The sequence below is a fragment of the Bacillus sp. DC4300-2b2 genome (assembly GCF_049895685.1).
GTDB classification, from domain to species: domain Bacteria; phylum Bacillota; class Bacilli; order Bacillales; family Bacillaceae; genus Bacillus; species Bacillus safensis.
In genome coordinates this window covers 56,408-106,269 of record NZ_JAFCSW010000006.1, presented here as the reverse complement: position 1 = coordinate 106,269, position 49,862 = coordinate 56,408, and the positions used below count along the sequence as shown (strand labels likewise).

Here is a 49,862-nt window from a genome sequence, read left to right as displayed (position 1 = left end):
GTGGCTCCTGTTGCACCGGTCGCTCCCGTATCTCCTGTGGCTCCTGTTGCACCGGTCGCTCCCGTATCTCCTGTGGCTCCTGTTGCACCGGTCGCTCCCGTATCTCCTGTGGCTCCTGTTGCACCGGTCGCTCCCGTATCTCCTGTGGCTCCTGTGGCTCCTGTTGGACCGGTCGCTCCCGTATCTCCTGCGGCGCCTGTTACTCCCGTTGGACCAGTCACTCCTGCGGCTCCCGCTGGACCGGTCGCTCCGGTATCTCCCGTGGCTCCTGTGACCCCCGTTGGACCGATCGCTCCGGTATCTCCCGTAGCCCCTGTTACTCCCGTTGGACCAGTCGCTCCTGCGGCTCCCGCTGGTCCGGTTGCTCCGGTACCTCCTGTTACTCCAGTCGCTCCTGCAGCTCCTTGAACCCCTCGTAACCCCCGTGGTCCTCGTCGCCCTACAATTAATTTTGTATGACAGATGATGCAACAGTTTGATTTTGATAGTTTCTGTTTACAATAAGGGCATTTTTTATACTTATCACAACCCATCAGTTGTTCATCTCCTTTATCATTATAGATATGTTACATCTATAAATAAGTGCAGGTAGATTAAATATCCAAAGAATAAAGATAAGCGTAGAACAAACATAATTTTCTAGACTCTGACAAAAGCCTTTTGTTTGTGAAAATTTGATTGAATTTTGCGCTAAATTTGTCTATTTTGATGATAACTAACAAATCTCAAGAAACTGTTCAAATCCATATAATCTATCATAAAAAAATCCCCTAGAATTCTAGAGGATTTTTGGTTACATGTTTCTCTCAAGTATGATCTTTTATTTTTCGATCAAATCACTAATCAATTGCTCTGTTGTCAGGACAGTCGCAAATTCATCGTGCAGTGTTGCAAGTGAGAGCCGATGGATCGTTTCTGGGTCAAAATATGTACCGGTTTGATCTGTTAGTCCAAAGGCGGCTGTTGCATCTGAGACTAGGTACGTATCAAAGCCAAGGTTTCCGCTCATTCTTGTTGTTGTTGATACGCAGTGAGGTGTTGTAAGTCCTGCGATCACGACTGTGTCAATCTGGTTTGATCTTAGTTGTTCCTCTAAGTTTGTGCCTATAAAGCTGCTGTTGACTTTCTTTTGTATGACCGTTTCTTCCTCTAGCGGTTTGGCGATATCTTTGAAGCAGTGCCCTTCATTGGCCGGATGAAATACAGAGTTCGGATTGTCAGCTGTATGCTGAATATGAATCACTTTCCAGCCTTTCTCTCTCCAAAATGTTAATAGACGGCTGATATTCTTCTCTGCCTCTAGATTATTCCGTTCTCCCCATTTTTCATGGTCGAATGCCTTTTGTACATCAACTATGATCAAAGCCTTTTGGTTCGTTTGCACAAGCGCCCACCTCCAAAAATTCTTACTCACTACATGTAGTGTAAGGAATGGTTTTCGTTTTGTACATGTTTTTATTCGGCTATGTACGATGTTTTGTCTGTTTTTGCATCAAAAAGACAAACCACACACTGGCCATGATGTAATAGGTCCTAATGATCAATGTACAGTTAGACAGCACCTCGCCTATTGGAACTGATTTGATCATCTTCATCCAGCAGCTGTCATATATATCGCGTGACATCAAAAAAGACAGCATTTACCGCTGTCTTTTTATCTTTTAATTCGTATTCTGTCCTCCTCCGTTCAGTCCTTCTTTAATATACCCTTTCACTTGGCTTGAGGTTAATAGACCGATATGGCCAACGCCATGGATTTGGACGTTTCTTGCGCCAATTAAACGAGAGAGGCTGTTGACGACGATGAGATCAGCTGAGCTATAGACAGATGTGTAAAGAATTTTTTGATTTGGATCGGTTCCTGGTAATGCTCTGCTTGAAACAAGTCCGTTTGCTCCACCAATCGTGACAACGTTTTCAATTTTATCTCCGCCATCTAGATTTTTAATATAGTATAATGTGTTCGCCCCGCCCATACTATGAGCCACAATATCTACTTTTTTGGCACCCGTTTTGTCTAACACATCTTGGACGAACTTAGATAGACGCGGACCATTGTTGCGGTTATTTCCTGTTTTGTCTATGAAATCGATAGCATATAATTGGTTTCGATCCCAGCCTTGTCCAACCAAGTAACTTTTAATAGAATAAAAGTTATAAGAGGCACCACCAATACCATGTACCATCACAACTGGATTATGCTCAGCCGCCTTCACCTCTTTCGGCTGGATAAAAGCCATTGAACCAATCACCAATGCAAGCGCAACGAGAATTTGCAAACTCCTTTTCTTAAAAAGAATCACTTTCATTCCCCCTTATTCATCTTTTTCTCCTCTATTTTATACAAGAAAAATATGTCATAAAAGTGAACAAGGTAATGTTTATGAGATGATTTTACAGCCCTATAAATAATCAAAAAGCACCTTGGACTTTTTTAAATCAAACCAAAAAGACTACGAGACTTTTTTTCATATATAATATCAATAGACAAAAGGAGGTTCTACAAGATGCTATTTACTCAAACCCCTGCACCACCCTATTATGCCGTGATTTTCACATCAAAACGAACAAATGTCGAGCAGAAAGAATACGATGCGGCTGCTCAAAAAATGGAAGAATTAGCGAAAGATCTAGACGGATTTCTTGGAATAGAAAGTGTACGAGATAAACATGGTGTTGGAATCACTGTCTCTTACTGGGATTCATTAGCAGCCATTAAAGAATGGAAAGCACATACAGCACATCAGCGTGTTCAAAAAAAGGGGAAAAAAGATTGGTATGAATCCTATACAACCCGAATTTGTAAGATAGAGCATGCTTATACAAACAAAGATTCACTCCTTGAACAAGAAGCAGGCGAATGAGCTACTTGTACATAAAAAAGAAGAGCACCTCAATGTACACGAACATTTGAGGTGCTTTTCCATGATGTTTACTGTTTCATAAAGATTTATTTATACGTCACAAGGAAGTATTTCTTCTTCCCTCTTCTTAAAACAGTAAATTGGTTTTCAATTCGGTCTTCAGCTGAAAGAACATAGTCTTTATCTGTCTGTCTCTCTCCGTTGATGGAGACAGCACCATTTGTGATATCTTCACGTGCTTGACGCTTTGATGGAGACAGCTTTGATTCCACAAGGATATCAACTAGTGTTAATTCTTCTGTGCTGCTTTTCTCCATTGATGGAACATCCTTAAAGCCTACTTTCACTTCTTCAGCTGTAAGAGATTTGATCTCGCCTTTAAATAGTGCATTTGAGATGTTGACTGCCTGTTCTAGTGATTCACGGCCATGTACAAGTGTTGTCACTTCCTCTGCTAGACGGCGCTGCGCTTCACGCTTTTCAGGTGCTGTTTGCACTTTTTCTTCGTACGATGCGATCTCTTCTTTTGATAAAAACGTAAAGTATTTTAAGTATTTCACGACATCACGGTCATCTGTGTTGATCCAGAATTGGTAGAACTCATAAGGAGACGTTTTTTCTTTATCTAACCAGATAGCACCGCCTTCTGTTTTACCAAACTTTGTGCCGTCTGCTTTTGTGACAAGCGGCATCGTCAGACCGAATGCTTTTGCCCCTTCTGCTTCAGACTTACGGATCAGCTCAAGTCCAGATGTGATATTTCCCCACTGGTCACTTCCGCCGATTTGCAGCTTACAATTTTCATTTCTGTAAAGGTTTAAGAAGTCTAAAGACTGCAGGATGACATAGCTGAACTCTGTGTAAGAAATCCCTGTTTCGATACGTGAGCTCACGATATCTTTTGCCAGCATAAAGTTTACACCGAAGTTCTTTCCAATATCACGAAGGAACGTGATGACATTCATTTGGCTGATCCAGTCGTAGTTATTCACGATGACGGCTGGATTCTCGCCTGCTTCAAAATCAAGAAATTGAGACAGCTGTCCTTTGATTTTTTCTGACCACTGTTCGACGATTTCTGCTGGGTTGAGTGAACGTTCTGCTTTTTTGAAGCTAGGGTCGCCAATGAGTCCAGTCGCACCGCCAACAAGAGCAATCGGGTGATGACCTGCTTCTTGGAATCTGCGTAATGTTAAAATTGGCAATAGATGACCAATGTGTAAGCTGTCAGCTGTCGGATCAAAGCCGGAGTATAGCTTGATTTTCTCTTCTGCTAATAATTTTGTTAAACCTTCTTCATCTGTTTGCTGCTGAATTAATCCTCTGAACGATAGCTCTTCCATCAATTGACTCATTTCCAAATCTCCTTTGTTTAAAATGAAACATAAAAAACGCCCCTTCGAATGAACGAAGGGACGATATATATCGCGGTACCACCCTGCTTAAAAGACAAAAAATCTTGTCTTTTCACTTACACTGATAACGGACAGATCCGTTCTTTCACTAATCAGGGCATGCTCCTTTTCGTAAAAGCGGTTCGTGAGGGTAATTCGAATATCTCTTTGTACTGACTTGCACCAGCCGTCAGCTCTCTTAAACAGGGAAAGATCATTCTACTGAATCTCAGTCAAAACCTTTTCATATTCAACTAATGTCATTTTTAACACACTTTTGATATCAAGTCAACTGATGAAAAAATTAATCTTCCATTGTCGAAAGGTCACCAGCAGGTAAATTCAGCTCCCACGCCTTTAGCACACGTCTCATAATTTTTCCGCTTCTCGTTTTTGGCAGTTTGTCTTTAAACTCAATTTCTCTCGGTGCCGCATGTGCTGCGAGTCCTTTTTTCACAAACGTACGAATCTCTTCTTTCAGCTCATCTGTCGGCTCATATCCGCTTCTGAGCGCAATAAATGCTTTAATAATTTCGCCACGGACCGGATCTGGCTTTCCAATGACACCAGCCTCCGCAATGGCTGGATGTTCGACCAGTTTACTTTCCACCTCAAATGGACCGACCCGCTCTCCTGACGTCATGATGACATCATCGACACGTCCCTGGAACCAAAAGTATCCGTCTTCGTCCATATAAGCTGAATCTCCTGAAACATACCAATCTCCCGGCATAAAGTAAGATTCATATTTTTCAGGATTGTTCCAGATCGTATGCATCATAGAAGGCCAGCCTTTTTTAATCGCAAGGTTGCCCATCCGGTATGGCGGAAGTTCATTTCCTGCATTATCCACAATCGCCGCTTCTACCCCTGGAATTGGTTTTCCCATCGAGCCTGGCTTGATGTCCATGCATGGATAATTACAAATCAGCTGTGCACCCGTTTCTGTCATCCACCAAGTGTCGTGAATTCGCTTGCCAAAAACAGCATCTCCCCAGCGGATGACTTCTGGATTAAGAGGCTCTCCCACACTTAAGACATGACGGAGCGAGCTGAGGTCATATTTTTGAATGAGGTCATCCCCTGCCCCCATGAGCATTCTAAAGGCTGTCGGGGCACTGTACCAAACGGTTACACCGAGTGATTCAATGGTTTCATACCACGTATCAGGATTAAACCGGCCGCCTAAAATCACATTCGTCGCCCCATTAAACCACGGTGAAAAAATACCGTACACTGTGCCTGTAACCCAGCCTGGATCAGCTGTACACCAGTAAACGTCATCTTCTTTCAAGTCAAGCACCCATTTACCAGTCTGGCCTTGCTGCACCATTGCACCATGGACATGAAGCACACCCTTTGGCGTACCGGTAGATCCTGATGTGTAATGAAGCAGGAAGCCGTCTTTTTCATCCATCCATTCAATTTCAAGCTCCTTTTCTGCCTCCTCAAACGCCTCTTCATAGTGAATTGTCCGAACGCCATCGACTTCTTCATTTTCACCGCCGACAATGATGACAGATTCAAGCTTTGGAAGCTCTGCAAATGGAATTCGTTCAAGTAGATCGGGTGTTGTCACGATCACCTTTGCTTCACTATTTTCTAAACGGTCTTTGACGGCACCTTCCATAAATGCCTCAAATAACGGGCCAACGATCGCCCCAATTTTCACTGCGCCTAGCAAAAGAAAATAGAGCTCAGGTGATCTTGGCATAAAGATAAACACGCGATCCCCTTTTTCCACATGTGCCTTTTCTTTGAATAGATTTCCCGCTTTGTTTGTGTTGATTTTCATATCCCTGAACGTATACTTTTCATCCCGCTCTGAATCTTTGTAGTGAAGCGCCACCTTGTTCTGACGAAACGAGTCCGCATGTCTGTCAATCGCTTCATAGGCTGCATTTATTTTTCCTGTTTCATACCAGGAGAAGTTTTTTCTAGCTTCCTCCCATGAAAAATCTTTGTATGCCTGCTCATAATCATTTAAATGATAATCCCCTTTTACTGATGGTAGCGTTTCCAATTTCATCAAACAGTCCCCCTTTGCATACGTTTACAATGACCATTATAGTATAGATGACTTTTTTTCTCAATTTTTAAAAAACTTCTGATGAAACCGTTTTAATTCTTGCAAGATTTAAGATAGAATAGAGACGACTCACTAGAATTAGGGGCGGTGGATACGTGGAGCATCCTAAAACTTATTATTCAAAAACCATTGAGCGAGAAACAGGTTCCATCCTGATTGAAGGACCGATACCTGCATCAGCGCTTGCGAACTATACGTTTCATGAAGGACTAACGGCATTTCGCACGCCTGAGGAACAGAAACAAGCACTTGTTGAAATAGCAGATCTTCCAGAAGGACGTATTATCATTGCAAGAGTGAATGAGCTTGTCGTAGGCTATGTCACGTATTTGTATCCTGATCCACTTGAGCGCTGGTCAGAGGGCAAAATGGAGAATTTAATTGAGCTTGGCGCAATTGAGGTCGCTCCTCCATTTAGAGGATGCTCACTTGGCAAGCATTTGCTTGATGTGAGCATGATGGATGAGCAAATGGAGAATTACATCATCATTACAACTGAATATTACTGGCATTGGGATTTAAAGGGGACAAATAAAAACGTTTGGGAGTACCGCAAAATGATGGAGAAAATGATGAACGCAGGCGGTCTTGTCTGGTTTGCAACAGACGAGCCAGAGATTAGCTCACATCCAGCCAATTGTTTAATGGCCAGAATTGGGAAACATGTGAGTCCTGATTCGATCGAGCGTTTCGATCGTCTTCGCTTCCATCAGCGCTTTATGTATTAACGTTCAATTCGTTTTTTTGGCAAAGGGGATTGGTAAACAATGATGATTGAACAAATTATGGAGCGTGATGTGATCACGCTGCGAAAAACCGATACGATTGAAGAAGCCATTCAAAAAATGAGTGCACACCACATACGGCATATTCCGATCGTATCTGATCAAGGATCTGTCATTGGGATGGTGACAGATCGAGATATTAAAAATGCCAGTCCAAGTATTTTTGAAACAGAGAAAAGAAAGCTCTTTATTCAGCGGCCAGTCGAAGAGATCATGGTATTAGAGACGATCACTGCTCACCCGCTTGATTTCGTTGAGGAGATATCAAGTGTCTTTTTTGAGCACGGAATTGGCTGTCTTCCAGTGGTGAGACGCGGCAAGCTTGTAGGCATTATCACAAAAACAGATCTGCTTCGTACGTTTGTAAGACTGACAGGTGCAGATCAGCCTGGATCGCACTTAGAGGTTGAAGTGGAGCAGATGACTGAAGGCCTCGCAGACATTACGGCCATTTTAAAGGAGCAGCATATTCAATTGCTGAGTGTACTTGTGTACCCTCATGCCAATGAGGCTTCTAAAGTGCTCGTATTCCGCCTTCAAACCATTCATGCAGATCATGTGACGAAGCTGATTCGCGCAAAAGGCTATAAGGTGCTCTGGCCTATGGAGCAGACGATCAAATGAAGGAAGCGACCTTTGTTTTTTCACCATCTTTTCAAACGTACCAATTTAACCAAGATCATCCCTTCAATCAGCTTCGTGTCTACTTAACTTATGATCTTCTTCAAAAAATGAAGGCGTTAACAGAGGATGAAATCGTCGCACCGCGTATGGCTACTCTGGAGGAATTAAAGCTCGTCCATACAGCAGATTATATCCAGGCTGTGCAGCGGGCAAGTGAAGGAAAGCTGTCTACAGCAGAGGGTGAACGCTACGGTCTTGGCACTGAGGATACACCGATGTTCGCAGGCATGCATGAGGCGGCATCTCTCCTTGTTGGCGGAACATTAACAGCGGTTGATCAAGTGATGCTCGGTCATTCGCAGCATGCACTCAATCTTGGCGGCGGGCTTCACCACGGATTCAAAGGGCGTGCATCTGGCTTTTGTATTTATAATGACAGCTCTGTGGCGATTCAATATATTCAAAAGACATATGGCGCTAGAATTTTATATATTGATACGGATGCTCATCACGGCGATGGTGTCCAGTTCAGCTTCTATGACGACCCAGAGGTATGTACAGTCTCCATTCATGAAACGGGACGCTACTTGTTCCCTGGAACCGGACAAGTACAGGAAAGAGGCCACGATAAAGGCTATGGCTACGCCTATAATATTCCGCTAGATGCATTTACGGAAGATGAATCCTTCCTCGAAGCATACCGAACAGCAGTGACTGAGATTGCTGCTTTTTTTAAACCAGATGTGATTTTGACGCAAAACGGGGCTGATGCACACTACTATGATCCGTTAACTCATTTATCTGCCACCATGAAAATATATGAGGAAATTCCTAGACTTGCCCATGAGCTTGCGCATCAATATTGTGATGGCAAATGGATCGCTGTTGGCGGAGGGGGATATGATATTTGGCGCGTCGTTCCAAGAGCCTGGAGCCGTATTTGGCTTGAGATGAAAGGCATTACACCGCCAGATGAGCTGCCTCAGGACTGGATTCGGGCATGGAATAAGCAATCGCCTGTTACCCTTCCACCTACATGGAAAGATCCTGACGATTTATATCCACCGATCCCAAGAAAAGCAGAAATCACAGAAAAAAATGCTCAAACAGTAGAAAAAGCACTCATGCCTGTTAGAAGAGAAAAGAAAAAGGCATAAGAAAAGCAGGCTTTCCCTCATAAGGTAAGCCTGCTTTTTTGTTTTATTTTGTTGATTGTCTTTCTTCAATTCTGTGCGGAAGCTCAACAATTTGATCGTCCACTTGTTCTTTGTTCATCAGCTTTGTGAGCAGTCTCATGGCAACAGCACCAATATCATATGTCGGCTGAACAACTGTTGTCAGCTGAGGACGCACCATGAGAGAAAGTCTTGTGTTATCGAAGCCAATCACTTCTAAATCTTCAGGAATGGATACCCCTCTGTCTTGTGCTCCATGAATGACACCTAGCGCCATTTCATCTGTAGCTGCGATAACAGCTGTCGGCTTGTCAGACTGCTCAAGCAGATGAGCAAGTGCTTCAATTCCAGAATCGTAAGAGTAATCGCCCTCAGCAACGAGTGCATCGTCAAACGCGATGCCCGCTTCTTCAAGCGCACGCTTATAACCTGCAAGTTTTCTCACGGAATTAATTGGTTCTGACATTGGACCAGAAACAAACGCAATACGTTTATGTCCTTTTTCAACTAACAGCTGAACTGAATCATAAATGGCCTGCTCATAGTTGATGTTGACAGATGGTGTTTGAGCCTGCTCTTCAACAGATGCTGCAAGAACAATCGGAACAGGAGAGCGCTTAAATTCTTCCACATGTACGTCTGTGATGTTTCCGCCCATAAAGACAATTCCGTCTACTTGTTTACCGAGCATCGTATTTAACAAATGAAGCTCTTTATCTGTATTTTGATCTGAATTGCTCAAAATGATGTTGTATTTATACATCGTGGCGATATCTTCAATACCGCGTGCTAATTCCGAATAGAAGATACTAGAAATATCAGGGATGATGACCCCAACTGTCGTTGTTTTTTTACTTGCAAGGCCTCGTGCCACTGCATTCGGACGATACCCAAGGCGATCAATCGCTTCAAGCACCTTTTTTCTTGTTGTTGGTTTTACGTTTGGATTACCATTTACTACGCGTGATACCGTTGCCATACTTACATTTGCTTCTCTTGCTACATCATATATTGTAACATTATTCACATAAATCACTCCTTCAAATACACTTCATATCTATAGCATTCACCAATTGGATAGAGACATGTCAGATACGAGGAAAATAATATCCTATTTGTCATTAAAACGATGAAAAGAGACACATAATTTTTCAATCTACATCAAAATGACATTCTTTTATGAAATTATACACGTTTTTTTGTCATATGAAAACGTTCCCTTTCTTTTTATAACTAAATTAAACAAACTTTAAACAGCTTGTTACCTGTAATTTGAATCATATTTCATAAAAAACCATCGAGAACGCCAGCTATGACAATGATCTTAGCAGATTCTATCGATTTTTAAAAATGAAAACATTGTGAACAAGCTCTTTTTGAGCTTGCAATGCGCTTTCTTCCTTTCATTTCCAAACTTCATCGTATTTTCTCCAAAAAAAAACCGCCGGGCAGTCATCCGGCGGCTATTTCTATTTATGATTACGCGTGAATGTTGACAAGTGGTCTTAGCGCATCTAACCATTTTTCGAATTGTGGAATGTCCATTTGCTGCGCTGAATCAGATAGAGCAACAGATGGATCTGGATGTACTTCTGCCATAACACCGTCAGCTCCAATCGCAAGAGCTGCTTTTGCTGTTGGAAGGAGAAGATCTCTACGTCCAGTTGAATGCGTCACATCAACGAAGACTGGTAAATGTGTCTCTTGTTTCAAGATTGGCACTGCCGAGATATCTAGTGTATTTCTTGTCGCTGTTTCATATGTGCGGATACCGCGCTCGCAAAGGATGATTTGATCATTTCCTTGGGCGATGATGTATTCAGCTGCATTGATGAATTCAGAAATGGTCGCTGCAAGACCGCGTTTTAAAAGAACTGGTTTCTTCACGGAACCTGCTTCTTTTAACAGTTCGAAGTTTTGCATGTTACGCGCCCCAATTTGGATGACATCAATATGCTCAATCGCTTCTTCAATATGAGCAGGATTAACAATTTCACTAATGACAGCAAGACCGTATTCATCCGCTACACGCTTTAGAATCTTGAGACCGTCTACACCAAGTCCTTGGAAATCGTATGGACTTGTACGAGGTTTAAATGCGCCTCCACGAAGTAGTTTTAACCCTTGCTGTTTCGCTGCTGCAGCTACTTCTGCAACTTGCTCGTAGCTTTCAACGGCACATGGTCCAACGATGAAGCGCTGCTTTCCATCACCGATCGCTTCCCCATTGATGTTCACGATTGTGTTTTCTGGTTTTTTCTTACGAGAAACAAGAAGTGCTTTGCTGTGGTCATCTTCTTGAAGCTCTAGACCTGCTTTGAAAATCTCTTTGAAAATATGCTGAATCGTTGAGTTTTCAAATGGTCCATCATTTTCTTCAATAATTTGGTTCAGCATTGTGCGCTCTCTGACAGGATCATAACGGTTGACACCTTGCGCTTCTTTCGCTTTTCCAATTTCTTTTACAATGTTTCCTCTTTCATTGATCAGTTTTAAGATTTGAAGATTTAGTTCATCTGCTTGCTGCCTCAATTTTTCTAGTTCATTGTTGCTCATTTTTGTCATCCTTTCCTCTGCCTGTTCTCGCTTTTTATTTTTTCATTCTTGCATGATAGGGTTTATTATAAACAAAGATTTCGGAATTGTCACGAAAATTTTCTTTATTACCCAAACGCTTTTAAGCGGTAAAGTATTGTATGTAAGATTATAGCATACTTTTCGTTCAAGTAAACCTTTTTTTATAAAAAAAACGTCAGCCGCTGCTGACGTTTCTTTCTTTTACAGATTATGTTCAAGCGCTTCTTTAGTAATGCTTGAGTGAGATGCATGCCATTTTACTTTTCCACCGCTAAAGATGAGTGCCTGCGGACTTTCATGCTTTACTCCAGACTTTTCCGTCACATAGGATGAAAGCTCTCTCGTATTTTGAATTTGTAAGAAATACGCTGGCACGTCTTCATGTGCAGACGCGAATGCTTCAAACTCTTGAAAAGCCGCTTGGCTGATCGGACATGTCAAACTGTGCTTAAAAAAGACAAAGGTCCCATCTTGATTCGTTAGTTGATCAAACTGTTCTTCTGTTTCAATGAGTTGTTTTGACATGATGTTCTCCTTCTTCACTTCGACAGTGAGAGTTAGCCTTTAGTCGATTGTTCTACTTTTTCTTTGACATCCTTGATGCCGTCTTCAATTTCTGATTTCGCTTCTTGTGCTCGTACTTTTGCTTCATCTGCTACATCAGATGCTTCGCTTGCCAAATCCGCTGCCGCATCTTCAGCTTCACTTTTCACTTTATTAGCTTTTCCAGCTGCACGCTCTTTTATGTCTTTCACTTTGTCTAAAATCTGGTTTGACTGCTCTGCTACAAGCTGAGACAATTCAGACGTTTTATCTTTCGCAATCGTCACATATTCAGTGCCTCTTTCTTTTGCATCCGTTGTGAGCCGGTCTGTTTTTTCTTTTAACGCATTCGCTTGGGTGTTCAAATCATCGCGAAGCTCTTTCCCTGACTTCGGTGCTAAAAATAATGCTGTTGCTGCACCAACAATTCCACCAATAAGTGTTCCGATCAAAAAGTCTTTGCTATTGATTCCGTCTTTGCTCATGATTATTCCTCCTATGCGAATATGGTTTATTTTTGTTGTTTACGCTGTTTCCATTTTTTATAAATTTCAAGTGCTGCGTTACTCCAGCTCACCACATCCGTCACTTTTTCTTGATTTCTTTCAACGGATGAAGAAACCGCACCAGCTGCCTGCTTTATGCTTGTATTAAATTGGTTGATCGAGCCGCCAATTCCCTGCACCGCATCCACAACTGTATTGAGTTTTGCTGATTTGTCTTGAATATCTTCAGCAAGCTGATTCGTCTTATGTAGCAACTGCGCTGTCTCTGTGGTGATGCCTTGCATCTGACCTTCAAGACCTTCTAAAGTTGATGCAACATTCTTTAATGTCAGCTGTAAGGATTTTAATGTTTTGGACAAATAGATGACAAGAATGAGGAAAGCAATTGCGATCAGTGCAACGCTTAGATATAGAATAATAATCATCTGATACCTCCTTTGCTGCGGGCATATTCAATTCATTACCCTCTCGTTGTATCATTCAAACATCGCCTAGAATGACCGATTGAATAATAATTCTACACTTATTCGCTAATTCCTGTCCACAGCGAACGAAAAAAAGCGGCACAAGTTGACACATTTAGCTCTTTTGTCACATTTTATTCAAAATAAAAAAAGTGCCGTTTCACACGGCACTTTTTTATGCATTTATACAGCGACTTTTTCATAAGCACGCAAATATTTTTGAATGTCTCCTGCTCCCATAAAGATCAGAATCGCATCTTGGTGCGCTTTCAGCACAGATGTATCTTCTTCCTCAATCAATTGGGCCTGCGGGATTTTTTCTCTTAAATCTTCAATGCTCAGCTTCCCAATGTTTTCACGAGCTGAACCGAAAATATCACAAAGGTAGACATAGTCGGCTTTCTTTAGACTGTCAGCAAATTCACTTAAGAATTGCTGTGTACGTGTGAACGTATGCGGCTGGAAGACAGCCACAATATCACGGTCCGGATATTTTTGGCGAGCTGCTTCGATTGTGACTTCAATTTCAGTTGGGTGATGTGCATAATCGTCAATTAAGACCTGCTCACCAACCACTTTTTCATTAAAGCGTCGTTTCACACCGCCAAATGTCTTTAATGCGCCTTTGATAAGCTCTACATCAATGGACTCATAGTGACATAATGCGATAACAGCTAACGAGTTGAGGACATTATGATTTCCGTAGGCAGGAATGTAGAAGGTATCATAAAACGTATTGCGTACAAATACATCAAATGTAGTGCCTTCCGTATTTTTCACAACATTGCGAGCTTGGAAATCATTTTCTTCGTTGAAACCGTAGTACACAACAGGTACCTTCGCTTGAATTTTTGGCAAGTGCTCATCATCACCACAGGCAATAATCGCTTTTTTCACTTGAAGCGCCATGTTTTGAAACGCATCAAATACGTCATCAATATCTGAGAAATAATCAGGGTGATCAAAATCAATATTGGTCATGATCGCATAATCTGGATGATAGCTGAGGAAGTGTCTTCGGTATTCGCAAGCTTCAAAGACAAAATACTCACTGTTTTCTTTCCCCATTCCAGATCCATCACCGATTAAGTACGAAGTAGGTTTTGCTGCCTGCATGACATGAGCAAGCAGTCCTGTTGTCGATGTTTTGCCATGAGCACCAGTAATCGCAACGTTTGTGAATGAATCCATGTATTCTCCAAGGAATTTATGGTAACGAATGACAGGAATCCCTTCAGAAAGGGCACGTTCAATCTCAGGGTGTGTATCAGGGAATGCATTTCCTGCGATGACCGTCATCCCTGGCTGAATATTATCTGGGTCAAATGGTAGAATTTTAATATTTCGTTCTTCTAATGCTTTTTGTGTAAAGATATGTTTTTCGATATCCGATCCTTGGACAGTATACCCAGTATCATGAAGAATTTGGGCCAGTGGACTCATACCTGTCCCTTTTATTCCAACAAAATGATAAACAGTCATAATTGTACCTCCAACAAACGTCTATCTGACTTACAGTATATGACGCTCATTTCAATTTGCAACTTGTGATTTTTGCCTCTAGCTGATCACAGATCGCAGCTCCAAATAAAGATTTTTTTCCGATCTTCCTATTCTAATCAATATTAACTATGATTAGTATCCGACAACTTTCCCATTTCTAACACCTGTTTCCGCTTATTTTACATAAAAAAGCGTTCTGGCAGACATGCGAAAAGCGTCCAATTACAAAATTGCACCTATGTGCTATCATACCATGTTTATTAAAAAAATGAAGTGGTTTGTTTAGATCAACTGTTCTAAGTCACTCAGCGTCATGAGCACTTCTCTTGGCTTACTGCCTTTCGCACCAGAGATCATACCCTCGCGCTCCATCATATCAATCAGTCTGGCTGCACGATTGTAGCCAATCCTAAATCTTCGCTGCAAACTTGATGTACTAGCGCTATTCTGCTCGATGGCAAAACGGCAGGCATCCATAAACAATTCATCTTCGTCTGTAATCGCGGAGCCTTGAAGCATTAGTTCCTCTTGTTCAAAAAGGAACACTGGCTTGTGCTGCTTTCTCACATGTGCCACCACTTGATCAATCTCACGGTCTGATACAAAGTTTCCTTGCAGCCTTGTCGGCTTGCCGGAGCCATTTTCTAAGAAGAGCATGTCTCCTTTTCCGAGAAGTTTTTCTGCACCGGCCATGTCAATGATCGTTCTTGAATCAACCTGACTTGAAACAGAAAACGCAATTCTTGTTGGGATATTGGCTTTAATGAGACCTGTGATGACATCAACAGAAGGTCTTTGTGTCGCAATCAATAAGTGAATGCCGCATGCTCTTGCTTTTTGCGCAATTCGGCAGATGCTTTCTTCGACTTCATTTGGGGCGACCATCATTAAATCAGCCAGCTCATCGATCACCACGACGAGATAAGGTAGTTTTTCACCCATTTGTTTTTCTTTTACAAGCTCATTGAATCGTTTAATTTCTCTCACGCCAGAGTGTGCAAATAGTTCATAGCGTCTTTCCATTTCATCCACTACCCATTTCAGAGCAGCAGTTGCTGTCTTGGCATCGGTAATGACAGGACTCACAAGATGCGGAATGTGATTATACGGTGCTAATTCAACCATTTTAGGGTCAATTAAGAGCATTTTCACTTCATCTGGTGATGCTTTAAACATGAGGCTCACTAAAATAGTATTAATGCAGACACTTTTTCCTGAACCAGTTGCTCCAGCAATTAAGCCATGCGGCATTTTTTGCAGATCAACCACGACAGGCTGGCCTGAGATATCTAATCCGAGTGCCGCTGTTAAAGGAGATGGATTGTCTCTAAACGCACTGCTTCTGATCATTTCTCTTAAGAACACCATTTTACTGTGCAGGTTTGGCACTTCGATCCCGATTGTGTTCTTTCCTGGAATCGGTGCTTCAATTCGAATATCCTTTGCGGACAAACTAAGTTTAATATCATCTGACAGGTTCGTGATTTTGTTCACTTTGACACCTGGTTCTGGATGTACTTCAAACCTTGTCACAGAAGGGCCCTGCGTGACATGAACAACACTTGCTCTTACATTGAAATTTTTAAGCGTCGCATTAAGCAGCTCTGCCCGCTCTTTCACCCATGTCCCGTCCTCTTCTTTTTGAGCTGGCGGTACATCTAATAGGGCGAGACTTGGAAAAACATACCCTTGTGTGTCGGCTGCTTTCTTTTGCCCTTGCACGCGCTGATCGCTTTTTAACATCATGACATTAAACGGAACCGTAGAGGTTTGACCGCTTGCGCGTGGTGGCTGCGGAGATGTCTGTTTTGGTTCTTCTTTCTTGACTTCGTGCGTTTGTTCTTGCTGCTCTGTCTGTTCTATGACTGTTTCTGCCGGTTCAGATGCAGTTTGTTCCTCTCTTACTTGTTCTACTGGCATCAAGTTTTCTTCTTCAATTTCAGCTTCTTGAACCAGCTGCTCTTTCTGCAGGTTGACTGGCTCAGCTTCTTCAAATGCTGTCGCGGGCGCTTCTTCTTGTTTGTCTTCTATTGGATCAGCTTCTACTTCTTCCACTGGTTCTGCTGACATATTTTCTGTTAACGCCGCTTCTTCTACTGGAAGGTCTGCTTCCATTTCAATCGCTGGCTGCGAAGGTTCCGGTGTTTCGAAGGTCAACATGTCTATTTCCTCAGTATGATCTTCAAACTGATGGACAGGCTCGTCTTTTATTTCTTCTTCATCACTGGAGACAGCCTGTTCCGGCTCGGACTGTACCGCCTGCTCCTGATAGACTTCGGCTTGCTGCTTATGTAAATCAGCTTCATGATGATCTTCTGGCTCGTTTTCTTCTAGCTGGAAAGGCTCGTCTGTTAAACGTTCCATCGTCGATTGAACATGATCTTGATAAGCGAGTTCCTCTTGCAATGTATGCGGGGTTACTTCTGGCTCCTTATCCGCTCTCTCTTTTGCTGACGCTGAAACCATTTCCTCGATACGTTTTTCTTTCTGAATAGATGGGATGTTCATTTGCTGCCTGACATTCCGTTCACGCTCTGCCTCTTCTGATAACAGTGTGACACGCTGCGCCGTTTCTTCTGCTGCTTTCCTTTGAACTGAACCTACTTCCTCTTTTGCTTCTGCCTTTTTTGGACGCATATCCTGATGATAGCCATAAATCGGTGATGGAATTTGCTCTGGCTTGAATGGCTTTTTATTCATATCAGGCTGAAGCGTTTGTTTAGGCTGATATGTTGTTTGTCTAGTCTTTGACTGTCTTGGTTTGGCGTGTTTTCTCTCCGGCTTCTCTCCATCACGCAGAGGTTCATCTGGAACGAGCGGAAACCGAAAGTTGCCTTTTGGATATTCATAATACACTTTCGTATCTTCGATTTTTTTATATTCTTTATGCTGTTCAAAAGCTGGCTGCTTCGGTGCAGCTAGACCTTCTTCAGGCCTCTCAAGCTTTTCTTCTTTCTTTTCTTCTCCTAAAAATACACTAAAAAATTTATCTAACCAACTCATCATTTATCACTCACTTTAACTCCCCTTACGTTTTCTTGGGCGATTTTTAGTATACCATTGCTTTTTCATGCAGAAAAGCGAGAAAAGTGCCGGTTTATGCTGTTCATGCTGTCTGTAGCTGTCTGTAGATGAAAAAAAGTCACTAAGTACGTACTTAGTGACTTTTGGTATAACACATTCTTCGCTCCTATGTGCCCGTTTATGGGAGGTTAAGCTTTAAAGGGTTCGCCAGCTTGATGGCTTCCATCTAAAACAAGAATCCCTTTTTCAGCAGGTGCATCTGGAAGATCTAACTCTTTTGCTGAACAAATCATGCCGCTTGATGGAACCCCTCTTAGCTCAGCATCTTTGATGACCATACCGCTTGGCATCACTGCGCCGACTTTCGCCACCACGACATATTGGCCTTGGTCAACGTTTGGTGCACCGCACACGATTTGTAAGGTTTCATCGCCCACATCAACTTGGCAAATGTTTAATTTATCTGCATTCGGATGCTTTTCTTTTTCCTTCACATAGCCGACAACAAATTTTGGTGATAGATCCACAGTCAACGTTTCACTGACACCGTTGCGGTTTAAAATTTCATTGATATCTTGAACAATGGTTTCAGAAAGCGGGACAGATCCGTTTTCTTCAATTTTCATGTAAGTGGATGCATTGAAGATATTAAAGCCTGTTGTTTCTTTTGTTTCTTGATTGAAGATTCGTACAACATCTCCAAACGTCTCATGACCTACTTCTTCTCTCGTCACATCTTTCAATGAAATAAGGAGTGTGTCGCCTACACCTTCTGCATTATAAAAAACATTCATTCTTCAAAATTCCCTTCTACTGCTGTTTTGGTCTGCTTTTTGCAAGTATAAAGATCGGTTCAAGCTTACCCTCGTCATATAAAAATGACAATGCGGTAATCGGAACCGTGCCGCTGGCGAAGAAGCTCATCGACATCTGTCCTAAAATATCATAGCCTGAATCATTGCGAACATCTGCAATAATGAATACATCCTGATGAGGAACAGAAATCGCCATTTGTCCTTCTATTTTTTGCGCGTATTCTTGTAATAGCGACTCATTTAAAAATCTGCTGGCGTCATATCCGTCATTTGCGCGGAAGAAATAAAACCGGTTGCCTGCCACTTCATCCATTTTCACTACAGTTTCTAGTGAACGAACGTTGAAGCTTGCAGTTTCTCTGATTCGCTCTTTTGTCCAGTTTTCCTTTTGAAGCATCTTTTCATCAATTAATCGGTAGGTGCTTCCAAGGTCAAGTGCATAGTATATTCTCGTTTCAGCTGTATGCTCATCAAATACGAGCGGAATTCCATCACTTGATGCCTCAGGAAAGGAAGTAGAACGAATGACCGGATAGATCTGCTTTTCTTTTCCTGAAATGTGCTGCGCTTCGCCTTTCATGGCACTCAGCGCTTCTTTCACATAATAAACAATCTCATCAATTGTTTCATCAGGCTTTACTTCCCACTTTGCAATAATTGGCGGGAGCTCTAGTGTGATGCCTTTGCCTGTTTGTTTATCTTCAATACGAAGCGTATCTTTTTCACGGTCAAACTGGTGTGACCAGTTATCGTTCGTTAGACGGCTTTTGAGTTCATTCGCAAGCTGCCTTGATGTCATTTTTGCCATCGTTTTAGACTCTCCTTTCGTTATTTAGAAAGAGAATCTGTTAAAAATGCTTCAATCTCTTCCTTTGTCTTACGATCTTTGCTGACAAATCGGTTAATCTCTTGTCCGTTTTTAAAGACTAAAAAGCTTGGAATGCCGTAAATTTCCCACTCTGCACAAGTGTCAATGAACTTGTCTCTATCGACATAGAAGTACTCAAATTCTGGGTAGTTTGCTTCAAGCTCTGGCAAGAATGGTTCAATAAATGTGCAGTCCGGGCACCAGTCAGCTGAAAATAGCAATACCGTTAAGTCTTCTTGAATCACTTTTTGTAATTCTTCGTTAGATTCAATTTTTTTCATGTTTCATTCCTCCAGTTTGTATAGTTAAATCTCCGAATTGTATATAGCCTTTCTTTCTCATCCATTCTGATACTACCAAACTAATCACTGCCGGGCCAACGATATGCAAAAGAGCTATCGCCAGAAATACAGATGGATGAAACCCCATGACGGTCAGGGTCATGAGCTGTCCCACAAGGCCGCTCGTTCCCATTCCCGCTCCTGCCGCATTATTGACCATCCCAAAGCCAATAATACCAATTGGCGCGAGAATCAGACCAGCAATCGTCGGCGGAATCAGGATGAGGGGATTTTTCACAATGTTTGAAAGCTGCAATTTTGACGTCCCAATGCCGACAGCCGCAAGACCGCCAAAGCGATTTTCTCTAAAGCCTGCAGCGGCAAAGCCGACCATTTGAGCACAGCAGCCAATCGTTGCAGCACCAGCAGCGGTTCCGCTTAAGTCAAGCATAAGCGCAAGTGCAGCACTTGAGATCGGAGAACTGAGGGCAAGTCCAACAATAGTCGCTACCAGCATGCCCATAATCAGCGGGCTTTGGTCTGTCCCCCACATGATGAGCCTGCCGAGCCCTGTCATCATGGCTTCAATCCCAGGTCCGATTAGAGCAGCGGTGAAAAAGCCAGTGATAATAGTGACAAGCGGCGTTAAAATAATATCAATTCTTGTCTCACCACTGACCAGCTTTCCGAGTTCCACACCAATTAATGCTGCGGCAAAGCTTCCAGCAGGCCCCCCAAGCTCTGCTCCTGCAGCGCCTGAGACAACACTTGCAAAAATGATCAAAGGAGATGCATGTAAACGGTACGCAACCGCTACGCCGATCGCCGGTCCCATGAGCCCCATGGCGAGGGTTCCCATTTTAATGATGAGCGGAAGTGATAACAGACCGCCTGCTGTTTTTAAAATCAGACCTACCACTAATGTAGCAAATAGACCTAAAGCCATATAAGAAAGTGCATCAATGAAATACACCTTTGGCGAAAGGGAGATCCCCTTTCTTTTCAAATAAGTCATCAACGTCGTCTTCCTGCTTTCTCATAGGAAAGACGACGAGGCCTGTCTTTCCCATTATATGTAGTATTCTTACGATGAAAAATAGTCTCTACCATGAATATCATAATCATATTTTTTTTGCTTTATCAAGCACTTCTTGTGTAACATGAAAAGAAACAGGACAAACCTTTACTAAGTTTGTACAAAAGGAGGAGATCGTTATGCAATTAACTGTCTATTTAGCTGGAGAAATTCATAGCCAGTGGCGTGATGAAATCAAGGAAAAAAGCCAATCTTTGAAGCTGCCGGTGACATTTGTCGGTCCAATGGAAAATCATGACCGCTCAGATAACATCGGTGTGGATATTTTAGGTGAGCAGCCGAATGCCATTTTCAAAGATGATGCAGCTTCTGATTTGAATAATTTTCGTACTGAAATTTTGTTAAACAAAGCAGATGTCGTCATTGCGCGCTTTGGTGAGAAATATAAACAGTGGAACACAGCCATGGATGCATCTGCTGCGATTGCAAAAGGGAAACCTCTTATTTTAATCCGTCCAAAAGAGCTGCACCATCCGTTAAAGGAACTCTCAAACAAAGCAAATATCACTGTGGAAACCGTGAACCAAGCGATCAAGGCGTTATCTTATGTGTTTGAACAGCAATAGAAAGAAGGCTGCTCTCATTGAAGAGGCAGCCTTTTTCTATTCTATTTATACTTGTTGATAAATAGAATCCACTGTACTTTGATCACAATTTTTCACAAGACGGACAATTAACTCTTTTGCCGCTGCGTAATCATCCACATGTAACACAGAATGACTTGTATGAATGTAGCGTGCGCAAACCCCAATGACAGCAGAAGGCACACCTTGGTTTGAAATATGAACACGTCCAGCGTCCGTACCACCCGGTGATACGAAATATTGATATGGAATGTTGTTTGTCTCAGCAGTATCGAGTACAAAGTCTCTCATTCCTCGGTGCGTAATCATTGTCCGGTCGAAAATACGCAGTAGTGCACCTTTTCCAAGCTGGCCGAACTGTGTTTTGTCACCTGTCACATCGTTTGCAGGACTCGCATCTAAAGCGAAGAAAAGATCCGGCTGAATCATATTTGCAGCTGCCTCAGCTCCTCTAAGCCCTACTTCTTCTTGAACAGTTGCTCCTGAATACAGCTGACATGAAAGTGATTCGTCTTTTAATTCTTTTAATAATTCGATTGCAAGGCCGCAGCCATAGCGGTTATCCCAAGCCTTCGCTAAAATCTTTTTTGGATTCGCCATTGGAGTAAATACCGTTGCAGGAACGATTTGCTGCCCTGGGCGAACGCCAAGCTCTTTAGCCTCTTCTTCACTGTCTGCACCAATATCGATGAGCATATCTGTCGGCTTCACAGGCTTGCTTTTTTGTTCTGGCGTGAGAAGGTGAGGAGGTGTACTAGAGACAACACCAGGAATTGGCCCGTGATCGGTATGGACGTCCACACGCTGCGCTAGCATGACTTGACTCCACCAGCCACCAAGTGTTTGAAAACGAATCATACCGTTTTTCGTAATCGATGAGACCATGAATCCGACTTCATCCATATGACCCGCTACCATAATTTTCGGTGCGTTTTCCGGTCCCTTGCGTACGCCAAACACTCCGCCAAGGCGGTCTTGAATGAGTTCATCAGAATATTTTTCAAGTTCCTTTTTCATAAAAGCACGCACATGGTGCTCATTACCTGGAGTTCCCTGTAATTCTGTTAAATTTCGGAAAAGCGACAATGTTTCTTCGTTCATTCTACAGCTTACCTCGTTTCTATGTAATGACCATATTTATTCCTATAAAAATAACACTCACTTTATACTATAAGAATTCTTTCGGTTTTCCAAGTATCTCTCCAGAAATTTTGAATATGCTTTCAAGTATTCGGATTCCTTAACATCAATGGACAAGTTTTGTATAATGGAAAAAACAGCAATACGGAGGTGCAGCACGTTGAAGTTAAAACATGTTCTGATTGGTGCGAGTATTGGCGTAGCCGCTGCAATTGTTGCAAAGAAAGTATTTTTCCCTACGTATATCTCGTCTGAAAAAGCATTAAAAATTGTGAAATCTGCTTTTAAACAGCGCGGCCCAATTGATGGCTCTTGGATTTATACTGTACCAGAACCGTATACCGTAAATGGTGAAACGATTGATGTGTACAAATCTGGCATTACCCGCTCTGCCTTTGGCGAGCTTGAACAGTATGAAGTGATGATTGATGCCAAAACAGGCATGATCGTTGATGTGATTGATTCTGTTGCTTAATCAAGAAAGCTTCGCAAAGACATGTCCTTGCGAAGCTTTTTTTATATGGCTTTGATTTTTTTGTACACAGGATGCCACATAGCGTCCTGCACAGCCTGAATGAGGTCATCAGGCGTTTCTTCTGCTATTCCTTCATCAATTGCTGCCTGCGCCACACGGACGGCCACTGTCGCTGAAACGGTTCGAAGCTGATCGACACTTGGCAGCATCGCTGCACCCGGCTTCCCCACATTGACCATGCTTGCAATGGCTTCAGCACTCGCAACAAACATACTGTCTGTCATCAACCTAGCTTTTGACACAATCGTGCCTAGACCAAGACCTGGGAAGACAAGGGCATTATTCGCTTGTCCAATTTCATATGTGACGCCTCCATATTCAACAGGATCAAATGGGCTTCCTGTTGTCACAAGCGCGCGTCCTTCAGTCCACTCGATCAGGTCTTGCGGCTTTGCTTCTGAAAGAGGTGTCGGATTCGACATCGGTAAAATCGCAGGGCGCTCCACGTGTGACGCCATTTCTTTTACAATTTCCTCTGTAAATGCTCCTCCTACCGTCGAGGTGCCAATTAAGATCGTTGGTTTCGCCTGCTTGACAACCTCTAATAAATCAATTGAATGCTTTGGACCATTACGTGCATAATCCTTTACTTCGTTAGAACGTCTTGCATACGGCTTTTGAAATGGCAGAATGTCAGGTGAATCATCAGTGAGCAGCCCTGTTTTATCAATACACCAGAAATGATCATAGGACTCCTCTTCTTTGACTCCGTCTCTGACGATCGCATCACGGATTTGCTCGGCTATGCCAATACCTGCCGTACCCGCTCCAAAAATGACGATACGGTGATCTTTCAGCGGAACCTTCGAAGCTTTTGCACATGCCAGAACTGCAGCAAGTGAAACGGCGCCAGTTCCTTGAATGTCATCGTTAAATGTACAAATGCGGTCCTTATATTTTTCCAATATCGCACGGGCATTCTTTGTACCAAAATCTTCCCAGTGAAGGAGTGCATTTGGAAAAGTAGCACGGGCAAGCTCGACATATTGATCAATGAACTGATCATAGCGCTCTCCTCGAACGCGGGAGTGCTGATTGCCAACATAAAGCGGATCATTCAAGAGACTTTCCTGGTTCGTCCCGGCATCAAGCACTACTGCCAGCACTCGGCTAGGATCAATGCCTGCTGCAGCTGTATAAACAGCAAGTTTTCCGACTGAAATGGCAATCCCGCCAACGCCCCAGTCTCCAATGCCTAAAATGCCTTCTGCATCAGTTGCAACGATTAAGTCAATTGATTCATCAACACCATAGGATGCAAAAATTTCTTCCATGCCATCTAGATCATCAATCGATAAATACAGCCCTCTTGGCTTTCGATACTCATGGCTATATCGCTGAATAGCCGTTCCTACAGTGGGCGTGTAGACAATCGGAAGCATTTCCGCCAAGTGCTCATTTAGAAGTTTATAAAAAAGCACTTCGTTTCTGTCATGAAGCGCTGTTAAATACACATTTTTCCCCAGTTCATCCGGCTGTGCCTTGAACTGCTCATATGCACGCTTTGCTTGATCCTCTAAAGTTAAGACCTTAGGCGGAAGAAATCCCTTTAAACCGAGCTCCTCCCGCTCTTCCTTTGTAAATGCAACCCCTTTATTTAAGTAAGGGACTGACATGACTTCCATCCCTCTTAATGGTGTTTCGATCACATCACCATGTACACGATAAAATTGGTTCACCTGCACTCTTCCTTTCACAAGTTCATTTTGTCGTTATTTTGTGTGAAAGGCGAAAAAAACATACAGAGGATCTTTTATCTTCCTGTTTCTCTTTTGATTTCGTGTGTGATCTGTCCATCATCGTCCCATTTTACAGCCCGATAAATGGCATCATGATAAAACAAGTACCATGCATTTTTTTCTTCTGCAAATGCCTGCCACTTTTGCTTGGCTGGAATCGAAGTCATTGGGTAATCATCATATGCCAAAACCCAAAGTGGATTTTTATGAGCGTGTGTTGGCATGATATCAGCTAAATGAATCGCTGTTTCGCCCTCACTTGTGAGCGTTAAAATGCTATGACCATTGCTGTGGCCGCCCGTATGATGCAGCTCAATACCTTCTGTCACTTCAATGCTTTCTTCAAATGTGACCACTTGATCTGCCACAGGCTCCCAGTTTTCTTTCCAATATGTATTTCTTGAGCGAATGTTTGGCGCTCTCATTTCATCCCATTCGATTTTCGATGTGATGATTTTTGCCTGCTGAAAAACAGACACGAGGTTATCGCCTTCACGTTTTGTTAATCCGCTGGCATGATCAAAGTGCAGGTGTGTCATTAATACGTAATCAATGTCTGATGGGCGCAGGCCAAGAGCCGCTAAAGATTCTTCCAATTTGGTTTCCTCTGTCACGCCGTAATTGCGCTTTTGTTTATCTGTCAGCTTCCCTGATCCGATGCCGGAATCCACTAACAGATGCAGTCCCTTCCACCGAATGAGAATTGGATCACATCGTAATTCAATTTGATTGCGTTCATTAACCGGGTATTTTTTTGACCATAATGGCTTTGGCACGACACCGAACATTGCACCGCCATCCATGTGCGTATCTCCCCCGTTTAACCAAAAAAGTTCCATTTCACCTATTTTCATTGTCTCCATTGCTGTCATCCCTCCTTTTTCTATCGTAGCAAATACAGCCAAAAATCGCATGCACCAATCTTTTCATAAAAAAAGCTGACTGCAATTTTTTTGCAGCCAGCTTGATGTCACTTGTTATTCTGGGAATTTGACTTCTGATCGATAGATGGGTTGTCCCATAGATGAGAATTTCTCTTCATATTCAGTCATCACGTTTCCTTCTAAGCCGTCCTCATGTAAATCTAGGCTGACATACGTTAAAAGAAGGCCATAGGCAGAAAAACTTTTTAAGGAATATTCAAATAACCCGCGGTTATCAGTTTTGAAATGTAATTCACCGCCTGGACGAAGAATATGTTCATATCGCTCTAAAAAGGTTTTAAACGTCAATCTGCGCTTTTCGTGTCTTGCTTTTGGCCACGGATCAGAGAAATTCAAATACACCCGGTCAATCTCATTTTCCGCAAACACATCTGTCAGCGTCTCAGCATTGATGTTCAAAAGCTTTACATTTTCAACATCTGTCTCTTTGATTTTATCTACTGCTGTCACAATGACACTTTTAAATAATTCAATGCCAATATAGTTGATATCAGGATGAAGCTTGCCCATTCCAGCAATAAAGCTCCCTTTTCCTGTCCCAACTTCGATATGGATTGGATGATCATTTCCAAACAGCTCATGCCATTTCCCTTTATATTGCTCGGGACTTGCTAAAGCAATATGAGCATTCTCAGCTAAGTAATCATCAGCCCATGGTTTATGTCGCATTCTCAATTTGATACACCTCTATTTTCTTTACATTTTATCAAGATACCATGAAACATAAAGACCCGCAAGACAGCATCTTCTATGTCCATATAAAAAGACCAGCCCTTCGCTTGAGCTGGTCTGCCGCATGTATAAATTGGGCGCTGAATGCACAGTTTAACCTCATAAATGACACGCAGGAAAGGAGCATTTGTATGGGTTTAAACCGTCAACATCAGCTACAATTAATCAAAGATATTTTAACCGATCACCAGCTGGATTGCTGCGGGACTGTTGCAGAATATGAACAGGTGGGACGCGTGATTCAATTAATGCTGGCAAAAGAAGATCTGGATGCCGACATTCGTCAGCTGTTAACAGATATTTATGATTACAGCCAAAAGGGCACCTCTGTCAGTTCAATTGATGCACATATCGAGGAGCATCAATCACATCTGTCTGAGTGGGTCGAAAACATTCCACTGTCTTAATGGATGTTTAACCTTTTTAAGAGTGCATTTAGCTCCGCTTGCACTTCTTTTTGCGCCTTTTCATTCCCTTTTCGTTTATGCCAAACGACAAACGATACGGTTTCAGCGAGCACGTACCACGCCATGCGCTTTCGCAAATTGTCCGTCAGCGGGGCGCCGTACATAGAGAGCCAGCTTTCCCAGTTTTCTTCCTCAACATAATGGTATAAAAGCGGTCCAAGATCAATCGCTGGGTCTGCAATCATCGCCCCATCCCAATCGATTAAATAGAGCTGGTTTTCATCTGTCAGCAGCCAATTATTATGATTGAGATCACAATGACAGACGACCTTGTCCTCAAAATGGACAGCCTCCACATGCTTCTCTAAATACTGGATGGCACGCGTGATGTCTTGTGAATCAATTTGCTCGTTTAATATGGACTGTTTCAGATGCATCAGAATGGATTCTGGGTCTAGAGAGTGCTTCTCTAATCGTTTCAGCATATCGAGCAATTCTTTTGATGTATGAATTTTTCTTAGCTGCTCTGCTACAGGACGATCATTCATGTCCTTTGGCTTCAGCTCTCTACCGCTCAGCCAGTGCTGGGCAGTAATCACATCTCCATTTTCCATCCGTTTTGTCCAGACAAGCTTCGGCACAATGCCTTCAGCTGACAAAACCGCAAGAAACGGTGACGTATTGCGTTTTAAAAATAGCTTTTGGTCATTGTGTGTTGCGAAGTACGCATCTCCCGTAGCGCCTCCAGCCGGAGAGATGTGCCATTCGCTACCTAATATTTGTCCCAACCAGTTCATATCAATTTTCAACCCATCATTTCTTAAAATATTTTAAATCTTGCTTTTTTAGTCGACAAAATTCAGCCGATTGAGGATCAATTGGCTGTTTCTTTTTTTATTTATATGATCATAAAAACAAAAAGGACAGCTATTGAGAATGAGATGCTAAACAATAGCCGTCCTATAGATTTTATCGTTACCTTCTTATACTCGTCAAGCAAAACTAAAAAATCAGGACAAGAACCTTACGAAAAAGAAGGCTTTTTTCATGGTTCTTTGACTGCGGACATATCGCAAGTTATTTAAGCACGTAATTTTAAGGATCGTTCACTTGCCTTTACAAAGACAGGCGTTGCACCGATCACTTCTCCATCTGCGTGAAATAAGATTTTTTCATCTGCTTCTAAGTACGCTTCCTCATGCTGAAACAGGGTAACCCCCTTCATCCCAAGGTGCTTTCGAAACACCATTGCACTTAGAAACAAGAGGACTTTGCTTGGATTCAAATCTGTGACAACCATCGTTTGAAAACCTGGCTGCCTCGCACTCGCTTCCGGTGCTGCTTCCAGCCCTCCCCCGTAATACGGGTGATTGCATACGATCACAAACCACACTTGGCGAAAGACTTTCTTCTCATTTTCAATAAATAACGCAAGATCAAATGGCTTAAACGACCATAGAGAATGGAGAAATGACAGTGGGTAGATGATAAAGCCAAGCCCCAGCCGTTTCAGCCACTTTTTCCCTCTAAAATGCACCGTTTTCCTCAGCACATGTGCGTCAAACCCTACCCCGATATGATTGAGAAAAAGAACAGATTGCGGACTTTCGGCATGATCTTGAAAGGAGCCGAGAGAAAATGTTTTGGTGAGCATTCTCTTTTGCTTTCTCACCTCTTTTAAAACATCATGACGATGGATACCGAGACCCTTCGCAGCATCATTCCAATGACCAGCAGGCACAAAACTAAGCTGCACATGATCGATTTCCTTTAAGCCATTCAGTACTTCATGAATCGTGCCGTCACCGCCAATAACAATTAAGCGCTTCAGTCTGTCATCCTGCATGGCACTGATTTGTCTTGCCAAAACTTCTGCATGGCCTTCATGCTGGGTGAGAAACGATCGATAAGAGACCTCCACCTTTTGTAATTCTTTCTCTATGCTCCTCCATGTGCGGAGTCCTTTTCCATGTCCTGCTTCTGGATTAACGATAAAGTACCATTCATTCATATATTAGCTCCACTCAGGTCTCATTTTTCGTGACCTTCCATCATGCTTTAATCGAGCCATTCCTGCCTTCTTTTGCTGTCTGTTTCACCATAAGCAAGCAATGCCTTTGTCGCCTTAAATTGCTGATGCTTTGTCGGCGCCGTATTTTTCCGCTGCTTTTCAAACCACTCTTCAGCCTTCTTCTTATCGATAACCTCCATCCCATATGGAACTTCAGGTAAATCAATATAAGAGGTTCGGCTGATGAGGATTTTTTTCACAGGAAGGTCTACACCACTTTGCTGTAAGATCTTTGACACGACGGTGCCAGAACGCAGAAGGCTTGCACAAGGATTTAAGACGGACTGAACAGCTTTCCCAGTCGCCCGTTTTTCCCAAAAACGTTCCTTCGTTCCGATATAAACGCTGTCTGGCTCGGCCTCTAAGAAGGATAAACAGATCACTTCGAGCGGTGTGATGAGTATCGGACATAATTCCATCTCAGCTTTTTGAATGAGCAGCACCGGCTTGTACATCACAAAATAAGAATCTGGAAGCTGCCTTGCAAGCATTCGCAGCTTTTCATCATATCGTATATGATGGGAGACGGTTGAAATATGTGAAATCGTTGAGCTCGCCCATTTTAATTGCACTTCAAAGAGATGATCCTTAAAAAAGTGAATCAGCTTCGTTTCGTCAGTAGGGACGTTTCTGAAAACCCCTTGCTCTATATCTGTCGGCTCGTTAAAAAGACTCAGGTCCCGTTCCTTTTTCATATCGGCTTCTTTTTGCTTTCTCTTTAAGGAGAATTTCTTTCTCTTTTCTTCCTCCTGTTCAGGCGCTAATTGAGGAATTTGGTCAAACGGTTGCTGCGCCTCCTCTTTTGAAGCCCTTTTCAACTCGTCCCATCTTTGTTTTTTCAACCGATTGAATTGATTGATGTAGTGATGCGGGTCTTGTTCATATCGTGATATATAATCTTGAATTTTGATGATTTGCGCCATCTGCTGCTCACTCCAACTTCTAGAATCATTTATGTAGTGTAAATTGTTTGATTGCGTGATAACGAGGGGTTTCCTTCGGACGTATTTCAAATAAAGTGATACGCGAAACCTCCATCACATATGGCTCTTTTCGTAAAGGCACTTGTTTTTCATAAAGGTCATCCACATTCCATTTGCGCGCAATCGTTATATGCGGATGAAACGGTCTCTTTTCAACAGGGTGTCCTGCTGATAGGACGGCTTCCTTTACCTTTTCTCTTAATTGCATGAGCGGTTCACTTTCATGAGGCTTTGCAAAAAAGACTCTCGGGCGTTCCTTCGCACCAAACTGTCCTACCTCATTCAGCTCTAGTGGAAATGCAGACGCTTCATTTGAAAGGATGTCAAGCAGCTGGATGATCTTTTTTAAACGCTCTTCTGGAATGGCGCCTAAAAAGACAAGGGTTACATGATAGTCATGTGGTGCTGTCCATTTTTGAAAGAACAGTCCGCTCCTTTGATCAATGTCTTGTTTGATTTGATGCGCAAGTTGTTCAGGGATGTGAATCCCTATAAAATAATGACGGTTTTCTGACACAAAATCACCTGTCCTTTTTTAACAAACTTTACGAATCCCCATTGATGATAGTATAACTAAAGAAATGCGGAATGAGAAGAAAGGGTGTCATCTAATGAAAGTTGCACAAAATATGGCTGAACTGATTGGCGATACACCGCTTGTCAAATTACAGCGGCTTCAGCCAGGAAATGCGGCGGCTGTTTACTTAAAGCTGGAATCATTTAATCCTAGCGGAAGTGTAAAAGACCGCGCGGCTTACAATATGATCGTCGAAGCAGAAAAACAGGGGAAGCTCACAAAAGGAGCAACCATTATTGAGCCGACGAGCGGGAATACAGGGATTGGTTTAGCTATGAATGCTGCCGCAAGAGGCTACAAAGCTATCCTTGTCATGCCTGATACGATGACAAAGGAAAGAATCAATATCTTGAAGGCATACGGGGCGCAGGTCGTCTTAACCCCAGGAGAAGAAAAAATGCCAGGCTGCATCCGAAAGGCTGAGGAACTGGCGGCTCAAATTCCTCACAGCTTTATTCCCATGCAATTTGACAACAGGGCGAACCCAGATGCACATAGAGGAACAACAGCAGTCGAAATCATGGAAGCTGTGAAACAACTTGGACAGCCTCTTGGAGCCTTTGTCGCAACAGCTGGAACTGGTGGTACTATTACAGGAACTGGAGAGGAATTAAAAAAGGCATTCCCTCATTTAACCATCCGTGTAGCAGAGCCTAAGGGATCTCCAGTCTTATCTGGCGGGGAACCTGGCAAACATAAGCTCGTTGGCACAAGCCCAGGATTTATCCCCCATATTTTAAACGAGCACGTCTATGATGACATCGTGCAGGTAAGTGACGAAGATGCTTATCACATCACACGGCAGCTCGCTAAGCTTGAAGGAATTTTAGTAGGCCCATCCTCTGGGGCGGCTTGCTATGCAGCCATTGAAACAGCCAAGCAATTGCCGGCAGATCAAATCGTGATCTGTATGACAGCAGATACGGGTGAACGATACTTATCAAGTGATGTTTTTCAAGATTAAAAAAGGAACAGGGTGATGAACCCCTGTTCCTTTTTCTTCTTTCACGGTTAAGATGCTTAGACAGATTTCACCTCAGCCTGCTCCCCTGTGACGAGTAAAGCCTGTTCATCAGTAAGCGGACATAAATCAAGTGTCTCCTGATACTTCTCCATGATTTGCTCCGCAGCCTCGCCTAAATAGGCATTGTACATATGCGGTACTGGATAGCGGCTTATTTCGTTGAAGCCTTGAAATAATGAAAGCTCCGGCGCCTTCTCCTGATCATCCATCATGGAGATATATTCAACGCTTGGCGCCATAATGATACTCCCCGCAGACTCCCCGATGTACAGCTTGCCTTTGTTGATTTCTTCTTTCAACACGTCATCGAGACGCTGCTTTCTTAACTCCTGCAATAAATAAAAAGTGTTGCCTCCTGAAACATAGATCACATCATTTTGTTTGATCATCTGTGTGATCTCTTCTACGGACTGTTCATCTATCTGCACAGTCTCAAGCTGCATCCCTAATTGCTGAAAGGCTTCCTTCGCTGCCTCCACATAGTGCGTGACTTCTTCTACAGCACTTGCCGTTGGAAAGAAAGTCACACGCTTTCCTTTTAATGATTCACCTGCAAAGTCAGACAAGAGAGAATAGCTGTCTTTGAATGAAGAGCATAAGAACATTTTTTTCACTATGAATCCCCTCTTCTCTTTTCCAATTTCTATTTTGCTAATTCATACATAGCTTGTGCGTAAAGAGCTGTCGCTCTCAGTAAGTCATCAATTTCAATATATTCATCCTTTTGATGGGCGCAGTCTGGTCTGCCAGGAAATAGAGGTCCGAAGGCAACGCCAGCTTCTAAAGATCTCGCATACGTTCCTCCCCCAATAGCAATAAGGGTTGCAGGATCTCCCGTTTGCTCCTCATATACCCGCTGCAAGGTTTTCACAAGCGGATGATCTTTTGAGACGTGATGCGGAGGGCTGTCTTCGAATTTTAGAAGGGACGCCCCTTTGATGCTTTCAATTCCTTTTTTGACGTCCTTACCGTCTGCAGTTACTGGATAGCGGACATTTAACCCTAGCTTTGCTTCCTCATTCTGTTTATAGCGGATTATCCCAACATTCAACGTTAAATCTCCACTAATATCATCTTTGCAAGCAATTCCAAGCTTTTTCCCTCTTGTATCCTGATCAAATAAAGCGTTGATTTGGGAAGTAAAGGCAAGTCCCTGCTCATCTAATTCATGTCCGCATAAGAAGTTCGCCATATGAATGCCCGCATTTGTCCCATGCGCCGGCTCCATGGCATGAACGGATACCCCTTTTAATGTAAAATGCAGTCCATCCGCTGTACTTTTTACCTCACCAGATAATTGATGATCAGCAAGATAGGCTTCGAAGGCCGTTTTTAATGATTCAGCATCGTGTTCCTGTGCAGCAGTCACAGTAGCAGCTGCCTCATCTGGCACCATATTGAGCCTCATACCCGATGTAAATTGCTTAAGCGTATAGCGCTGATGATTCGCTGTTTGTTGATATGTAAATGACAGGGTGGCATCAATAATCCCTTTTTCCGCATGAATAATCGGAAAATCGGCGTCTGGTGCAAATCCGATTTGCGGCATCGCCTCATGCTTGAAATAATGGTCCACACAGCGCCAATCGCTTTCTTCATCTGTCCCAATGATCATTCGAATTTTTTTCGACAGCTGCAGACCAGTATCTTTTAAGATCTTCAGCGCATAAAATGCCGCCATGGTTGGGCCTTTATCATCAATAGCCCCGCGTGCAAAGATTTTATTTTCTCTGATGTCTGCTGAAAATGGCGGGGTTGTCCAGCCGTCACCAGCAGGCACCACGTCCACATGACACAGCACACCTACAATGTCTTCGCCTTCCCCATATTCAATATGACCTGCATAGCCGTCGACATTCTTGACTGTGAAGCCTTCGTCTTCCCCTTTTTTCAGCATATACTGCAGAGCATCATCGACTTTTTCACCAAATGGCTTTCCTTTTTTGCCGCCTTCTTCATCAAGGACACTTTCAATTTGTAAAAAAGATTGTGTGTCCTTAATCAAGTCGTCTTTTTTTCGTATTACTTCAGCTTCCCAATTCATTTTTCCATTCCTCCTTGAAAAAAGGTTGCAATCCACCCTTAAAACGAATATTATATTAATTGTTTTGTAATAATGTTCGTAAATGGAGGATTTTATGTTTCAGTTAAAAGAAAATCAAACCAACATAAAGAAAGAAATAATCGCTGGTATGACGACATTCTTCACTATGGTCTATATTGTTGCCGTCAACCCGGGAATTCTTTCAAAAGCAGGTATTCCTTTTGACCAAGTCTTTACTGCAACAATCATCGCTGCTGTCGTCGGTACGCTCTGGATGGCACTGTTTGCAAATTATCCGATTGCCATTGCACCAGGCATGGGGCTGAATGTCTATTTCACCTTTACCGTTGTCGGCGGTGGTGGCATCAGCTATCAAACAGCGTTTAGTGCGGTATTTGTTGCTGGTATACTCTTTATTATTTTATCGTTAACATCCCTTAGAAAACAACTGATTCAAGCCATTCCAGATAATTTAAAGTACGGCATTACAGCAGGAATCGGGCTTTTCATTGCGTTCATCGGCCTCCGTCAATCTGGAATCATTGCTGCTGATCCAGAAAACCTTGTGAAGCTTGGTCATTTAAGCTCGCCTGTTGTCGTTTTAACGCTTGTCGGGTTAATGATTTCGGTTATTTTAATGGTTCTACAAATAAATGGAGCACTGTTTATCGGTATGTTAGCAACCACATTGATTGCGCTCGCAACAGGCCAGCTTCATTTCCCTAAAATGCTGATGGACATTCCTGCACTGCCTGAAGGCATGCTGATTACAAATCCAATCGCTGCTTTTGGTGATGTGTTCTCTCATCATTTGTATGCTGTCGTCTTCTCCTTCTTACTGGTGACGATTTTTGATACAACAGGCACTATGATCGGCGTTGCCGAACAAGCCGGATTAATGAAAAACGGCCAGCTGCCAAAAGTGCGCAGAGCCCTGCTCGCTGACTCTGCTGCAACGACTGTTGGATCTATGTTTGGTACAAGCCCAACCACTGCTTATATTGAATCATCATCAGGAGTTGCTGCTGGCGGAAGAACTGGACTGACTTCTTTAACGGTCGCTGCACTGTTTATTGTGGCATTATTTTTTGGCCCACTCGTTCAAGCGATTTCGTCTTTACCATCCATCACATCACCTGTTTTAATCATTGTTGGCTGCTTGATGATGAACTCGGTGTCACGCATTCGGTGGAACGAACTAGACGAAGCATTCCCTGCTTTTCTTGTCATTCTTTCGATGCCGCTGACTTCTAGTATCTCTACAGGGATTTCACTTGGATTTATTTCATATCCGCTTGTGAAATTGGCGAAAGGGAAATGGAGAGAAGTACATGTGCTTGTTCTCATCTTTGCCATCTTATTTTTTATTCAGCTCTTTTTCTTAGAAGGATAACGGAAACAAAAAATGCACATCCTAACATGGAATGTGCATTTTTGCCTTCACTGATTTTTTTATTTTGTAAATTTTCTGTGTTTATTTTTCGAACATTTGAACGTGTTAGCTTCTATCGTATCCCTTATCATTATTGGGTTGTAACCGGATTCAAATCATGATATATACCATATTTCATTTCATGAAGACAAGTTTAAAAACACGTAAAGTTGACTTTTTGGTGGAACTAGATGCATAATAACGTGTATAATAGAATAAAACATTAAGAAACACGAACATTTACCATTGTTGCATGTCCTTATTTCGCAGTTTTAGTGTAGTAAGTTGTGGTTAGTCAAGTCCATCCGATCTTATTGATAGGGAGTGGTTTTTTGAAACCTTCAACAAACCGTATGATGACTCGAATCAAATCAGTTTATATGTTCATTCAAGAGAAAGGTCTTGTGACGACACAAGAGCTGGTTGATGAATTCGGGATCACACCTAGAACCATTCAAAGAGACTTAAACGTGCTTGCCTATAACGATCTTGTTCATAGTCCAAGCAGAGGCAAATGGGAAACAACGAGAAAAAAAGTAAAAATATCATCTTAAGCGTATAATGAATTGTCCATATAACAAAAAGAACCGGCGATATGCCGGTTCTTTTCTTTTGTTCTTATGTTATTCACGATTCATTAAGCTGTCTAATTCTTCATCCGTCAATTCACGGTACTCTCCGGGTTCTAGTTCTTCATCTAATGAGACAGCCCCCATCGAGAGCCTTTTTAAAAAGATCACTTCATTTCCCACCGCTTGGGCCATCAGCTTCACTTGATGGTACTTCCCTTCAGTAATCGTCAAACGGATGCGTGTATCTTCCTCTTTATTCGCATCTACTTCCACCTTCGCCGGCTTCGTGTGATAATCATCTAAGATAACAACACCCTCTTCAAGACGCTTAATGTCTTGATCACCTAAAGGATATTTCAAATGAACTTCATACGTTTTTGGCACATGCTTTTTTGGAGAAAGTAATTGATGAGCAAGCTGTCCATCATTTGTGAGGAGAAGGAGACCGACCGTATCCTTATCCAGTCTCCCCACAGGGAATGGCTCCCTTGCGATATCCTCCGGCTCGAGTAAATCGACAACCGTTTCATCCCGCAGATCTTCAGTTGCTGAGATCACCCCGTCCGGCTTGTTCATCATTAAGTAAATGAATTCTTTATATTCTACACGCTCTCCGTGTACGAGCACTTCATCATTTGATGGATCAACATGATCTTTCACCTGCTTCGCCACTTCTCCATTCACTGTGACCGCCCGGGCCTTGACAAGCTTTTTCACATCTTTTCTTGAACCAAAGCCGCTGTTAGCAAGTAATTTATCAAGCCTCATGAATATCTACCTCTTCTTAACTCTTTTTTCTTAAAAATTTCGGCATACGGCTGCCAAGTACACGCTCTAGTAATCCCACCTTATAAGACAAGAACATATACACACCACCGCCAGTGATCATAGAAATCAAAATGACGATACCCGCTTGTACAATTCCGCCTTCATAAGAAATCACGTGGCTCACAAGCTGACATGTCACATAAGCCACCACAGCCATGATCGCCGTTAAAATACCAATCAGAATAAAACGTTTGAAAATTCTGCGGAACGAATAGCCCGCATGACGTTTAATCATGATAAACATATACAAGATAGACGCACTATAACCTAATGCCGTTGCCAGCACAGAACCATTTCCTTGTAGCCAGCTGATCAGCGGGATGTTCAGAACAGTTTTAATAATGATCCCTAACAAAAGACTAACGATAGCAAATTTTTGTTTGTTAATCCCTTGCAGGATCGCTGCATTAATGGTGAATAAAGAAAACAATAATGCAACAGGTGCATACCAGAACAAAATGGAAATCCCAATCTCAGGGTGAACCGACGGATAGAAAAACCAATAAACCGGTCCAGCCAATGCAGAGATACCAAATGAAGCAGGCAGCACGAAAAATAAAATAACTTGCATCGTCTGATCAATTTGTCTATTGAGCAGCTTGTAATTACGTGCTGTAAATGATTCCGTAATCGTCGGAATCAAGGTTAATCCAAACGCTGTTGCAAGTGACACAGGAATCATCACAAGCTTCGGTAAATATAACGTCACAATGGACAATACCGCTGTACTTATATCCTGATGCCCTGATGCAATCATGGCTCTGTTAATTGTGTTTGTATCGATATAAGAATAAATTGGAATCGCAAGTCCAACAAATACATACGGCGCCGCATAGCTAAACAGCTCTGTAAACATTTGCTTATAAGATAAATCAGAGTGAGCGCCTGTATTCGGCTGCATAGATAAGAGCCGGTCCTTTCGCTTCAGCCAATATAAATAAAGCGTAAATAAACCGCCAAATGCACCGATCAGTGCGGCAAATGTTGCATACCCAACAGCAATGACAAGCCCGCCGTCAAGCACCTTTAAAATAATAAACGTCGCCGTTAATAGGAAGATGATTCTAACAAGTTGTTCAATCACTTGGGAAACAGCTGTTGGTCCCATCATGGAGTGTCCTTGGAAGAACCCGCGTACAAGACTCATGATCGGCACAACCAAAAGGCCTAAGCTGACCATCCGAATCACATATACCACTTGATCGACAGTCAAACCGCCTGTTTCATTTGATCCGCCAAGCTGAATCTTGGCAAAAATCGGTGCGGACAAATATAAAATAGAAAAGGCGATAATCCCGGTGACAAGCATGACCGACATACCCGCCCTGAACATTTTTCTTGTTGTCTCATAATCGCCGATCGCATTATATTTGGAAACAAATTTTGATACCGCTGTTGGAAAACCAAGCGTAGCAATACTTAAAAAGATCGTATACTGATTGTATCCATATTGGAATAGCGCACCACCAGTAGCTCCAACCATTGCGCTAAATGGAATTAAATAAATCATACCAAGAATACGAGAGAGATACGTCCCTATCGTTAAAACCAACGTACCACGAAGCAGTTTATTAGACATGCGCTTAACCACCATTTTTCTAATGAATATTCAACTTAACTATTTTACCACATCAATTCAACACACAGGTAACAAATCCAATACAGAAGTCACAAAACCAATCAATTCATATTTCAGCCTTCCCTAATCTTCGTTATAATAGAAAAATGACTGAAAGTAGAAAGAGGAATGTAACATGAAACATTATGATGTCATTGTCATTGGCGGCGGACCTTCTGGACTGATGGCCGCGATTGCATCAGCAGAACACGGCGCTACTGTTCTGTTAATTGACAAAGGAAACAAACTTGGCAGAAAGCTGGCCATTTCTGGCGGCGGACGCTGTAACGTCACCAATCGCCTTCCAGTAGAAGAAATCATCAAGCATATTCCCGGAAACGGCCGTTTTCTATATAGTGCATTTTCTGAGTTCAACAACGAGGATATTATTTCGTTTTTTGAAAACCTCGGTATTGAACTAAAAGAAGAAGACCATGGACGTATGTTCCCTGTATCAAACAAAGCACAATCTGTTGTGGATGCCCTTCTAGACAGGCTCCGCGCCCTCAATGTCACCATTCGAACGAACGAAAAGATTAAAGCGGTTCTGTATCAAGACGGACAAGCAGCTGGAATTGTTACAAATAATGATGAAAAAATTTCAAGTAAGGCTGTCGTCATTGCTGTCGGCGGAAAAAGTGTGCCGCATACCGGCTCTACTGGTGACGGCTATGCATGGGCAGAAGCAGCCGGACATACCATTACAGAGCTTTTCCCAACAGAGGTACCAGTCACATCAGATGAACGATTTATTAAAGAAAAAGTGCTTCAAGGTCTTTCTTTAAGAAGTGTGGCTGTCAGTGTTTTAAATAAAAAAGGGAAACCAGTCGTCACACATGTCATGGATATGATCTTTACTCACTTTGGTTTATCGGGTCCAGCTGTTCTTAGATGCAGCGGATTTGTTGTGAAAGAATTGAAAAAGCAGCCGGCAGTCCGCCTGCAAATTGACTTATATCCGAAGCTGAATGACGAGGAGCTGTTCCAAAAGCTTCATCGTGACCTTAAAGATGAACCGAAGAAAGCCATTAAAAATGTCCTTAAGTCTTGGATGCAAGAACGCTATTTATTGTTTCTGTTAGAACGGAACGGTATTGATCCACAAGACACATTCTCTGGTCTAGCCAAGGATAAACTGCGTGCATTTGCCCATGATTGCAAACATTTTATTGTGCATGCAAATGGTACCCTATCTTTGGACAAAGCGTTCGTGACAGGAGGCGGCGTTTCTGTGAAGGAAATTGAACCGAAGAAAATGGCGTCTAAAAAAATGCCTGGTCTTTATTTCTGCGGAGAAATTTTAGACATCCATGGCTACACAGGCGGATACAATATTACGTCAGCACTTGTGACAGGCAGGCTTGCCGGCATGAATGCTGCACTAGAAGCAAAGGAGAGAAAGCAATGATCAGACGTGCATTACCGATTGTTCTTGCGGTCGTTATCAGTTTGACAGCCGCTGTTTTCTTGAAGCTGTCGATTACCCCGTTAAAAGTCGCCATTGTTTTGGCGTTTACCATTTTCGCTGTATGTTTAAAAGAATATGTCTACCGTCTTCGCAAACGAATTGAGGAAAAATCGTCTTCACATATCGATAGTTGATAAATGGAAGTAAAACATGTTACGGTAAAGTAGAGGTCGAGTGAGAAGCTCGCCTCTTTTTGTTTGAAATAAGTTGAGTTAGGGGATATTAAACAAAGTCCTCTGCTTAAACGTGTAGAACAACAGGAGAGTGAGATGGTGTGAAAAACGTATCAAGTGTATTTTGGATTGTGATTGCGATCACATTTGTTGCCGTGATGTGGGGAGCGTTTTCTCCAGACACATTGCAAAATGTCACAGATCAAATTCAAACATACATTACAAATGACTTTGGCTGGTATTACTTGTTAGTGGTATCACTGCTTGTCGGCTTTTGTCTATTCTTTATTTTTAGCCCAATCGGTAAGATTACGCTAGGAAAACCGGGGGAAGAGCCTGAATTTGGTTTATTTTCTTGGTTTGCTATGCTATTTAGTGCCGGTATGGGAATTGGTCTTGTTTTTTACGGAGCAGCTGAACCAATCAGCCACTATGCTATTCAGTCACCAACAGGGGAGACTGAAACTGCGCAGGCCTTCCGTGATTCCCTTCGCTATACATTTTTCCACTGGGGGCTTCATGCATGGGCTATTTATGCCATTGTTGCACTTTGCATTGCTTACTTTAAATTTAGAAAAGACGCACCTGGCTTAATCAGTGCAACACTGCAGCCCGTTTTAGGAAATAAAATTCACGGATGGATCGGTAAAACCATCGATTGTATTGCGGTATTTGCAACCGTGGTTGGTGTTGCGACAAGCCTAGGATTAGGCGCGGCACAAATAAATGGTGGATTGAATTACCTTTTTCATATTCCAAATACCTTTAGCACACAATTGATCATCATTATCATTGTGACGGTGCTTTTCCTTGTATCTGCTTTAAGAGGGATTGGAAAAGGCATTAAATACTTAAGTAATATCAATATGGTATTAGCAGCTGTTCTGATGTTTTTCTTACTTTTGGTAGGTCCAACTGTTTTTATCTTAAATTCATTTACTGACTCGATTGGACAATACTTATCCAATATTGTTCAAATGAGCTTCCGTCTATCTCCCAATGATCCTGAAAAGAGAGAATGGATTAATGGATGGACGATCTTTTATTGGGCATGGTGGATTTCTTGGGCACCATTTGTCGGGATCTTTATCGCTAGAGTGTCACGCGGGCGAACGATTCGCGAATTTTTAGTGGGTGTCTTAGTGGCTCCTTCCATCCTAGTATTCCTATGGTTCTCGATTTTCGGCGTGTCTGCAATGGACTTACAGCAAAAGAATATTGTCGATGTTGCAGGCCTTTCAACTGAAACGATGCTCTTCGGTGTACTGAATGAATATCCGCTGGCGATGATTACATCGATACTAGCACTCATTTTAATCGCCGTATTCTTTATTACATCGGCTGATTCAGCTACATTTGTGCTTGGAATGCAGACAACCTACGGATCATTAAACCCTCCTGGCAGTGTCAAAGTCAGCTGGGGCATTATCCAATCTGCTGTTGCTGCTGTGCTTTTATTTTCAGGGGGACTTGAAGCCTTGCAAAATACAGCCAAGCTCGCAGCCTTGCCGTTCTCCGTTGTCATCATATTGATGATTGTCTCGCTGTATAAATCACTAAATGATGAACGAAGAATCATCAAACAAGCCAATAAAGTCAATAAACCAAGAAGTCCAAGAGTAAAAAAAGCATAATCGCAAGCGAGAAAAAAAGCCGTTCCTCATCCGAACGGCTTTTTTCTATATAAACAATTTAAGATTGTCTCGAGCTTGAGGATTCCTTTAAAATAGTGTTGAATCATCACTTTCTACATAATGGAGGTTTATATGACGTTACCTACGTTCAAGTACAACCCAGACCCAGTTTTGTTAAACGTGATTAAAAAAGAGCATACGACATGTCCTGTTTGTGAGAAAGAAAGAGATTATGTGTACCATGGCCCTTTTTATGCTGTTGAAGATGTGGAGGGAATTTGTCCTTGGTGCATTAAAGATGGATCAGCGGCGAAAAAATACAATGGAACCTTTCAAGACGATGCAAGCTGTGATGACGTCGATCAAGAGGAATATATCGATGAGCTGATCTTCAGAACGCCAGGCTATCGCGGATGGCAGCAGGAATATTGGTTAAGTCATTGCGGAGATTTTTGCGCAATCGTCCAGTATGTCGGCTGGAAAGAGATTGAACATTTAGAGGAAGAACTCGCCGAGGATATCGAAGACATTTGCAGCGGCGAAGGATTAACGAAAGAAAACCTAAAGCAATGGCTCGTCAACGGAGGAGACTTACAAGGCTACCTCTTCCAATGTGTTCACTGCAAAAAGCACCGTTTATATATTGACGCCAGCTAACCAAAGAAAAAGGACCCTTCAAGCAGGTCCTTTTTGATGCCGTCTATTTTTTATATAAAATGAGTGCAGAAAAACAGTAGAGCTGGTCGCCTCCCTGCTCACAGATCACCGCTACATTGTACTTGATGTCAATGATTTGGTCGTCATCCATTCCTTTTAAAAAATGATTGATTTCACTTTGCAAATCTTTCTCATGCTCTTCATCAAATACAGCTACCTTTAGCACCTATGCCACTCTCCCTTCTCTCGCTACTCTATCTTTATGCACATAGAGAGAGGCATATGAACAAAAAACCTTTCATCCTAACGATGAAAGGTCTTCAATTTATAACTTCGGTTTTGTTTCTCCTGTCCAAGCAAGCATCCCGCCAACGACATTGGTCGCTTGATAGCCTTGATCTTCTAGGTAATAGCAGACATTTTCACTACGTTTACCAGAGCGGCAAATAATATAATATTCCTGCGTTTGATCGAATGCATCCAGCTTCTCAGGGATATCTCCCATTCGGATGTGGACCGCTTCAGGAATCATCCCTTCTGCTACCTCTTCATCCTCACGTACATCGACAAGCTGAATAGCTTCTTCCTGATCCAGCTTTTGTTTTAATTCTTCTATTGAAATTTCTTTCACTGCCACGAGTCTCATCTCTCCTTTTCATCACGGTGACACCATTATAGCAGATGGTTCACTTCACTGCGTATTCACCCGCTTCGATTGAAGGAAAGACGGCAGCCGCTTCTTCACTTCGGCTGTCTCGTACTCACTTTCAAACTCAACCTTTTTAAAGACTTGATAGGCCAGCCACATATGACCGTAGGCGAGTATGCTCACACTAAAAAATGGCACGATTCCCGGTAAATAAGCAAACAGAACAAACAGCACAGCCGAGAAAACAAGCATAGAGAGTGTATATTGCAAATATGACACACCAAGCAGAAGAGAGAATTTCAGATAGAGACGTTTTTTCCAATCGTAATGAGCAAGCAGCGGAAAAATATAAAATAAGCTCACAATAAACAGAAAACCAAAAATATATATAGCAAAGCGAAGCACATGTAAGGGCCAGCTCGTCGGATAAATATAAGCAAGATCGACATAAATAATCGTTCCAATGAGGAACAGCACCACTCCAATCATGTTAGAGCGGACAAATTCCTCACGGTATACCTTCCAAAAAGTGCGGAATACATTGACTTGCTCATGCCCTTGAATCCACTTTCTCATTACGGAAAATAACGCAGTGGTCGCAGGCATCAAGCCAAAAATCCCAAGCCCTAGAATGGTGAACAAAAGCCATAACAAATTCGTATAGGCGAGTCTCATCACCCACTCACACATCCTCAGCATTCTGCTCATTGAACCATCATGATCCATCTCTTTTCCCCCTCCTCTCTTTCTCTTTACACCTTCTCTTTATGAAACAATTCATCAATTTCAATTGGGCGTTTTTCTGCGACAGATCGCCACATGCCCTCCCCAAGTGCAATCGAATAAGCACCAGCCTCTGCACCTGCTAAAATGTCATAGTGAATCAAGGGATCTTTTCCTATAAATAAATCAGCCAAAAGCAGAGGATCTCCTCCTCCATGTCCACCTGACTGCTTTACGACTTCAATCGTCTCCTTTGATCCAAACATCGGGTAATAAGAAATTGTTTGTTCTGGGAATTGAAAAGGAATTCTTGATGGCACATGAAACTCATTTGTTTCAATACGCCCCTTCGTCCCATTAATAGCCAGACGATAGCCTTCATATGGGGCTGAGAATTGAATCGAATAGCTGAGCAGAGCCCCTTGATCATAAACGACTGACGCCACATATGTATCCTCAATATCAATTTCCTGATCAAAAATGCACGCATCCGGACGATAATTTGAGTACTGCGGCGTTTGCTGCTGATCGGATTCAATATGATCGTCCTCCACCTTCGAGCGCTCAACCCGCGGATTCCACCTTGCTTCATAATGACAAATATCCTTCACATGACATGTTCCGCAAAATCTTTTTTCCTCCCCGTGCAAGGGATTCCAAGGGCTTTCGCTGCCGTAATAGTTCAGCGCCCCGTAGGCAAATACTTGCTTCGGCTTTTGATCAATCCACCAGTTGACCAGATCAAAATGATGCGTCGACTTATGAATAGACAGTCCGCCAGAAAATTGACGTGTACGGTTCCACCTTTTGAAATAACTAGCACCATGATACGTATCAATAAGCCAGCTCAGTTCAACGGATGTGACCCTTCCAATTTTCCCGTCTAGAATCAGTTCTTTTATCTTTCGATGGAAAGGATTGTAACGATAATTAAAGGTGACCGTGACCTTTCCTTTACTTTCTGCTTCTTTTTCCATCACTTTTTTGGCGTCTTTTGCTGTTGTCACCATCGGCTTTTCGGTGATGACATCTAGATCATGGTCAAGTGCCTGCATGATATACGTGACATGTGTATCATCCCTGCCTGCCACAATGACGATATCTGGTTTTGCTTTCTTGACCATCTGATCAAATGCATCTTCATGAAAAAACGAAACGCCCCGGAGTGATGGAAAACGCTCCTGACAAAGTGTATACCGCTGATGATCTATATCTAGGAGCCCTGTAATCTTATAATGCTCATTGAAATCCTCTGTAAGCGGTTGAATAAACATATTGAACGCACGATGACTTAGCCCGCAAATCACGACCCGTTTCACATTCCTCACCCCATTTTCTATTGGTTTTCACGAAGCTGTTTCATGAGAGATAGCGCCTCTTTTGTCTTGTCAGCATATACGGGAATGAAAGCGACCATATCTCGGTGTAATTGAAAGGTATAGCCGTTGAGTTTTTTCTTTCCTTTATTGATTTGAACTGCATAATCGACCGTTTTCCCTGTCTTTTTGTCCTCGACCGTATATGGTCCTGCTGCTTGATCACCTATTTCCATCTCTTCCAGCAGCTGAAAGCTTTCAGGATCATCATACGTTCTAAACATTTCTTCTGGGACAAGCATCACGTCCCCCTCTTTTGAGGTAATTTCAACAAGAAGCTTTTCAGGAATCGCCGGAAAGATGTGGACGCTATAAGTCTCTTGTTCCGGCTGAAAAGCCTTCTCCACTAATTGATCCTTCATTCCCTTTGACATATCAGAAAAAATCAGGACATCGATACCGTTTGTTTTCCCCTGACAGGCAGATAAACAAAAGGCAGCAATGAAACTGATGAGCCATACGACGGCTCTTTTTTGCCTTCTCATGCCTTTTGAAAAACAGACAGCTTTTCTAGCTCAGTTAACGCCATAATAAAAGCGCCTGCCCCGTGCAAGTCATTTGTGCTCCGCTCTCTTCCAACGTAATAATCATAAAATCCTGCAGATGTTCCAATACAGATATCGTTGATGGTAAAATCACCATTTTCTTTCTCAGCCGTCTTATGCTGAATCAAGCCTTGATATGCTTTGACCACATGATCAACATAACGGAGGTCCACATACCCTTCATTCATGGCCTTTGCCATGGCGTACATGAATAAACACGATCCCGAGCTTTCAAGCCAATTGTCACTGTGATTTCCTTTATCAATGATTTGGTGCCAGAGACCTGTCTTTTGATCCTGGTACTCTGCCACACTTTCCAGCATGTCTGTCAGTGTTTCCTTCCACACCTTCCGCATTTCATGCTGCTCGGGCAGGTCCTCGATCATATCTGCTAATGCAAGGACATACCAGCCAAACGATCTTGCCCAAAACTCTGGGGAACAGCCGGTCTTTTGATCAGCCCATGGCATCGTTTTTCGTTCATCCCACGCGTGATAATATAGACCCGTTTGTTCATCTTTCGTATGCTTTCTCATGAGATGCTCTTGATGGATGACCATATCCACAAGTGACTCTTCACCTTTAAGCTGAGCATACTTTAAGGCAAAAGGACCGCCCATGTAGAGACCATCGAGCCACATTTGATAAGCATAATTATCTTTATGCCAAAATCCGCCCTCAGACGTGCGGTTTAGCGTACGATAGAGTCCGCGCAGCTTCTCCGCTGCGAGCACATACCGCTTCTCTCTCGTTCGTTCGTAAAGAGGGAATAAAATGAGCCCTGCTTGTATGGCATCAAGCTCATCCCTGCGAAATAATAGATTTCCGTACTCATCAATAAGTGAGTCCGCATAGTTTTTCACATAATCGAAATAAGCCTCGTTCCCTGTTGCCTCATATAGCTTCATAACGCCGCAAAGGAAAACGCCTTGATGATAATGCCACCTTCCAGCTGGCGGCAGCTCAATTGGTGTATACGCTTTCATAATGGTTTGTGCTAATTTCTCTGCATGCTCAAGCGGTGATCCCTTTTCAATCGATAATGTCATTCTTCCTCATCTCCCTTTTTAATAAATACCTTCTTCCCCGAATTTCTTCGCTAAACGGTTTGCCAGCATGACCAAAATAAGTCCAACGGCTGCTTTAAATAAACCAACAGCGGTACTATAACTGAATTGTCCTTGTTTAAGACCTGCTGTATAGACATAGGTATCAAAAATCTCCGCTACTTCCCGGTTCGTTGCGTTCAGTAATAGATAGACATGCTCAAAGCCAAGCTCAAGCGTATCACCAATTTTTAAAATAAGCAGAACCACAATGACACTTTTGATGGCTGGAAGTGTGATGTGCCACATTTGTCTCAATCTCCCCGCACCATCCATTTTTGCTGCTTCATATAGCTGCGGATCTACCGCTGTAATCGCCGCAAGATAAATAATCGTCGACCACCCTGCTTCCCGCCAGATCACCTGTAAAATGTACATCGGTCTAAACCATTCCTGACTAAGAAGGAAGTTAATCTTTTCCCCTCCAAAGAAAGCAATCAATTCATTAATTAACCCGCCATCTACTGTTAACAAAACAAAAGATAAGGACACGACAATGACCCATGACATGAAGTGAGGGATATAAATCATCGTCTGTACAAATTTCTTAAACAATGCCAATCTCACTTCATTTAAAAGAAGGGCTAACAAGATCGGAATTGGAAAGAAAATCACAACATTCATGGCAAATAAAATCAGCGTATTTTTTAATAAGATGAAAAATGTTGGTTCTGTAAACAAGCGAATAAAGTGTTTGAAGCCAACCCACTCACTGCCAAGAATACCGAGAAACGGCTGGTAATCTTGAAAGGCAATGATGAGCCCCCACATTGGCACATATTTAAAAACAAGAAAATAAATGAGCCCCGGCAAAATCATTAAATACAAAAACTTTTGACTAAGCAGCTGATTAAGTAAGCGCTTTCTTTTTTCATTTTTCAAAGCTGCCGCACGCATACCCTTGGCAGTGACATCCTCTGTTTTCATTGATAAAGCCTCCCCTCATGCTGATGCATGTGTTAACTGTATCTTAAGGATGAAAAATCCGTCTACAATCATATCAACAGATCATATTTTCATAGGTGAAGCTACTCAAAACGTTACATAAAACATAAGAAAATGATCCTAATCTCAGAAAATGATTATTGACAAACCTACCAGATTTTTGGATTAATAAATTAAGGGGAAAAGATTGTTTCGTTTGAAATGGGGGGTTTTATGAAAAGAAAGCAGTATAAATTTTATTACAAGCTTGTGACGTTTTTTTTCATACTTAGTACGATTCCTGTTATCATTGTCGGCATTTTTTCTTATCAGCATTCGCAAAAAACAGCACTTGAAAATATCTCAAATGAAAAGCTCGACAGCGTCAAACAAACGCAATCCACTATTGAGCATATTTTAAAAACTGTTGATCATTCTCTCACTCACTATGTCAGTTCGCCACCTCTCCTTCAAACACTGGCAGAACCTTTAAATCCAGACCAATTCCAGCTTTATAATCAAGTACAGCAGGAACTGAACTACCTGCAAACCTTTGACACCGACCTTTCCAATATTACACTCGTCAGTAAAATGGAAGACTGGTACATGAACAATTCGGGGCTTTATCATGTCACAAGCGAAGACCAAGAAAAAGCGCTGACCTCTTACCTCAATATACCAAGTCACTCCAGCTGGGCACTTGAAGAGAATAATCCACTTGTTGCGACTAAAGAAGGTAAAGCATCCTTTTGCAAGTACAATGTGAATTTAATCAAACAACTGCCTATGAACAGCGTTCAAAAAAAGGGAATCGCTGTCGCCAGCATTCCAAGCTGCGTGATTGCTGATAACATGCCTGACTTCTCTCAATCAGATAGCATGTTTGTCATCGATACAAACGGAAAAGTGCTGCTACATAATCGCAAAGAACAAATTGGTGAATCGCTGAAACATCAAGATTTCGTCAAGCATGTGCTCTCACTTGAAAAACGATCAGGACAATTTGATATGAAGATCGACGAACTCAACTATCAAATCACATTTCAAAAATCAGATTATAATGAATGGACGTACCTATCCTTTGTTTCTATTCCAGAACTTAAACAGCAAACGAAATCAATCGGGTGGATTACCTTTATTATCTGCACTATTTTGTTAGCGCTTTCATTACTATTTTCATGGTTTGGTTCCAGACACTTTTATAAACCAATCCGCTTATTATACGAGTCATTTGCACGCAATGAATCATTTTTGCAAAAACAGCCTTTTCAAAATGAATTTGAGTTGATTGAATCAAGTATTAAACAAATGAAAGATCAAAACAATGATTTAGAGGAACGGATTGAGCAGCAAGTGACACACTTACAGCAATACTTTATGGTACGGCTGCTGCTTGGAAAGCTGACAGATGAAGAAGTAAACAACCGGTTCCAAAGCTTAGGCTTTCCCCAGGGCTGGTCTCATTTGTCCATGCTCGTGACCCAAATCGATACGTTAAAAGGAACACCTTATGAAAAAAAAGATGCTGATTTGCTTTTATTTGCGATCAATGGACTGATCGAGCAGATTATTCCGCAAGAGGAACACCTTCAGCCAACCGTTGTCAATGAACATCAAACAACGATTATCCTTAACCACTCAAAGTCAGACGAAGAGTTTACTGAATATTTAAACCAATTAGCAGAAACCATTCAGCAGCATATCGAAGAAGAGCTCGGTTTATCGATCAGCATTGGGATCAGCCGCCAGTTTAAGGAGCTTACGATGGCAAAACACGCTTACATTGAAGGAAAAGAAGCCTTAAAATACAGACTCAAAGCAGAGAAAAAATCCATTATCTTATATGAGCATATCCAGCAAGGAAAGACGTTCAAAACCCATTTTCCAAAGCAGCTGCAGCATGATTTATTTGATGCGGTGAAAGCTGGCGATCAAGGCAAAGCGGATCACTATTTACATGTGCTCCTGCAATCCATTTTCTCTAAAAATGCCGGACCGCACGAATACCAGATCGCCCTCGCTCGTTTTTTAAACAATTTAATTGAGCTGATGCATTTGCTGGGTATTGAATTATTTGAGGTCGAAGACAACAAAATGCTCTATGATACGATTTTTGAATTTAAAACCTTTGAAGATACAGAAGCATGGCTGAAACATGAGATCATCCGGCCAATTATTGACCAGCTTGCTGCACGTGAAGACTCACAATACAAAAACATCTCAGAAAAAATCATTCATATTATTCATCAAGAATTCGACTCAGATCTCACCTTGGATGAAATCGCCACACGCCTGCATTACAATCCCAATTATTTAAGCAGTATTTTCAGAAAGGAAATGGATATCTCTTTTAGTGAATATCTCTCTTCCTACAGACACCATGTCGCTAAAAACTGGCTAGTAGAAACCGATATGTCCGTCAAAGAAATTTCGGAAAAACTGAAATATAAAAACCCGCAAAATTTCATCCGATCCTTTAAAAAGCTAGAAGGTACTACTCCTGGGAAATACCGCGACCAGAAAAAAGGCACGTAAGACAAAGAGTCCCGCTCTCACAAGAAAGCGGGGCTCTTTTATTTAAACTGTTCATTTAAGATGCTGTCTTCCAGCACTGAAAGCGGCTCTCCATACACACGTTCAATATGAGCTGCTCCCCAATCGCATAGCGCATTGAGAATTCTTTCGAGCGACTGTCCATATTCACTTAATTCATATTCCACTTTTGGCGGTACCTGTTCATAGACAATCCGGTTAATGACGCCATCACTT

At 42.3% G+C, this 49,862-nt stretch carries 50 protein-coding genes, 1 pseudogene and 1 other annotated feature (1 of these 52 cut by a window edge); of the genes and pseudogenes, 15 read left to right on the top strand and 36 right to left on the bottom strand.

Annotation, left to right across the window (positions count from 1 at the left end):
- The 3 genes and pseudogenes from ACP69X_RS17425 to ACP69X_RS17415 all read right to left on the bottom strand — a co-directional run.
- A pseudogene (locus ACP69X_RS17425) lies at positions 1–533 on the bottom strand (hypothetical protein); the annotation flags it as partial.
- Positions 534–820: 287 nt separating this feature from the next.
- Positions 821–1,384 (bottom strand): cysteine hydrolase family protein, encoded by a 564-nt coding sequence (locus tag ACP69X_RS17420; protein ID WP_426052920.1) that lies wholly within the window; start codon positions 1,382–1,384, stop codon positions 821–823.
- A 277-nt stretch (positions 1,385–1,661) separates the two neighbouring features.
- Positions 1,662–2,240: an esterase/lipase family protein gene (locus tag ACP69X_RS17415; protein ID WP_426052921.1), complete on the bottom strand. Its 579-nt coding sequence runs from the start codon at positions 2,238–2,240 to the stop codon at positions 1,662–1,664.
- A gap of 267 nt (positions 2,241–2,507) precedes the next feature.
- Here ACP69X_RS17415 and ACP69X_RS17410 point away from each other — a divergent pair, with 267 nt between their 5' ends.
- On the top strand, positions 2,508–2,864 hold the full coding sequence (locus ACP69X_RS17410; RefSeq protein WP_426052919.1) for an antibiotic biosynthesis monooxygenase family protein: 357 nt from the start codon (positions 2,508–2,510) through the stop codon (positions 2,862–2,864).
- Positions 2,865–2,950: 86 nt separating this feature from the next.
- Here ACP69X_RS17410 and tyrS read toward each other — a convergent pair whose 3' ends face one another.
- Positions 2,951–4,219: a tyrosine--tRNA ligase gene (gene tyrS, locus ACP69X_RS17405; protein ID WP_426052918.1), complete on the bottom strand. Its 1,269-nt coding sequence runs from the start codon at positions 4,217–4,219 to the stop codon at positions 2,951–2,953.
- A gap of 53 nt (positions 4,220–4,272) precedes the next feature.
- Positions 4,273–4,504, bottom strand: a binding site (T-box leader).
- A 58-nt stretch (positions 4,505–4,562) separates the two neighbouring features.
- Positions 4,563–6,287 carry an acetate--CoA ligase gene (gene acsA, locus ACP69X_RS17400; protein ID WP_041086659.1) on the bottom strand — a complete coding sequence of 575 codons (1,725 nt, stop codon included), beginning with the start codon at positions 6,285–6,287 and terminating at the stop codon, positions 4,563–4,565.
- Positions 6,288–6,442: 155 nt separating this feature from the next.
- Between acsA and ACP69X_RS17395 the strand changes: the two genes are divergently transcribed.
- Genes ACP69X_RS17395 through ACP69X_RS17385 form a run of 3 tightly spaced genes read left to right on the top strand, consistent with a single transcriptional unit; the run spans position 6,443 to position 8,913 of the window.
- Positions 6,443–7,075, top strand: a complete 633-nt coding sequence (locus tag ACP69X_RS17395; RefSeq protein ID WP_041086660.1) for a GNAT family N-acetyltransferase — start codon at positions 6,443–6,445, stop codon at positions 7,073–7,075.
- A gap of 39 nt (positions 7,076–7,114) precedes the next feature.
- The gene (locus ACP69X_RS17390) at positions 7,115–7,756 is read left to right on the top strand and encodes a CBS and ACT domain-containing protein (protein ID WP_024424849.1); all 642 of its coding nucleotides are present in this window, start codon (positions 7,115–7,117) and stop codon (positions 7,754–7,756) included.
- Positions 7,753–8,913, top strand: a complete 1,161-nt coding sequence (locus ACP69X_RS17385) for an acetoin utilization protein AcuC (protein WP_269103168.1) — start codon at positions 7,753–7,755, stop codon at positions 8,911–8,913. Before ACP69X_RS17390 ends, ACP69X_RS17385 begins: the two co-directional genes overlap by 4 nt.
- Before the next feature lie 43 nt (positions 8,914–8,956).
- On the opposite strand, the gene ccpA is transcribed toward ACP69X_RS17385, so the two are convergent.
- The 11 genes from ccpA to ACP69X_RS17330 form a co-directional block, all read right to left on the bottom strand.
- Positions 8,957–9,958: a catabolite control protein A gene (ccpA, locus tag ACP69X_RS17380; RefSeq protein ID WP_024424851.1), complete on the bottom strand. Its 1,002-nt coding sequence runs from the start codon at positions 9,956–9,958 to the stop codon at positions 8,957–8,959.
- Between the two features lie 452 nt (positions 9,959–10,410).
- Positions 10,411–11,487, bottom strand: coding sequence for a bifunctional 3-deoxy-7-phosphoheptulonate synthase/chorismate mutase (locus ACP69X_RS17375; protein ID WP_426052917.1), 1,077 nt, complete (start codon positions 11,485–11,487; stop codon positions 10,411–10,413).
- Positions 11,488–11,709: 222 nt separating this feature from the next.
- Positions 11,710–12,033, bottom strand: a complete 324-nt coding sequence (gene ytxJ, locus ACP69X_RS17370) for a bacillithiol system redox-active protein YtxJ (RefSeq protein WP_024426177.1) — start codon at positions 12,031–12,033, stop codon at positions 11,710–11,712.
- 32 nt (positions 12,034–12,065) lie between these two features.
- Positions 12,066–12,536, bottom strand: a complete 471-nt coding sequence (locus ACP69X_RS17365) for a YtxH domain-containing protein (protein ID WP_073978730.1) — start codon at positions 12,534–12,536, stop codon at positions 12,066–12,068.
- A gap of 26 nt (positions 12,537–12,562) precedes the next feature.
- Positions 12,563–12,982 (bottom strand): DUF948 domain-containing protein, encoded by a 420-nt coding sequence (locus ACP69X_RS17360; protein WP_041086664.1) that lies wholly within the window; start codon positions 12,980–12,982, stop codon positions 12,563–12,565.
- Positions 12,983–13,204: 222 nt separating this feature from the next.
- Complete coding sequence (gene murC / locus ACP69X_RS17355) at positions 13,205–14,503, bottom strand: UDP-N-acetylmuramate--L-alanine ligase (RefSeq protein WP_426052916.1); 1,299 nt, start codon at positions 14,501–14,503, stop codon at positions 13,205–13,207.
- 303 nt (positions 14,504–14,806) lie between these two features.
- Positions 14,807–17,530 carry a DNA translocase FtsK gene (locus ACP69X_RS17350; protein ID WP_426052915.1) on the bottom strand — a complete coding sequence of 908 codons (2,724 nt, stop codon included), beginning with the start codon at positions 17,528–17,530 and terminating at the stop codon, positions 14,807–14,809.
- 206 nt (positions 17,531–17,736) lie between these two features.
- The gene (gene ytpR, locus ACP69X_RS17345; RefSeq protein WP_024424858.1) at positions 17,737–18,342 is read right to left on the bottom strand and encodes a YtpR family tRNA-binding protein; all 606 of its coding nucleotides are present in this window, start codon (positions 18,340–18,342) and stop codon (positions 17,737–17,739) included.
- A 16-nt stretch (positions 18,343–18,358) separates the two neighbouring features.
- Positions 18,359–19,171 (bottom strand): DUF1444 domain-containing protein, encoded by an 813-nt coding sequence (locus ACP69X_RS17340; protein ID WP_426052914.1) that lies wholly within the window; start codon positions 19,169–19,171, stop codon positions 18,359–18,361.
- 20 nt (positions 19,172–19,191) lie between these two features.
- Positions 19,192–19,512: a thioredoxin family protein gene (locus ACP69X_RS17335; RefSeq protein ID WP_024424860.1), complete on the bottom strand. Its 321-nt coding sequence runs from the start codon at positions 19,510–19,512 to the stop codon at positions 19,192–19,194.
- Positions 19,499–20,527: a PTS transporter subunit IIC gene (locus ACP69X_RS17330; RefSeq protein ID WP_041086667.1), complete on the bottom strand. Its 1,029-nt coding sequence runs from the start codon at positions 20,525–20,527 to the stop codon at positions 19,499–19,501. The genes ACP69X_RS17335 and ACP69X_RS17330 overlap by 14 nt, the downstream gene beginning before the upstream one ends.
- A gap of 200 nt (positions 20,528–20,727) precedes the next feature.
- Here ACP69X_RS17330 and ACP69X_RS17325 point away from each other — a divergent pair, with 200 nt between their 5' ends.
- Positions 20,728–21,174: a YtoQ family protein gene (locus tag ACP69X_RS17325; RefSeq protein WP_041086668.1), complete on the top strand. Its 447-nt coding sequence runs from the start codon at positions 20,728–20,730 to the stop codon at positions 21,172–21,174.
- 45 nt (positions 21,175–21,219) lie between these two features.
- On the opposite strand, the gene ACP69X_RS17320 is transcribed toward ACP69X_RS17325, so the two are convergent.
- Complete coding sequence (locus tag ACP69X_RS17320) at positions 21,220–22,293, bottom strand: M42 family metallopeptidase (protein ID WP_426052913.1); 1,074 nt, start codon at positions 22,291–22,293, stop codon at positions 21,220–21,222.
- A gap of 199 nt (positions 22,294–22,492) precedes the next feature.
- Between ACP69X_RS17320 and ACP69X_RS17315 the strand changes: the two genes are divergently transcribed.
- Positions 22,493–22,807: a PepSY domain-containing protein gene (locus tag ACP69X_RS17315; RefSeq protein WP_003217759.1), complete on the top strand. Its 315-nt coding sequence runs from the start codon at positions 22,493–22,495 to the stop codon at positions 22,805–22,807.
- Positions 22,808–22,848: 41 nt separating this feature from the next.
- On the opposite strand, the gene ACP69X_RS17310 is transcribed toward ACP69X_RS17315, so the two are convergent.
- The 3 genes from ACP69X_RS17310 to trmB all read right to left on the bottom strand — a co-directional run bounded on the left by ACP69X_RS17310 (position 22,849) and on the right by trmB (position 26,225).
- The gene (locus ACP69X_RS17310; protein WP_041086672.1) at positions 22,849–24,546 is read right to left on the bottom strand and encodes an NAD-dependent malic enzyme; all 1,698 of its coding nucleotides are present in this window, start codon (positions 24,544–24,546) and stop codon (positions 22,849–22,851) included.
- Positions 24,547–24,620: 74 nt separating this feature from the next.
- On the bottom strand, positions 24,621–25,469 hold the full coding sequence (locus ACP69X_RS17305) for a YtnP family quorum-quenching lactonase (RefSeq protein ID WP_041086674.1): 849 nt from the start codon (positions 25,467–25,469) through the stop codon (positions 24,621–24,623).
- 114 nt (positions 25,470–25,583) lie between these two features.
- Positions 25,584–26,225, bottom strand: a complete 642-nt coding sequence (gene trmB, locus ACP69X_RS17300) for a tRNA (guanosine(46)-N7)-methyltransferase TrmB (protein WP_024424866.1) — start codon at positions 26,223–26,225, stop codon at positions 25,584–25,586.
- Between the two features lie 188 nt (positions 26,226–26,413).
- Here trmB and ACP69X_RS17295 point away from each other — a divergent pair, with 188 nt between their 5' ends.
- A complete protein-coding gene (locus tag ACP69X_RS17295) occupies positions 26,414–26,689 on the top strand; it encodes a YtzH-like family protein (protein WP_024424867.1) in 276 nt (91 codons plus the stop codon).
- On the opposite strand, the gene ACP69X_RS17290 is transcribed toward ACP69X_RS17295, so the two are convergent.
- The 4 genes from ACP69X_RS17290 to thpR form a co-directional block, all read right to left on the bottom strand.
- Positions 26,686–27,486, bottom strand: coding sequence for a phosphotransferase family protein (locus ACP69X_RS17290; RefSeq protein ID WP_076840453.1), 801 nt, complete (start codon positions 27,484–27,486; stop codon positions 26,686–26,688). The two genes, ACP69X_RS17295 and ACP69X_RS17290, sit on opposite strands and share 4 nt — an antisense overlap.
- Positions 27,487–27,770: 284 nt before the next feature.
- Positions 27,771–28,700 (bottom strand): YegS/Rv2252/BmrU family lipid kinase, encoded by a 930-nt coding sequence (locus ACP69X_RS17285; RefSeq protein ID WP_426052912.1) that lies wholly within the window; start codon positions 28,698–28,700, stop codon positions 27,771–27,773.
- Positions 28,701–28,747: 47 nt separating this feature from the next.
- Positions 28,748–29,683: a hypothetical protein gene (locus tag ACP69X_RS17280; protein ID WP_073978726.1), complete on the bottom strand. Its 936-nt coding sequence runs from the start codon at positions 29,681–29,683 to the stop codon at positions 28,748–28,750.
- A gap of 25 nt (positions 29,684–29,708) precedes the next feature.
- Positions 29,709–30,260, bottom strand: coding sequence for an RNA 2',3'-cyclic phosphodiesterase (gene thpR, locus ACP69X_RS17275; protein ID WP_426052911.1), 552 nt, complete (start codon positions 30,258–30,260; stop codon positions 29,709–29,711).
- 94 nt (positions 30,261–30,354) lie between these two features.
- Between thpR and cysK the strand changes: the two genes are divergently transcribed.
- Positions 30,355–31,284 carry a cysteine synthase A gene (cysK, locus tag ACP69X_RS17270; RefSeq protein ID WP_426052910.1) on the top strand — a complete coding sequence of 310 codons (930 nt, stop codon included), beginning with the start codon at positions 30,355–30,357 and terminating at the stop codon, positions 31,282–31,284.
- Between the two features lie 56 nt (positions 31,285–31,340).
- Here the strand turns inward: cysK and ACP69X_RS17265 are convergent, their stop codons facing one another.
- Complete coding sequence (locus ACP69X_RS17265; protein ID WP_426052909.1) at positions 31,341–31,958, bottom strand: Type 1 glutamine amidotransferase-like domain-containing protein; 618 nt, start codon at positions 31,956–31,958, stop codon at positions 31,341–31,343.
- A 29-nt stretch (positions 31,959–31,987) separates the two neighbouring features.
- Positions 31,988–33,388, bottom strand: coding sequence for a dipeptidase PepV (pepV, locus tag ACP69X_RS17260; RefSeq protein WP_426052908.1), 1,401 nt, complete (start codon positions 33,386–33,388; stop codon positions 31,988–31,990).
- A gap of 94 nt (positions 33,389–33,482) precedes the next feature.
- On the opposite strand from pepV, the gene ACP69X_RS17255 reads away from it, so the two are divergent.
- Positions 33,483–34,781, top strand: a complete 1,299-nt coding sequence (locus ACP69X_RS17255; RefSeq protein WP_041086695.1) for an NCS2 family permease — start codon at positions 33,483–33,485, stop codon at positions 34,779–34,781.
- A gap of 371 nt (positions 34,782–35,152) precedes the next feature.
- Positions 35,153–35,374: a DeoR family transcriptional regulator gene (locus ACP69X_RS17250; RefSeq protein WP_008356419.1), complete on the top strand. Its 222-nt coding sequence runs from the start codon at positions 35,153–35,155 to the stop codon at positions 35,372–35,374.
- Positions 35,375–35,443: 69 nt separating this feature from the next.
- Here ACP69X_RS17250 and ACP69X_RS17245 read toward each other — a convergent pair whose 3' ends face one another.
- Positions 35,444–36,160, bottom strand: coding sequence for a pseudouridine synthase (locus tag ACP69X_RS17245; RefSeq protein ID WP_426052907.1), 717 nt, complete (start codon positions 36,158–36,160; stop codon positions 35,444–35,446).
- 16 nt (positions 36,161–36,176) lie between these two features.
- Positions 36,177–37,799, bottom strand: coding sequence for a putative polysaccharide biosynthesis protein (locus ACP69X_RS17240; protein WP_041086699.1), 1,623 nt, complete (start codon positions 37,797–37,799; stop codon positions 36,177–36,179).
- 175 nt (positions 37,800–37,974) lie between these two features.
- On the opposite strand from ACP69X_RS17240, the gene ACP69X_RS17235 reads away from it, so the two are divergent.
- From ACP69X_RS17235 to ACP69X_RS17220, 4 genes are all read left to right on the top strand, one after another.
- Positions 37,975–39,246, top strand: coding sequence for an NAD(P)/FAD-dependent oxidoreductase (locus ACP69X_RS17235; protein WP_426052906.1), 1,272 nt, complete (start codon positions 37,975–37,977; stop codon positions 39,244–39,246).
- A complete protein-coding gene (locus ACP69X_RS17230; RefSeq protein ID WP_024424878.1) occupies positions 39,243–39,440 on the top strand; it encodes a hypothetical protein in 198 nt (65 codons plus the stop codon). The genes ACP69X_RS17235 and ACP69X_RS17230 overlap by 4 nt, the downstream gene beginning before the upstream one ends.
- 140 nt (positions 39,441–39,580) lie before the next feature.
- The gene (opuD, locus tag ACP69X_RS17225) at positions 39,581–41,113 is read left to right on the top strand and encodes a glycine betaine transporter OpuD (RefSeq protein WP_041086706.1); all 1,533 of its coding nucleotides are present in this window, start codon (positions 39,581–39,583) and stop codon (positions 41,111–41,113) included.
- Between the two features lie 132 nt (positions 41,114–41,245).
- Positions 41,246–41,770, top strand: a complete 525-nt coding sequence (locus ACP69X_RS17220; protein ID WP_075611787.1) for a CbrC family protein — start codon at positions 41,246–41,248, stop codon at positions 41,768–41,770.
- A 43-nt stretch (positions 41,771–41,813) separates the two neighbouring features.
- Here the strand turns inward: ACP69X_RS17220 and ACP69X_RS17215 are convergent, their stop codons facing one another.
- The 7 genes from ACP69X_RS17215 to ACP69X_RS17185 form a co-directional block, all read right to left on the bottom strand.
- A complete protein-coding gene (locus tag ACP69X_RS17215) occupies positions 41,814–41,996 on the bottom strand; it encodes a sporulation protein Cse60 (RefSeq protein ID WP_041086710.1) in 183 nt (60 codons plus the stop codon).
- Between the two features lie 99 nt (positions 41,997–42,095).
- Positions 42,096–42,407 carry a rhodanese-like domain-containing protein gene (locus ACP69X_RS17210; protein WP_041086712.1) on the bottom strand — a complete coding sequence of 104 codons (312 nt, stop codon included), beginning with the start codon at positions 42,405–42,407 and terminating at the stop codon, positions 42,096–42,098.
- A 54-nt stretch (positions 42,408–42,461) separates the two neighbouring features.
- Entirely contained in the window at positions 42,462–43,145 is a 684-nt protein-coding gene (locus ACP69X_RS17205; RefSeq protein ID WP_338527379.1) for a YesL family protein, read from the bottom strand.
- Positions 43,146–43,171: 26 nt separating this feature from the next.
- Positions 43,172–44,461 (bottom strand): Gfo/Idh/MocA family protein, encoded by a 1,290-nt coding sequence (locus ACP69X_RS17200; RefSeq protein WP_073978717.1) that lies wholly within the window; start codon positions 44,459–44,461, stop codon positions 43,172–43,174.
- A gap of 17 nt (positions 44,462–44,478) precedes the next feature.
- Positions 44,479–45,003 (bottom strand): hypothetical protein, encoded by a 525-nt coding sequence (locus tag ACP69X_RS17195; RefSeq protein WP_041086719.1) that lies wholly within the window; start codon positions 45,001–45,003, stop codon positions 44,479–44,481.
- Positions 45,000–46,112, bottom strand: coding sequence for a glycoside hydrolase family 88/105 protein (locus ACP69X_RS17190; RefSeq protein WP_305960978.1), 1,113 nt, complete (start codon positions 46,110–46,112; stop codon positions 45,000–45,002). Before ACP69X_RS17190 ends, ACP69X_RS17195 begins: the two co-directional genes overlap by 4 nt.
- 18 nt (positions 46,113–46,130) lie before the next feature.
- A complete protein-coding gene (locus ACP69X_RS17185) occupies positions 46,131–47,096 on the bottom strand; it encodes an ABC transporter permease (protein ID WP_041086723.1) in 966 nt (321 codons plus the stop codon).
- Positions 47,097–47,327: 231 nt separating this feature from the next.
- Here ACP69X_RS17185 and ACP69X_RS17180 point away from each other — a divergent pair, with 231 nt between their 5' ends.
- Positions 47,328–49,628, top strand: coding sequence for a helix-turn-helix domain-containing protein (locus ACP69X_RS17180; protein WP_426052905.1), 2,301 nt, complete (start codon positions 47,328–47,330; stop codon positions 49,626–49,628).
- A gap of 38 nt (positions 49,629–49,666) precedes the next feature.
- Here the strand turns inward: ACP69X_RS17180 and ACP69X_RS17175 are convergent, their stop codons facing one another.
- Positions 49,667–49,862, bottom strand: partial view of a winged helix-turn-helix transcriptional regulator gene (locus ACP69X_RS17175; RefSeq protein ID WP_003217763.1) — the 3' portion only. Its footprint extends 176 nt past the window's final position; only the last 196 of its 372 coding nucleotides appear in the window; its start codon lies off the right edge, out of view — the gene reads right to left on this strand; it ends in the stop codon at positions 49,667–49,669.

What these genes read in the sequence shown, in the direction of transcription:
- ACP69X_RS17415 (WP_426052921.1), bottom strand. Translation starts at nt 2,240, where the DNA reads ATGGCTTTTATCCAGCCGAAAGAGGTGAAGGCGGCTGAGCATAATCCA.
- ACP69X_RS17410 (WP_426052919.1), top strand. Translation starts at nt 2,508, where the DNA reads ATGCTATTTACTCAAACCCCTGCACCACCCTATTATGCCGTGATTTTC.
- tyrS (WP_426052918.1), bottom strand. Translation starts at nt 4,219, where the DNA reads ATGAGTCAATTGATGGAAGAGCTATCGTTCAGAGGATTAATTCAGCAG.
- acsA (WP_041086659.1), bottom strand. Translation starts at nt 6,287, where the DNA reads ATGAAATTGGAAACGCTACCATCAGTAAAAGGGGATTATCATTTAAAT.
- ACP69X_RS17390 (WP_024424849.1), top strand. Translation starts at nt 7,115, where the DNA reads ATGATGATTGAACAAATTATGGAGCGTGATGTGATCACGCTGCGAAAA.
- ACP69X_RS17385 (WP_269103168.1), top strand. Translation starts at nt 7,753, where the DNA reads ATGAAGGAAGCGACCTTTGTTTTTTCACCATCTTTTCAAACGTACCAA.
- ACP69X_RS17375 (WP_426052917.1), bottom strand. Translation starts at nt 11,487, where the DNA reads ATGAGCAACAATGAACTAGAAAAATTGAGGCAGCAAGCAGATGAACTA.
- ytxJ (WP_024426177.1), bottom strand. Translation starts at nt 12,033, where the DNA reads ATGTCAAAACAACTCATTGAAACAGAAGAACAGTTTGATCAACTAACG.
- ACP69X_RS17365 (WP_073978730.1), bottom strand. Translation starts at nt 12,536, where the DNA reads ATGAGCAAAGACGGAATCAATAGCAAAGACTTTTTGATCGGAACACTT.
- ACP69X_RS17360 (WP_041086664.1), bottom strand. Translation starts at nt 12,982, where the DNA reads ATGATTATTATTCTATATCTAAGCGTTGCACTGATCGCAATTGCTTTC.
- murC (WP_426052916.1), bottom strand. Translation starts at nt 14,503, where the DNA reads ATGACTGTTTATCATTTTGTTGGAATAAAAGGGACAGGTATGAGTCCA.
- ACP69X_RS17350 (WP_426052915.1), bottom strand. Translation starts at nt 17,530, where the DNA reads ATGATGAGTTGGTTAGATAAATTTTTTAGTGTATTTTTAGGAGAAGAA.
- ytpR (WP_024424858.1), bottom strand. Translation starts at nt 18,342, where the DNA reads ATGAATGTTTTTTATAATGCAGAAGGTGTAGGCGACACACTCCTTATT.
- ACP69X_RS17340 (WP_426052914.1), bottom strand. Translation starts at nt 19,171, where the DNA reads ATGGCAAAAATGACATCAAGGCAGCTTGCGAATGAACTCAAAAGCCGT.
- ACP69X_RS17335 (WP_024424860.1), bottom strand. Translation starts at nt 19,512, where the DNA reads ATGAAAAAAATTGAATCTAACGAAGAATTACAAAAAGTGATTCAAGAA.
- ACP69X_RS17330 (WP_041086667.1), bottom strand. Translation starts at nt 20,527, where the DNA reads ATGACTTATTTGAAAAGAAAGGGGATCTCCCTTTCGCCAAAGGTGTAT.
- ACP69X_RS17325 (WP_041086668.1), top strand. Translation starts at nt 20,728, where the DNA reads ATGCAATTAACTGTCTATTTAGCTGGAGAAATTCATAGCCAGTGGCGT.
- ACP69X_RS17320 (WP_426052913.1), bottom strand. Translation starts at nt 22,293, where the DNA reads ATGAACGAAGAAACATTGTCGCTTTTCCGAAATTTAACAGAATTACAG.
- ACP69X_RS17305 (WP_041086674.1), bottom strand. Translation starts at nt 25,469, where the DNA reads ATGGAGACAATGAAAATAGGTGAAATGGAACTTTTTTGGTTAAACGGG.
- ACP69X_RS17295 (WP_024424867.1), top strand. Translation starts at nt 26,414, where the DNA reads ATGGGTTTAAACCGTCAACATCAGCTACAATTAATCAAAGATATTTTA.
- ACP69X_RS17290 (WP_076840453.1), bottom strand. Translation starts at nt 27,486, where the DNA reads ATGAACTGGTTGGGACAAATATTAGGTAGCGAATGGCACATCTCTCCG.
- ACP69X_RS17285 (WP_426052912.1), bottom strand. Translation starts at nt 28,700, where the DNA reads ATGAATGAATGGTACTTTATCGTTAATCCAGAAGCAGGACATGGAAAA.
- ACP69X_RS17280 (WP_073978726.1), bottom strand. Translation starts at nt 29,683, where the DNA reads ATGGCGCAAATCATCAAAATTCAAGATTATATATCACGATATGAACAA.
- cysK (WP_426052910.1), top strand. Translation starts at nt 30,355, where the DNA reads ATGAAAGTTGCACAAAATATGGCTGAACTGATTGGCGATACACCGCTT.
- pepV (WP_426052908.1), bottom strand. Translation starts at nt 33,388, where the DNA reads ATGAATTGGGAAGCTGAAGTAATACGAAAAAAAGACGACTTGATTAAG.
- ACP69X_RS17255 (WP_041086695.1), top strand. Translation starts at nt 33,483, where the DNA reads ATGTTTCAGTTAAAAGAAAATCAAACCAACATAAAGAAAGAAATAATC.
- ACP69X_RS17245 (WP_426052907.1), bottom strand. Translation starts at nt 36,160, where the DNA reads ATGAGGCTTGATAAATTACTTGCTAACAGCGGCTTTGGTTCAAGAAAA.
- ACP69X_RS17240 (WP_041086699.1), bottom strand. Translation starts at nt 37,799, where the DNA reads ATGTCTAATAAACTGCTTCGTGGTACGTTGGTTTTAACGATAGGGACG.
- ACP69X_RS17235 (WP_426052906.1), top strand. Translation starts at nt 37,975, where the DNA reads ATGAAACATTATGATGTCATTGTCATTGGCGGCGGACCTTCTGGACTG.
- ACP69X_RS17230 (WP_024424878.1), top strand. Translation starts at nt 39,243, where the DNA reads ATGATCAGACGTGCATTACCGATTGTTCTTGCGGTCGTTATCAGTTTG.
- ACP69X_RS17220 (WP_075611787.1), top strand. Translation starts at nt 41,246, where the DNA reads ATGACGTTACCTACGTTCAAGTACAACCCAGACCCAGTTTTGTTAAAC.
- ACP69X_RS17205 (WP_338527379.1), bottom strand. Translation starts at nt 43,145, where the DNA reads ATGGATCATGATGGTTCAATGAGCAGAATGCTGAGGATGTGTGAGTGG.
- ACP69X_RS17195 (WP_041086719.1), bottom strand. Translation starts at nt 45,003, where the DNA reads ATGAGAAGGCAAAAAAGAGCCGTCGTATGGCTCATCAGTTTCATTGCT.
- ACP69X_RS17190 (WP_305960978.1), bottom strand. Translation starts at nt 46,112, where the DNA reads ATGACATTATCGATTGAAAAGGGATCACCGCTTGAGCATGCAGAGAAA.
- ACP69X_RS17185 (WP_041086723.1), bottom strand. Translation starts at nt 47,096, where the DNA reads ATGAAAACAGAGGATGTCACTGCCAAGGGTATGCGTGCGGCAGCTTTG.
- ACP69X_RS17180 (WP_426052905.1), top strand. Translation starts at nt 47,328, where the DNA reads ATGAAAAGAAAGCAGTATAAATTTTATTACAAGCTTGTGACGTTTTTT.